Annotated in this window: 48 protein-coding genes and 4 pseudogenes (1 of these 52 running past the window's edge); 41 read left to right on the plus strand and 11 right to left on the minus strand. The window is 37.9% G+C overall.

The features are described from left to right. Positions 1–530: 530 nt before the first annotated feature. Together ASU00_RS20100 and ASU00_RS20105 are read right to left on the minus strand one after the other, a co-directional pair. Positions 531–818 (minus strand): AGE family epimerase/isomerase, encoded by a 288-nt coding sequence (locus ASU00_RS20100; RefSeq protein ID WP_082630515.1) that lies wholly within the window; start codon positions 816–818, stop codon positions 531–533. 557 nt (positions 819–1,375) lie between these two features. After that, on the minus strand, positions 1,376–1,621 hold the full coding sequence (locus ASU00_RS20105; RefSeq protein WP_057915245.1) for a hypothetical protein: 246 nt from the start codon (positions 1,619–1,621) through the stop codon (positions 1,376–1,378). Positions 1,622–1,817: 196 nt separating this feature from the next. On the opposite strand from ASU00_RS20105, the gene ASU00_RS20110 reads away from it, so the two are divergent. Beyond that, complete coding sequence (locus ASU00_RS20110) at positions 1,818–2,012, plus strand: hypothetical protein (protein WP_057915246.1); 195 nt, start codon at positions 1,818–1,820, stop codon at positions 2,010–2,012. A 357-nt stretch (positions 2,013–2,369) separates the two neighbouring features. On the opposite strand, the gene ASU00_RS20115 is transcribed toward ASU00_RS20110, so the two are convergent. Next, positions 2,370–3,617, minus strand: coding sequence for a helix-turn-helix domain-containing protein (locus ASU00_RS20115; protein ID WP_057915247.1), 1,248 nt, complete (start codon positions 3,615–3,617; stop codon positions 2,370–2,372). Between the two features lie 468 nt (positions 3,618–4,085). On the opposite strand from ASU00_RS20115, the gene ASU00_RS20120 reads away from it, so the two are divergent. The 3 genes from ASU00_RS20120 (at position 4,086) to ASU00_RS20130 (ending at position 10,682) form a co-directional block, all read left to right on the plus strand. Next, positions 4,086–8,249, plus strand: a complete 4,164-nt coding sequence (locus ASU00_RS20120) for a S8 family serine peptidase (RefSeq protein WP_057915248.1) — start codon at positions 4,086–4,088, stop codon at positions 8,247–8,249. Between the two features lie 317 nt (positions 8,250–8,566). Beyond that, on the plus strand, positions 8,567–8,791 hold the full coding sequence (locus ASU00_RS20125) for a hypothetical protein (RefSeq protein ID WP_057915290.1): 225 nt from the start codon (positions 8,567–8,569) through the stop codon (positions 8,789–8,791). Between the two features lie 568 nt (positions 8,792–9,359). After that, positions 9,360–10,682: a hypothetical protein gene (locus ASU00_RS20130; RefSeq protein WP_057915249.1), complete on the plus strand. Its 1,323-nt coding sequence runs from the start codon at positions 9,360–9,362 to the stop codon at positions 10,680–10,682. Between the two features lie 487 nt (positions 10,683–11,169). On the opposite strand, the gene ASU00_RS20135 is transcribed toward ASU00_RS20130, so the two are convergent. Beyond that, positions 11,170–11,610, minus strand: coding sequence for a cell wall hydrolase (locus ASU00_RS20135; RefSeq protein ID WP_057915250.1), 441 nt, complete (start codon positions 11,608–11,610; stop codon positions 11,170–11,172). A gap of 748 nt (positions 11,611–12,358) precedes the next feature. Then, complete coding sequence (locus tag ASU00_RS20140) at positions 12,359–13,123, minus strand: IclR family transcriptional regulator (protein ID WP_057915251.1); 765 nt, start codon at positions 13,121–13,123, stop codon at positions 12,359–12,361. 765 nt (positions 13,124–13,888) lie between these two features. Between ASU00_RS20140 and ASU00_RS20145 the strand changes: the two genes are divergently transcribed. The 21 genes and pseudogenes from ASU00_RS20145 (at position 13,889) to ASU00_RS20225 (ending at position 33,351) form a co-directional block, all read left to right on the plus strand. Then, positions 13,889–15,460 (plus strand): OPT/YSL family transporter, encoded by a 1,572-nt coding sequence (locus tag ASU00_RS20145; protein ID WP_057915291.1) that lies wholly within the window; start codon positions 13,889–13,891, stop codon positions 15,458–15,460. Between the two features lie 67 nt (positions 15,461–15,527). Further along, a complete protein-coding gene (locus tag ASU00_RS20150) occupies positions 15,528–15,716 on the plus strand; it encodes a hypothetical protein (RefSeq protein WP_057915252.1) in 189 nt (62 codons plus the stop codon). 8 nt (positions 15,717–15,724) lie between these two features. Beyond that, a complete protein-coding gene (locus tag ASU00_RS25115; protein WP_236712786.1) occupies positions 15,725–15,853 on the plus strand; it encodes a hypothetical protein in 129 nt (42 codons plus the stop codon). Between the two features lie 13 nt (positions 15,854–15,866). Continuing rightward, positions 15,867–16,916 (plus strand): DUF917 domain-containing protein, encoded by a 1,050-nt coding sequence (locus tag ASU00_RS20155; protein WP_057915253.1) that lies wholly within the window; start codon positions 15,867–15,869, stop codon positions 16,914–16,916. Positions 16,917–16,930: 14 nt separating this feature from the next. After that, complete coding sequence (locus ASU00_RS20160; protein ID WP_057915254.1) at positions 16,931–17,872, plus strand: DUF1177 domain-containing protein; 942 nt, start codon at positions 16,931–16,933, stop codon at positions 17,870–17,872. Next, positions 17,869–18,534, plus strand: a complete 666-nt coding sequence (locus ASU00_RS20165) for an AroM family protein (protein WP_057915255.1) — start codon at positions 17,869–17,871, stop codon at positions 18,532–18,534. Before ASU00_RS20160 ends, ASU00_RS20165 begins: the two co-directional genes overlap by 4 nt. A 183-nt stretch (positions 18,535–18,717) precedes the next feature. Then, complete coding sequence (locus tag ASU00_RS20170; RefSeq protein WP_057915256.1) at positions 18,718–19,638, plus strand: aminopeptidase; 921 nt, start codon at positions 18,718–18,720, stop codon at positions 19,636–19,638. A gap of 685 nt (positions 19,639–20,323) precedes the next feature. Beyond that, positions 20,324–21,130 carry a YitT family protein gene (locus ASU00_RS20175; RefSeq protein WP_057915257.1) on the plus strand — a complete coding sequence of 269 codons (807 nt, stop codon included), beginning with the start codon at positions 20,324–20,326 and terminating at the stop codon, positions 21,128–21,130. 52 nt (positions 21,131–21,182) lie between these two features. Next, positions 21,183–21,329 (plus strand): annotated as a pseudogene (locus ASU00_RS25120) (hypothetical protein); the annotation flags it as partial. Between the two features lie 535 nt (positions 21,330–21,864). Continuing rightward, positions 21,865–21,981, plus strand: a pseudogene (locus ASU00_RS26405) (DDE-type integrase/transposase/recombinase); the annotation flags it as partial. Between the two features lie 720 nt (positions 21,982–22,701). Then, a complete protein-coding gene (locus ASU00_RS20185) occupies positions 22,702–24,633 on the plus strand; it encodes a BglG family transcription antiterminator (RefSeq protein ID WP_057915259.1) in 1,932 nt (643 codons plus the stop codon). Between the two features lie 17 nt (positions 24,634–24,650). Continuing rightward, positions 24,651–24,968, plus strand: coding sequence for a PTS sugar transporter subunit IIB (locus tag ASU00_RS20190; protein WP_057915260.1), 318 nt, complete (start codon positions 24,651–24,653; stop codon positions 24,966–24,968). Between the two features lie 244 nt (positions 24,969–25,212). After that, positions 25,213–25,518, plus strand: coding sequence for a PTS sugar transporter subunit IIB (locus ASU00_RS20195; protein ID WP_057915261.1), 306 nt, complete (start codon positions 25,213–25,215; stop codon positions 25,516–25,518). A gap of 28 nt (positions 25,519–25,546) precedes the next feature. Then, on the plus strand, positions 25,547–26,914 hold the full coding sequence (gene celB, locus ASU00_RS20200) for a PTS cellobiose transporter subunit IIC (RefSeq protein WP_057915262.1): 1,368 nt from the start codon (positions 25,547–25,549) through the stop codon (positions 26,912–26,914). 55 nt (positions 26,915–26,969) lie between these two features. Further along, positions 26,970–27,287: a PTS lactose/cellobiose transporter subunit IIA gene (locus tag ASU00_RS20205; protein ID WP_057915263.1), complete on the plus strand. Its 318-nt coding sequence runs from the start codon at positions 26,970–26,972 to the stop codon at positions 27,285–27,287. Positions 27,288–27,306: 19 nt separating this feature from the next. Further along, entirely contained in the window at positions 27,307–28,644 is a 1,338-nt protein-coding gene (locus ASU00_RS20210; RefSeq protein ID WP_057915264.1) for a 6-phospho-beta-glucosidase, read from the plus strand. A gap of 31 nt (positions 28,645–28,675) precedes the next feature. Then, a complete protein-coding gene (gene chbG / locus ASU00_RS20215; RefSeq protein ID WP_057915265.1) occupies positions 28,676–29,383 on the plus strand; it encodes a chitin disaccharide deacetylase in 708 nt (235 codons plus the stop codon). Between the two features lie 97 nt (positions 29,384–29,480). Continuing rightward, positions 29,481–29,657, plus strand: a pseudogene (locus tag ASU00_RS26985) (HPr family phosphocarrier protein); the annotation flags it as partial. 81 nt (positions 29,658–29,738) lie between these two features. After that, on the plus strand, positions 29,739–31,793 hold the full coding sequence (locus ASU00_RS20220) for a molybdopterin oxidoreductase family protein (protein WP_057915266.1): 2,055 nt from the start codon (positions 29,739–29,741) through the stop codon (positions 31,791–31,793). A 294-nt stretch (positions 31,794–32,087) separates the two neighbouring features. Further along, positions 32,088–32,264, plus strand: coding sequence for a hypothetical protein (locus ASU00_RS25825; RefSeq protein ID WP_169792921.1), 177 nt, complete (start codon positions 32,088–32,090; stop codon positions 32,262–32,264). Between the two features lie 214 nt (positions 32,265–32,478). Continuing rightward, a complete protein-coding gene (locus ASU00_RS20225) occupies positions 32,479–33,351 on the plus strand; it encodes an AraC family transcriptional regulator (RefSeq protein ID WP_057915267.1) in 873 nt (290 codons plus the stop codon). A gap of 138 nt (positions 33,352–33,489) precedes the next feature. Here the strand turns inward: ASU00_RS20225 and ASU00_RS20230 are convergent, their stop codons facing one another. From ASU00_RS20230 to ASU00_RS20240, 4 genes are all read right to left on the minus strand, one after another. Then, entirely contained in the window at positions 33,490–34,203 is a 714-nt protein-coding gene (locus ASU00_RS20230; protein WP_236712787.1) for a substrate-binding domain-containing protein, read from the minus strand. Beyond that, a complete protein-coding gene (locus ASU00_RS26410) occupies positions 34,187–34,369 on the minus strand; it encodes a helix-turn-helix domain-containing protein (RefSeq protein ID WP_330219556.1) in 183 nt (60 codons plus the stop codon). The genes ASU00_RS20230 and ASU00_RS26410 overlap by 17 nt, the downstream gene beginning before the upstream one ends. Before the next feature lie 363 nt (positions 34,370–34,732). Then, positions 34,733–35,020 (minus strand): putative quinol monooxygenase, encoded by a 288-nt coding sequence (locus ASU00_RS20235; RefSeq protein WP_057915268.1) that lies wholly within the window; start codon positions 35,018–35,020, stop codon positions 34,733–34,735. 259 nt (positions 35,021–35,279) lie between these two features. Then, positions 35,280–35,936 (minus strand): type 1 glutamine amidotransferase domain-containing protein, encoded by a 657-nt coding sequence (locus tag ASU00_RS20240; RefSeq protein WP_057915269.1) that lies wholly within the window; start codon positions 35,934–35,936, stop codon positions 35,280–35,282. Between the two features lie 686 nt (positions 35,937–36,622). Here ASU00_RS20240 and ASU00_RS20250 point away from each other — a divergent pair. From ASU00_RS20250 to ASU00_RS20290, 9 genes are all read left to right on the plus strand, one after another. Next, entirely contained in the window at positions 36,623–37,585 is a 963-nt protein-coding gene (locus tag ASU00_RS20250) for a peptidoglycan-binding protein (RefSeq protein WP_057915271.1), read from the plus strand. A 798-nt stretch (positions 37,586–38,383) separates the two neighbouring features. Further along, positions 38,384–38,803, plus strand: a complete 420-nt coding sequence (locus ASU00_RS20255; protein WP_057915272.1) for a hypothetical protein — start codon at positions 38,384–38,386, stop codon at positions 38,801–38,803. A gap of 864 nt (positions 38,804–39,667) precedes the next feature. Further along, entirely contained in the window at positions 39,668–40,687 is a 1,020-nt protein-coding gene (locus ASU00_RS20260; RefSeq protein WP_057915273.1) for a LacI family DNA-binding transcriptional regulator, read from the plus strand. A gap of 178 nt (positions 40,688–40,865) precedes the next feature. After that, positions 40,866–41,891 (plus strand): inositol 2-dehydrogenase, encoded by a 1,026-nt coding sequence (gene iolG, locus ASU00_RS20265; protein ID WP_057915274.1) that lies wholly within the window; start codon positions 40,866–40,868, stop codon positions 41,889–41,891. A gap of 34 nt (positions 41,892–41,925) precedes the next feature. After that, positions 41,926–42,927: a 5-dehydro-2-deoxygluconokinase gene (gene iolC / locus ASU00_RS20270; protein WP_057915275.1), complete on the plus strand. Its 1,002-nt coding sequence runs from the start codon at positions 41,926–41,928 to the stop codon at positions 42,925–42,927. A 43-nt stretch (positions 42,928–42,970) separates the two neighbouring features. After that, on the plus strand, positions 42,971–44,431 hold the full coding sequence (locus ASU00_RS20275; RefSeq protein ID WP_057915276.1) for a CoA-acylating methylmalonate-semialdehyde dehydrogenase: 1,461 nt from the start codon (positions 42,971–42,973) through the stop codon (positions 44,429–44,431). Positions 44,432–44,533: 102 nt separating this feature from the next. After that, positions 44,534–46,453, plus strand: a complete 1,920-nt coding sequence (gene iolD, locus ASU00_RS20280; protein ID WP_057915277.1) for a 3D-(3,5/4)-trihydroxycyclohexane-1,2-dione acylhydrolase (decyclizing) — start codon at positions 44,534–44,536, stop codon at positions 46,451–46,453. Between the two features lie 15 nt (positions 46,454–46,468). Continuing rightward, complete coding sequence (gene iolE / locus ASU00_RS20285) at positions 46,469–47,365, plus strand: myo-inosose-2 dehydratase (protein WP_057915278.1); 897 nt, start codon at positions 46,469–46,471, stop codon at positions 47,363–47,365. Positions 47,366–47,589: 224 nt separating this feature from the next. Next, on the plus strand, positions 47,590–48,378 hold the full coding sequence (locus ASU00_RS20290) for a 5-deoxy-glucuronate isomerase (RefSeq protein ID WP_057915279.1): 789 nt from the start codon (positions 47,590–47,592) through the stop codon (positions 48,376–48,378). A 181-nt stretch (positions 48,379–48,559) separates the two neighbouring features. On the opposite strand, the gene ASU00_RS20295 is transcribed toward ASU00_RS20290, so the two are convergent. Continuing rightward, the gene (locus ASU00_RS20295) at positions 48,560–49,960 is read right to left on the minus strand and encodes a glycoside-pentoside-hexuronide (GPH):cation symporter (protein ID WP_057915280.1); all 1,401 of its coding nucleotides are present in this window, start codon (positions 49,958–49,960) and stop codon (positions 48,560–48,562) included. 304 nt (positions 49,961–50,264) lie between these two features. Here ASU00_RS20295 and ssuD point away from each other — a divergent pair, with 304 nt between their 5' ends. The 7 genes and pseudogenes from ssuD to ASU00_RS20325 all read left to right on the plus strand — a co-directional run bounded on the left by ssuD (position 50,265) and on the right by ASU00_RS20325 (position 56,589). Further along, on the plus strand, positions 50,265–51,395 hold the full coding sequence (ssuD, locus tag ASU00_RS20300) for an FMNH2-dependent alkanesulfonate monooxygenase (RefSeq protein ID WP_057915281.1): 1,131 nt from the start codon (positions 50,265–50,267) through the stop codon (positions 51,393–51,395). A 201-nt stretch (positions 51,396–51,596) separates the two neighbouring features. Beyond that, positions 51,597–52,052, plus strand: coding sequence for a GNAT family N-acetyltransferase (locus ASU00_RS20305; RefSeq protein WP_057915282.1), 456 nt, complete (start codon positions 51,597–51,599; stop codon positions 52,050–52,052). 313 nt (positions 52,053–52,365) lie between these two features. Next, positions 52,366–53,223: an Ig-like domain-containing protein gene (locus tag ASU00_RS20310; protein WP_057915283.1), complete on the plus strand. Its 858-nt coding sequence runs from the start codon at positions 52,366–52,368 to the stop codon at positions 53,221–53,223. A gap of 48 nt (positions 53,224–53,271) precedes the next feature. Further along, positions 53,272–53,508 (plus strand): annotated as a pseudogene (locus ASU00_RS26415) (Ig-like domain-containing protein); the annotation flags it as partial. Positions 53,509–54,063: 555 nt separating this feature from the next. Further along, the gene (locus ASU00_RS20315) at positions 54,064–54,450 is read left to right on the plus strand and encodes a DUF192 domain-containing protein (RefSeq protein WP_057915284.1); all 387 of its coding nucleotides are present in this window, start codon (positions 54,064–54,066) and stop codon (positions 54,448–54,450) included. A 274-nt stretch (positions 54,451–54,724) separates the two neighbouring features. After that, the gene (locus ASU00_RS20320) at positions 54,725–55,366 is read left to right on the plus strand and encodes a DUF4272 domain-containing protein (protein ID WP_057915285.1); all 642 of its coding nucleotides are present in this window, start codon (positions 54,725–54,727) and stop codon (positions 55,364–55,366) included. 674 nt (positions 55,367–56,040) lie between these two features. Further along, complete coding sequence (locus ASU00_RS20325; protein WP_057915286.1) at positions 56,041–56,589, plus strand: DinB family protein; 549 nt, start codon at positions 56,041–56,043, stop codon at positions 56,587–56,589. Positions 56,590–57,010: 421 nt separating this feature from the next. Here the strand turns inward: ASU00_RS20325 and ASU00_RS20330 are convergent, their stop codons facing one another. After that, positions 57,011–57,671, minus strand: partial view of a macrolide family glycosyltransferase gene (locus ASU00_RS20330; protein ID WP_236712790.1) — the 3' portion only. The gene runs 539 nt beyond the window's last position; 661 of the gene's 1,200 nt are visible here — the last part of the coding sequence; its start codon lies beyond the right edge, outside the window; the stop codon is at positions 57,011–57,013.

The raw sequence follows: 57,671 nt of genomic DNA on the forward strand, positions 1-57,671 counted from the left end.
TTGATAGATAAATCTCAAATATCGTAGAAAAAAGAACCGTTTTGATAGATAAATCTCAAATATCGTAGAAAAAAGATCCGTTTTGATAGATAAATCTTGAATATCGTAGAAAAAAAAGCAGTTTTGATAGAATAAATAAATTAGGTCGATAAGAATCATTTTACTTAAATATAATAGTACAAACTCGACGTAAAAGAAGTATTTGCTATCATTTTAGCAAATGCTTCATGCTTGTAGACTACCAATATAAAGTGAGTGGATACCTTCAGTAAAAAGCTTTAATGCAGTAAATCTACCATAAGAAATAAATTACGGGTAATGTGATAAGGATCTTTAACTGGCAGTGCGACCAAACGGTTAACTGGCTCGCCGCATCTGCTTCTTATTCGAATCCATTCACCAATCGATGTATCGTCATTACGAAAAGTCGTAAACGTATATTCCTTTATGGTTTCAAACCAATTCATAAGTTGTGGCCGATTAGTCAGTTTATAACCAAGCAATGTACAATATAGAGCCTCGCTGTGGGGTCACCACAGTTTTGTGTCCCACGTTTCCTCAATTAAGTTTTCAAATGACCCCCAATTTCCTTTAGGTTTTCCTCCTTCAAAATCAACAAATCTATATAATCCTTGATAACGTTTATCCCATCCCATTTCTAATGAATAAAGTATAGTGTCCACCGCTTTTTCAATAAGGTGGTAGTCTTTAATTTTATTCGCAGTATTCATGACAAACCACATACATTCAATAGCATGGCCAGGATTCAAGTGACGGTGCAAAAGGGTGTTCTTTAACTCTTCAATTTCGGTGTTCATTTCAATGTTTGTACGTCGACTGAGGGTGGAATCGAGGTAAAGGAAACGTATAAAACCGGAAAATCTTTGTATAAGAAAAATTGATATACATTAGAAGTTATGTGGTCATTTTCATAAATAAACGTTCATAATACATGAACGTAATCGGAAAAGTACCTGAAAAGACTACAAAGGAGTCAATAAATACGTAATTACTGCAAACGATGATAAAATTTTTCAACTTGTCCACACCTTCCATCAGTCCAAGCATATACAATAGTAAGGAGGGTGTTAGGATGTATAAAAATTGTTGTTATGTAGAAAAATGTTATGAGAAAAATGACCCTTGTACTGTATGGGTACCGAAAAAACGTTGCAAATGTAATAAATGCAAAAGCAAGCACCGGTATTAACAATAGAAGGGAAGCAACTGCAAGGCAGTTGCTTACAGGGACGGTCCTAGCGACGGTCCTTTTTTATGGGCTAATCATTTCATTTTGAATGCTGTGAGTCAGTTAAATGGATAAAATCATGGAAAGAAGAAAAAACACCCAACTGTGATTCTTGAGTGTTCTTCACTAATCTTTTTTTAGGATTTCCCTGCTTTGTTGGATGATTTCTTTATTTCGATTGATGGCTTCCACATTGTTCAGTTTGACATGATCATTGATCAATTCATTATCTTCCATATATTCAAGTAACAATTCAACTGATTTATCCAATAATCTTTCCAGTTTGATATCCCTTTCTTCTGCCAAACGAGTAAGCCGGCTATGTAAATGAGTTGCGAGTGACGAATCGAGAGGATCTCTACCTTGGTTCATTTGCATTCCCCCTTTTCCTTAGCTCCATTATATGATGGCAAGGGCTTGGAAGGCAACGTAAAGTGATTGTGAAATGTGAATTTACCGTTCATGTTAATAATGCTGCATAAATCGAATATAATAATGTAAGTTGAATTGTAATGAACTCATTATTAATCTGTATAGGCTGTGATTCTACATATAGGAGGAAATCTGTGTGGACCATGTTAGTAGTTTATTTGGGCTTTTTGCAATCATACCGATATTGTTTTATATAGGACTTCTTGTTTTAAGTGTTTATGTTGTGATCAAAATGATAAAATTCATCCATGCTAAAACTAGGTTAGATCAGCAAAGAAACGAAAAGCTGGAAGAACTGATAAGGGTTATTGGTAACGGTAAGGAAGAATAACGCATTTTGCCGTACGGAAGTACAATCCGATTAAGGATTGTACTTTATTATTTTTGGTTTTGTTAAATGATACTGTACGTTCGGTCGCACACCTGTTCGTCGCAGTAAGCCTAACGGGGCTGGTTGGTTGATAGAGCAATAGTAACTTCAGCCTAATTTCGGTAATAACTAGGTGTTTGGAATGGGCGAAGAAACTTGTGTGATCAGCCAGCCAAGGTTAGAAGGATGAGAAAGCGGCCGAATAGTCTTGCAAATTCCCCTGATCCTAACTTTACATGAGCAGAAAAGAAGATAATCAGGCTTTTTAATACTGAATTTCTTTACCACTGTAATCCTGCATTTTCCCAATGGTACTCCTTATCTTTGAACTCTTAATATCCGCAAGTATTTTTCTTCAAGTTCCATATCTGCCTCTTTTCTGAATTCCCAAAACAAAAGTAAACATTTCTTGAATCTTTCATTGTTCCCTATGTTATCCGCAATATATGCAACATCTAGAATTTCATCAAGCCCTTCTAAAAAATTGCCGATTGTACATTCATACATGGCATATGTATAGCGAAAATACAGGTAAATATGCTGTTTAAAAGGATCCTTACTGGTAGCCATTTCATCAATAATGTGCCGATATTCTTTAATAAATGCTTTTGCTTCTGCAATTCTTCCCGATTTTACATATGCTTCAAGCACTCTTGGCATACCAACATAAAAATCATCTCTTCCTTTCAACCAATCGAGATATGAATCCACATAACTTGTATAGCCTAAATCGAGATGTATTACAAACCTGTTCCCGATTGCTATATTTGCATAGTAACCATTCAACTGGGCGTAGCGGGTCGTCATTTCCAATATATCATTCAATGGTGCACCCAGACGGGCCAATGATAAGCTTTGGTAGATTAGTGCCCTTCCGTAAAGATCTTTTTCTTTACAAACTGACTCCAGCTTTTTAGCGTACTTCAACACCTCTGTCCATTGTTGATGCACATAATAGGTTGCTGTAATCCATAAATAAGACAAAATCTGAAATTCTTCGGGCATATAAGCTATATGTTCCAAAACGTTACTTAAAGCATGGCGCCCCTTTTTGGTTAACCGAACCATATAGAATATTCTGAAATAGCAAATGGCAACTTGTTCAGAAAAACGATTGGGTGTATTGTCTGTGAAAAATTCATATAAAGGCAACGCTTGATATTTTTTTCCATCCTGAAATATCTTCTCTGCGACATTAAAAACGCAAAGTAAACTCTTATCTCGAATAGCTTTAACCTTTTCTTCCAGTATCGCGTTTAAAATGGTATCGAGCTCATGTGTGTAACCTTCAGTAGCACATCTATATAGAAATTGTTCACTTCTTCGTTTATCAAGATGAAAGTTTTTGTTAAAACATTCTTCTATATAATGCTTATATAATGTTCCTCTCGCTAATCCAAAAGACTCTGTAATCGCATCCAAGTTTTTTAGAGAAAGAGGTAATTTATGATTAAAGATACGGCTGATATCACTGATGTGAATCTCTGTATGTTTAGCTAAATCTGTCTGATTCCATTTTTTTTCATCCATTTTTTTATAGATGATATAAAGCAAGGTTGAATTCATTCTGTTCACCTACCAATTGTTTGATTCTTTGATTCTTTGATTCATGCGTAATCAATTTGTATCTTAACCGATAACCTTCCTTAACTTAGGACCATTCTATTATATATTAATAGAATGGCAGTTTAAATAAAGGAAATAATATCAAACAATATTCGGAAATCCGACATAATGACATTATCTTCATAATAATTAGAAGGCGTTTTAAACTAAAATGGACACCTAAAGTTAGATTTTCATGATGTTCATGGGGGGTGTTGAATTGTGTAACTAAAAAATTTAATGGATGGTTAAATGAACCTTAAGCGTAAGTAAGATGCTGAGATTCTTGAAAGAACAATGTGATTTTGTCGAAATTTGTCAAAAAAAATTCTAATTTGATAGAATTTTTCAAAATTAAAATTCTATCAAATTCCCCTATAATCAAATTTAGAAAAGCAACACTATGTATGAAGGGGAGCGAATAGCAGAATGAATCGTTTTATCAAGGGTACAGCAATTTTGACATTAACTACAAGTGTTTTACTCAGTCCAGTAAAACATCATCAGCCGACCGTAAAGGCTGAGACGAAATCATCAATAGTAAACGTACTTTCAAAGCTTACGCCTGAGCAACGACAAGCTTTACAAAAACTAGAGGTTACGAGTCAGGAAGGGGTACAGTTACCTTCTTCAACCGATTTAGATTCTTCTGAAAATCTATCAGTCATCGTAGAATTTAAAGATAAGCCAGCAAAAATTGCTGCAATCGAAGAAGCTGCAAAAGGAAATAGTTTATCAGTATCTAAAGCTAAACAAAAAGCAGATGCAGCGCACGATACATTTAAAAGTGATTTACAATCCATTTATAAAGAAGATTTAAAGAAAAATAAGAGTCTTTATAAAATCAAACGAACATACAAAAATACCATGAATGGTGTAGCGATTAATTTACCAGCAAATAAAGTTAAGTCTTTATTACAATCTAAAGCTGTTAAAGCGGTTTGGCCTAATAATGTGATAAAAGTTGAGCCACCAAAAGCTACTGAAGGTGCGCAGAATTCGACTAAGAAAATTGCAACTGAGGTGTTTCCAGGAGTCAATAAATTACATGACGAAGGTTTTACTGGGAAAGGAATTAAAGTAGGGGTCATCGACACAGGAATTGATTATAATCATCCCGACTTGAGAGATGCCTATAAAGGGTACCGAGCAAAAGCGGGTGTCGATCCAAAATCAGTTAGTCCTAGTTCAGTTAAAGGTTGGGATTTTGTCAACAATGATGCAGATCCAATGGAAACAACATATGATGATTGGAAAAAATCGGGATATGCAGAGAAAAACCCAATGACAGGTTCAACTTACTACACGGAGCATGGAACCCATGTATCAGGGATTATCGCAGGTCGTGGCAAAAATGATACGGACTATGCTGTAACGGGTGTCGCACCTGATGCTGATTTATACGTCTATCGTGTATTAGGAAATTATGGTTCTGGTTATACAGAAGATATATTAGGCGGCATTGATAAGGCTGTCGCTGACGGAATGGATGTGATTAATTTATCCCTGGGTGCCAGTACGAATGATCCAGAAAACATTGAAAGCCTTGTTTTAAATAATGCAGTCCTTTCTGGTGTAACTGCCGTTGTATCAGCTGGTAATTCCGGGAATGGAATGTATACCTTAGGTGCACCTGGCGCGGGAGCATTAGGCATTACAGTTGGTGCAAACGATACAAAAACTTTGATTGCCACATCGAGAGGGACATTACATGGAACGTCTGGTGCAGTTGCTGACTTAAAACTATTAGGAAAAGGCTTTACTGATAATATAGAGAGTTTAAAAGGTAAAAATCTGCCAATCGTTTCAGTGCCGAATGCAGGTGCGGATTCTGATTATAAAAATATCGATGTGAATGGAAAAATTGCAATGGTGAATCGAGGTATGACTGCGCTTGCAGATAAAATTACAATTGCGAAAAAGCATGGTGCAGTGGCAGTAATAATGATGAACAATGTACCTGATGAAGGATTTATACCGTCATACTTAGGTGCAAGCTATGGGCTCATCCCAACGTTCTCGATGTCCTATGAACAAGGAGCTGAACTTGTATCAAAACTCGGTACTGGTACGCCAACCTTCTCTTTTGATGAAATCGGACAAGTAACGGATGAAGGAAGTAAACTGGCGTCATTCAGTTCACGTGGACCGGCGCGTATCACATATGATATTAAGCCTGAAGTTACTGCACCTGGTGTGGCTGTATTCTCTACTGTACCATCTTACATGCATGGGGCAGATCAAATTGGTAAATATGAGTACGCTTATGATAATCTTTCAGGAACATCAATGGCTTCACCGAACGTAGCGGGTGTTGCTGCCTTATTATTACAAGCAAATCCAAACTTATCACCGTCTCAAATTAAAGAAACGTTAATGAACACAGCCGATCCATTAAATGGTGACTATAGTGTGTTTGAAACAGGGGCAGGACAAGTAGATCCTTATGAAGCCATTCATGCAAAAACGAGAATCGAAGTATTGGATGAAACAAAAGGAATATTAGATAGAAAAGGAAATCTTAAAACTGTTAAAGAATTAACAGGTGCACTTGCTTTCGGTAAAGTTGCACCAACAGGGAAAAATTTTAGCAATCAACGCTCATTGAATATCTATAACAATAGTAAACAAGCAAAAACATTTGACGTAAATGTAACTTTTCAAAAAGACCGTCGCGGCTCACTAGATGCTGATGAAAATGGTGTAATGATTGTAACGGATAAATTGATTAAGGTTGCTGCTAACGGTAAAAAGAAATCAACAGTCACCATTACCGTACCAAAATCAGCAAAGTTAGGCATTTACGAAGGATATGTAACGTATACGAATCATGCCAATCCAGAGGAAACGTTTCAAGTTCCATTTGCGATAAAAACAGTGGAAGAAGGAATAAATCCAGTTACGATGACCCCGCAAGCATTTACGCAGGTATTTGATTATGCTTATCCTGGTCAATTAGTCTATACGAACGCAAATATTAGTCTTAAATCACATATGCGTACATTTGATGTAATTCTTGAAGATGGCAATACAGGGAACGAGTTAGGCTATGTAGGTTCATTTGACGGGCTACGCATGGATGAAAACATTCCCTATCAAGTTAGTAAAGTATTTAATGGACAATATTACAAAGCGACAGGTGATGAAGATCAGCCATTTGCTTATAATTCTGATTTAGCCAAACCAGGACACTATAAACTGAAATTTATTGGCACGAATGACGCAGGTCAAACATTTTCACAAGAAGCACCGATTTATTTCGATAATACGGCTCCTGAATTAACTGTGGACAGTCAAGATATTGTTAAATATAAGAATGGTCAAGCTAGCGTAAACATAACCGGTTCCGTTTATGATAAAGAAACGGAAGACATGCAAAAGCTTGGCATGGAATTTAATCAAGGAAGCACAAAAGTGTATTATCAAGATTATTTGGGAGGAAGAGCAGTATCGGTACCTGTAAATCCTGATGGTACATTTACAGCGACAATTCCAACAAATCCAACGCGACCGATGGAACTTGTATTCTACGCAATCGATGCGGCATCCAACAAAACATTTAAAGAAGGCAGAGATATATTTGTCACTCGTAATGACGTCACGTATGGATATATGCAGCCTAAAGACCATACAGCAAAGATGGGCGAAACAACTCATGCAACATTACTGCTGAATAAAGCAAACGGCGTAAAACAAGTTGCTTATAAGTTCAGTCATTATACAAATGTTGCATCAATGAATGTTAACGTACATCCAAGTGTGGCAGATAAAGTGGATATTAATGTCACAGATAAACCGGTCAATGCAGGATCGAATGCATCGGAAGCGACAGTAACGATCACGACAAAAGATGGAGTTACGCCGCTATCAGGCAATTTAAAACTTGCAGATATAGAATTTAAAATGGGTAATGAATATACGGCGCTTCCTGTCATGTTCCCGGCGAGTTTGGGTAGTGTTACAGTAACAGATAGTACTAACACGACAAAAACAGTTCCGGGCGGTAATCCAGCAATCGCATATATAGAACCGACGTACTCTCTCCTTCGTGGTACTAAAGATGCAGAGGCATTTTTAGACCCAGCAGGATCACCGAAAGGATCGATTGATTATGCAAAAATGGGAGTCAAAGTAAAAGCAACAAGTTCAAACGGTACCGTGTACGAAGGATTAAACAATTCCAGTGTTGTGTATCAAATTCCTCATTTACCTTTAACGGATGATACGTATGAGTTTGAATTAAATGTCCCTGGACATTTTACAGTTCACAAAAACTTTACAATCGGATTCCATCATGATGGAAAAGTGACGAATCAAAACCTTTACTTAAACTTAAAGACAGCTAACGCCGGGGATATAAATAAAGATGATGTCATCGACGTAATGGATGCTCTTTACTTACAAACTTATTGGGGAACAAATAAACGTGATGCAGATATTAACTTTGATGGTGTAGTTGATGAGAAAGATATGGCATTTGTAGAAAGAAACTACTTAATGCAAAATCCTACAATTAACTATGCACCAACACCTAAAAAGAAATATAAAGCTCAAAATTTAGAAAGCATTAAGAAAGCTTTAGGAATTAAATAATAGCAATGAGAAAAAAATATAACTATCTTTAAGCATGAATTGGCTCCGGTATAAAACCGGAGCCTTTTTATTTGAGGTACAAGAAAAAAGGGAATGGTGTCCAACAAAGAAAAAAATGTTAACGGCTTCTAGTGCCAAAATATTTGAATTACCGGATCGCCGTTTAAATAACTTATTGTCTTTTTTTTAGAAAAGTGGCAGGGTGGTTCCACATGCCAAGTTTACTCAAAGACCGAAAATTTTTCGTTCACCAATTTAAGCTGTACAGGTACTCATTTTTTCAAATGCAATATGATGTATTTGAAGGAGTGATGATTATGCCATGGCAACAAAAAATTAGGTTTCTAATTGGTCAGCCTGTTGGAATTTCATTAGCAAACGGACAAGGGACATCAGGTGTATTGTGCGGAACATCTGACAATAAGCTTCTTGTAATTGAATATATGTATCAAGCTCAATTTGCTTTAAAACAATATGATTTTCATATGATTCAGGATATAAATGGATTTCCACCTTGTCAGAACCCACAACCATTATATTAATGAAACGTCCCACCAAAGAGGGTTTTTTTCTTCTTAATATGTTCAACTCGATAATAAGTCTAAATTGACTAATGGTGTTTCGATGAGGAAGCCTACCAACAAAACGTAAAAGGCGTAGGCTAAGAGAATTTCTGAATAAAAAGCCGTTTTCCTACGCTACGCTAAGTGATAATATCAGGTAAACACGAATTTACAATCGTACGGAAGTTCAATTATATTAAAGCCTAATTTCTCGTTTTTAATACCGGGAAATCAGGCTTTTTTTTACATGATTATACATGATTAAAGAGCCCTTTAGTTGAGTTACATACGGGAGTCTTAAGTATTGTGTATGACTATACGTCACAAAATCCCTAATGTTTTTTTTATAAACCTATATGTTGCTTAATTATCATGCGTATTTTTAGTGTTGCGATAGCAGACTAAAGAGCATATACAACTCTTTCCTTCTTAGCTTAATGGCGATGTGGTGGTTCCTCATCTGAATTTGATGAACATTGGTACATTCCCTTGCAAACGCTCATAAACCAATAGTAGGAAATTAATATGTAAGGGGATGAACCAATTCATGTTCAATAATCGTAATTGCCCAAATCGGTCATGTGACCATCCTGAAAGGTGTGAAATTTGTAATCGTTGCAGTCAGTGTAATCCAAATGAAGTATGCAATAGAAAAAAGAGGCCACATAATTCCAGTTGCAGCTGTAATGGGGTTTTATTACCAACATGTAATTCGGCCTGTCAAAATACAATTAGAAAATCATTAAAACAAAATGGCGGCGAGCAGGAACAAATCCTTTGCCAATCGCACGGAGATCAAGGAGGTCAAACCCAAGGTGATCAGGAACAAAACCAAACCATAGGAGATCAAGAACAAAACTTAACCATTGGTGATTCAGAGCAATCTCAAACGATTGGAGACCAGGAACAAGATCAAAATCAAATGCAAACGCATGGGGATCAAGAACAAACTCAAACGTTAGGCGATCAAGATCAAAACCAAACCCAAACACATGGTGATCAAGAACAAACCCAAACGTTAGGCGATCAAGATCAAAATCAAACCCAAACACATGGGAGTCAGGAACAAACCTTGGGTGACCAAACTCAAGAACAGTCACATGGAGATCAAACGCTAGGTGACCAAAATATACAGGGACATAGAAATTTCTCCCCATTGAACAATAATCAAACGATTGAAACTACCGTAAGCGGAGTAACTGTAAATCTGACCACAACTTGTAAAAGTGATTATGAATGCAATTCTTGCAAGGGAAAGTGTGAAGGGGATTGTAAAGAGTGTTGCAAAGATTCTGATTGTAATGATTGCTGTAAGTGCTCATTATGTTCCTTATTGAGTCAAATCAAGCCGCTTCAGACACCCGGTTCGAATAATGGCATAGCCATTCACTTAACATTTCCGACTTCCGCTAACCCAGTTGAAGATCAAGTCATCACCAATATTGATAATTGTAAAACGGTAACTTACAAGGACTCAAATCAGGTAGGAAATAATCCAAGTACAACCGTTCCGTTAAAAAATATATCTGGAATTAGTGCAGGGGCTTCGTCGGAAAATATTTTTGAGTTTTTGTTACAGTTTGCAAATAATTGCGGAAATGCTGCGATAGAACAGTGTGACTGTAATAAAAGTTTGAAAAAATGCGGTTGTAAAAATGGGATTGCCGAAGATTTAGCAAGTGCGGCAAAATTTGGGTTGGCTGTTAACCTCTTCATAGAGGGTCAAACGGTAACGACTGAGGATTTATTCGTTTTGAATGTTTGTGACTGCTTAGTTTTTTTAGTGGATGATTTAACTGATCCTTCAGAAATTTTTGTATTTACAATTTGTTCAATTAATGGATATGTAATACCGCAACAGTCCGTTTGAGAAGAGTCCTTGTAATTATATTATGCAACAATTTCTCTCGTAGTTAATTATTAAATTGCTACGGAGTACATAAGGGAAAAAATGATTTAAACAAATGTTTTTATATTGAAAGAACCTAGTGGATTTAAGACATGAATTTCGTGTGGAAGTATTGGTTAAGCTCGCTAAGCTTCCAAGCAGCACGTACAATCATTGATAAGACAAGTGAATCTTTCGGATCCAGATGCCGATTTAAAAGCGGAGATCCCAGCGATTTACGACGAGTAAGAAGGTCGTTGCGGCTTATGTCGTATTCGAGATTATTAGCGTCGTGACCAAAAAGTAAAGCACAAAAGGTACAACGAACTATGAAAGTATTAGACTTGAAAATCCTCGTACATTTAGTAGAGGAAGAAACTCTTTATGCCTGACTCCTTTAGCACTATATCGCGCTCCAATTATTATGTCGCCCTACAAAAAAAGGACCATGTTAACGGTCCTACTTTCATTAACCGATATAAACACTCGCACATGTTCCAGGCCTTGGTTCATAAAAACAATGTTGTTTAAATTGACCAGTAAATGGTTGGTCGTACCAGGTTGGAGGACATGGACCAGATGGATTAAAGTACCAAAGAGCAAATTTCGCAGGGTGCTCTCTCCAGGAATCCAAATTCCTCCTTGCTAATCTTCTTTCAGATTCTCTTGGTCTTTGATAAAAAACATTACCTTTTTGAACCGCTTCAAAAGAGTAATTACCTCCTTGTACGTGGAAAATGACATCTCTAACTGTTCTTAATTCATTAAAGTCAGTACATGCTGCTACAACACGATTAACAATTACATTTCCAACATACAGCATTCCTTGATCGCCTTCGCCTTCAGCTTCTGCCCTCATCATCCTTGCCATTAGATCAACGTCTGCACTTCGGTAAGCTACTCTTGCCATTTTTTCACCTCCAAAATACAATATGACAAAAAACATACATTCATGTCTTGTTTATAAAATAAGGATGCTTCTCTCAGAAATTCCTTCCTTCCATATCATCCTCATGCCCATTATGACGAAAATCATCAATTGAAGAAAGAAACTAACAATTAAAGAAGCCACCTAAAACAAATGATTCCTTATCGTATAATGTTTTCGAAATGTTTTTGGTACATAGTAAGGTAACAACGAGTGTATCTCCTGTAACCAAGCGATCCAGTAATTGTTGTCATTCTTTCATGAACAATTCGATCTACATTTGGATTTCGCAATTACTCAATCTGATGATCCAAATTTTGATCCAAAGAAGAGACACGTGCATAACCAAAAATCATAAAATCTCTTTGGAAACAGAAAATCAAAAGACAAGTGTATATGATAGTTTAATTGTAATCAATATATATCCTTACACTCACTTATGAAGTTAATTAGGTAGAAAAATGCGCAAAATAAAATTCAAAATTACACAAAAAAAGGCCTAGTCAGTATAATACGGATCCTAGCCATAATTATTTGGAGTATCCTCATCATTCATAGATGAAAAGGATATTGAGATTCTATGTTTCTAACAAGTCATATTTGCACCAGAACCAGTGAAATACCCGTCACTTGAAGAAAATATTCTTGGGTGAATAGAGTTAACCTGACCACTCCCATGGCTTTAGCCAAGGGAGTGGTCAGGTATAAGGATGTTATGAATAATCTAGGTTTAATTAATTGAAAAACCTAATTCTTTTGATAAGTCTAATGAATATTTTTTTAAAGTATGCTCAATTTGTTCAACTTTACCCTCTGAAAAATGATCAATAATTCCACCTACGCTTAATGCACCTACTACTGTATTAGACACATCATATATAGGTACACCTAGAGCACCAGTTCCTAATGAAAATTCCTCCAAACTAATGGCATAACCTTTTGTTTTAAATGCATTAATTTTTTGACGTAATAAAGATTCTTCGTCATGAGATAAATTCAAATTTTCTATAATGGTATTTTGTGTTTGTAAATCATAATGTGAAAGCATAGCTAAAGGTCCCCCACCTTTATTAAAAGGTAGTAAATCCCCTACGTTAGTTGAGTTGGTTTGAATATATTGGATTCCTTTTACAGTATCTAAGCATAATGCCTTATCATTCCGCTCTATGAATAAATATGAAATGCCACCCAGCTCTTTTGAAATCCAATTTAGATATTTTTTTGCACAAGACTGTATATCTAATGATTCTATTGCATGTTTCCCTAGTCGATAAAGCTCAATTCCCAATCTATAGTAGGGTGTTTGACCAATATAAATTTTTTCTAAATATCCTATATTAACTAAAGAATTACACATCCTAGATGCCGATGTTTTAGTAAAACCGGAATATAGATGGATATCATGTAAGGTTAGGGAAGTGTGTTGTATAAATAAATCGAGTATTTGAGGAATTTTTTCAATAGATTGTATAATGCTTTTGTCTTGAGTAGACATAGGATATCTCTCCTTAATATTAACTTCTATATGCACACGGTTCTCAGTCTTTTACTTATTAATAGACATTTTCGAGGGTTATGATAGGGCCACCCATTTTTAAAATAGGGGAAGATTGTACTTACTTTTAATAAAAATATTATAAAAATACTATTAAATAGTGTCTAAAGGAAAACTCATAACAGCCACTACTACATGATTCCTTCTCCCATGCATGTTGCATTCACTAAAAATGAGTGCAAAATCATCATCCGCATAGTGTTTATGTGATAGACAATCTTTTTTTAATATCTTTTACTGAGTTATCATTCTTACATATTTCAATTGAAAGCGAAGCTAATATCTCTCGATTCATCAGTAATTAAACTGTTTTCATAAATTACCATTGAATTAATTCCACTATGCGTTATTGGATACCGTATAATAATAATATATTTATTTAATAAATTCAATGTTTTAAGGATATTGACAAAATTCAGAAATCATTTTATGATTCTTGTACCGTATTACGTAACACCATTCCGTAAATGTTAAATCATATTCAAACACTATGTGCTTAAGCAACAAGCTAACACCCCAGCAAATACAATTGTCATAGCGAACGAATGGTAGAAAAGGAAATGAGTTAACTAATTTGGGATTTTTGTATTGCCGCTATAAAGTACTGTTTAAAATCTTCTTAGTAGCAACATCAATGTCCTTATAGGGGGGATTTCTGTGAATCAAGAACAAAAAGAAAAAAAACATCCACGTATTTTGGAGCCAATGACTCTTATTTTGACGATTGTTACAGCAGTATTCGGAGCGATTATCGGGATGCAGATTATTACAAGTCTCGGAGTAACACCGAGTACTTCCATCATTGGTGCCCTTTTAGCTATGGTGATTGCTAGAATTCCGGTCACACTTTTTAGAAAATTCAAATCACTGCATCGCCAAAACATAGTTCAAACATCTATCTCATCAGCTACGTTCGGTGCAGCCAATAGTTTATTAATACCAATTGGGATTCCCTTTCTCATGGGAGCCCAAGATTTAATCATTCCGATGTTAATTGGGGCTGCTTTAGCTATGTTTGTTGATGCAGCCATCCTTTATAAATTATTTGATTCAAGGCTATTCCCTGCTACCGGAACATGGGCACCTGGGGTTGCTACAGCAGAAGCAATAATAGCTGGAGATAAAGGTGGTAAGCGTGCAGGTCTCCTTGGACTTGGTACAGGAATAGGTATCTTAGGGGCTTTATTTCATATTCCGATGTCCGCTTTTGGGGTAGCTTTTATCGGTAATATATGGGCACTTTCAATGTTCGGAATTGGACTTTTGATACGTCAGTTCTCCATACCATTATTTGGAGTCGATGTAAACTCTCATTATATTCCTCATGGAATCATGGTCGGTGCGGGTATTGTAGCGTTAGTGCAGGTTTCCATGCTGATTTTTGCAAAACAAAAAACAACAAAAAAACCTAATACGGAAGTGGCCGCTACAGTAGAGGCGGTGGATGAATCTAGTTTTACCCGTTCCATTAAAGAGGCAAGAAGAACGTTAGGATTAGGATTCGTGGCTTATCTTGTCATTGCTCTTGTGATTGCTCTTACAGGAGGAATTATGACCGACATGTCTCCAGGCATGTTGATCGGATTCTTACTTTTTGCTGCTTTTGCTGCCTTCGTTCATGAATTGATCGTCGGGATTGCCGCCATGCATTCAGGCTGGTTTCCAGCTTTTGCGGTAGCCTTTATTACCCTCCTAATAGGAATGATGGTTGGCTTTCCACCACTAGCTCTTGCCTTACTTGCAGGTTTTAGTGCAGCAACTGGACCAGCATTTGCAGATATGGGTTATGACTTTAAAACAGGACATATTTTACGTGGAAATGGTCAAGACAGAGACTACGAAATATATGGTAGAAAGCAACAATATATTACAGCTATGATTGCATTTGGAGTGGCCCTTTTAACAGTGGTTGTTACGTACAAAGGTTTCTTTGCACAAAATCTAGTACCACCAGTTGATGCTGTATATGTTTCTACAATCGAAGCAGGTGCATCTAGTGGTGTAGCGACACAGCTATTACTTTGGGCTATACCAGGTGCCATTATTCAAATGATTGGTGGGTCAAGCCGTCAATTAGGGATAATGTTGGCTACAGGTTTATTGATTTTGACGCCATATGCAGGATTTGCGGTGTTATCAGGTATTCTCATTCGCATTATCTGGAGAAAAGTTAAAGGTAAAGAGGCAGATACTCCGATGAGTATTTTAGCAGCAGGCTTTATTGCTGGTGATGCATTGTTTAGTTTCTTCAGTTCAGTATTTAAAATAAGTAAGTGAGGAGATTAAGTTGACAAAAAAGTGATGGAATTTGCAGGATACGGCGGTGCAGTACTAGGTGGCGGCGGTGGGAATTGGTGTAGGGGTTGCATTATTTATTGATGGTTTCATTCTTTATAAAGTATTTGACTCGAATTTCTTTGGTTCGAATAAGGCTTGGCCTCAAGGTATTGCTACAGCTGAAGCTCTTAAAGCTGGTGATGAAGGTGGACAAAAAGGGAAATTACCAATCCGATTGCTGGTTGGGCAGTTATAATTGGGATTTTGATTCGGGTTATTATCTTAAAAGTTCGTGGTCCAGAAGCTGCAAGTGCGATGTTTACCACAGCGGCAGGGTTTATTGCGGGAGATGCTTTGTATAGTTTATTTACATCTATTTGGAAAATTCGATGATGAGGTGAAAGTAATGACAAGAAGATTATTAACAAAAGATGATGCAATTAAAGCAGTTTATGGTGGTTGTATTTTAGGAGGCGGAGGTGGAGGCTGGATTCAAGACGGACTTCAAAAAACAGAATCTGCTTTTGAAGTTGGTTCTCCTTCACTTATAACGATTGAAGAATTGCAAGATGATGATTATGTTGTGTGCGTAGCTTTAGTAGGTGCACCTTCAGCGAAAGAACAATTTGTTGATTCACAACAACTTGTGGAGACAGTCCTACGAATGCAAAAAGAATTTCCACATCCGATTAAAGCAATTATGACGAATGAAAATGGAGCATCTACGACAATAAATGGTTGGTTACAAGCTGCTGGTGCAGATTTACCGGTTCTTGATGCTCCTTGTAATGGAAGAGCACATCCGACGGGTTCAATGGGTTCATTAAATTTATCAGAAGTGGATGGATATCAATCACTGCAGTCCTATTCAGGAGGAAAAGCAGTTAAGAAAGTGGAGGGATTTGTTTCGGCGACCCTAGACAAATCGTCCAATGCCGTTCGTTTTATGTCTGTTGAGGCTGGGGGAATGGTTGCAGTTTGTAGAAATCCAGTAACAGTGGGTTATGTAAAAAAACATGCTGCGGTCGGTGGTATTACACAAGCGATAGAACTTGGTGAAGCATTTCTCTCAGTACCTGAAGGGCCAGGGAGAATTGAAGCAGTTGCATCGTTTTTAAAAGGCCGCGTCATCCATTCTGGGAAAGTTAGTACATTTAACATGAATCAAACAGGAGGATTTGATGTAGGGGTCGTGAGGATTGATGAACTGGAGCTGACTTTTTGGAATGAATATATGACAGCTGAAATGAATGGGGTACGTAAAGGAACCTTCCCTGATTTGATCATGACATTTGATGCAGAAACCGGACTTCCTCTAGTAAGCGCCGAAATTCAAGAGGGGCAGAGCATTACCGTTCTTTCCGTACCGAAAGAAAACTTGAAATTAAGTTCGACGATGTTCAATGAAAAGCTATTAAAAACGGTCGAACCTATTATTCAAAAAAATATCATGTAAAGGAGAGATTACTAATGTCTTTGAAATATACGATGGAAGTCATGGAACTGTTGGATGATCCTAATGCAAGCGGTAAGATGGTAACTGAACTTTTTACGGAGTTTTCACATGTTGAAGCATCTTATCAAACAGTAGTAGGTGATAGTGGATCAACGGATTTCATTAAAATCCTGGTTAAAGGTGCTGATGGAAAATCAGCTGGAGGAAGTTCCCCTTCTCTGGGGATTGTTGGAAGATTAGGAGGACTGGGGGCCAGGCCTTCTCGTATCGGATTCGTATCCGATGGGGACGGAGCAGCCGCAGCCATTACAGCTGCTTTAAAGCTTAGCTTAATGGCTGAGAAAGGGGATCGACTGCCTGGGGATGTCTATATCACGACCCATATTTGTCCTGATGCTCCAACCATACCGCACGAACCAGTGGTTTTCATGGGCTCGCCTGTTGATATATTCACGATGAACCAGTATGAAGTTCTGCCGGAGATGGAAGCTTTGTTATCAATTGATACAACAAAAGGAAACAAAGTATTCAATCATCGGGGCATTGCCCTTTCACCAACAGTAAAAGAAGGATATATATTGAAGTTCAGTGATGATCTAATCCGGATTATGGAAATGACAACAGGCGATTTACCGGTTACATTTGCCGTAACAACTCAAGATATTACTCCCTATGGAAACGATGTCTATCATATCAATAGCATTTTACAGCCAGCAGTCACAACGGATGCTCCAGTTGTAGGACTTGCGATAACAGCAAAAACGGCGGTCCCTGGGTGCGGAACAGGTGCAAGTCATGAGGTAGATGTGGCGCAAGCCGTTCGTTTTAGTATTGAGGTTGCTAAAGAATTTACAAAGGGAGAAATTCAATTTTATGATCAAGCAGAATTTCATCACCTTGTGAATTTATACGGCTCAATGAAGAAGCTACAAACATTGGGAAGTGCGACAAAATGAAAAAAAAATCTATTGGTTTATTGACAATTGGCCAATCACCAAGGGTGGATTTTACACCTTCTATTCAACATATTTTAGGGGATACGGTTGATATTGTAGAAGCTGGAGGACTCGACCGAATCGGAAATGATGATCTTCATTCCATTACACCTGATAAAGACGAAATTACGTATATTTCGAAGTTAATAAACGGGCAATCAATTAAAATAGGAAAATCAAAATTATTACCGTTATTGCAAGAGGAATTAAACAAATTGGAAGAACAAGTTTCTGCCGTTATTATGCTCTGTACAGGAGATTTCCCATCAATTATAAGTAAGAAACCATTAATTTATCCTGATAAAATACTAAGCCATACCGTACAAGCTATTTTACCGAAAGGGAAGCTTGGATTAGTAGTTCCTTTAGAAGAACAAAGAAATACGTTAACTCAAAAGTGGAAAAGCATGGGAGTAGAGTTTTGCGTAGAAGTTGCATCACCTTATGAAGACAGTGATATAAAAGGGGCTGCTCAAAAGTTAAAAAATCAAGGAGTGGAACTCATTGTCCTTGATTGTATGGGATATAACGAAACACATAAAAGAGATGCCATGGATGGAAGCGGCTTACCTGTTCTGCTTCCTCTGACCTTATCTGCTCGTATTGTTGCAGAATATGTATAGTAGAAGTGATCCGGTTTTCCGGATCTCTTTTTCTTAAGTGTAAGGAGAAGAAGAACAAATGCCTATCTATTATGGGTTCTGTTTCTTGAAAAAAAGGTGTATGCTCTTTGGATTGTTATTTGTGTTTACAAGAGTTTATATAATGAATAAAAAAATGCCCAAAAAAAGAAGGAGCGAAAAAGCATGCGCGAGTTACATAAGATTGTTGCAAATATCATGTCTAATAATGTAAATGTTTCTAAATCCAATACCATTTTAGTATTAACAGATCATAGTACCTCTTTATTAGCAAATAAATTTAGAGATGCATTAATAACAAACGAGTGGAGTGTTTCTTTTTATGAAATGGAGGATCGTATGAAATCGGGCGAAGAGCCACCGAAGGAAGCTTCTGATGAGATGTTAAAACATGATATTGTATTTTGTTTAACAAAGCATTCATTAACACATACAGTAGCACGAAAAAATGCAAACCTTCACGGAATAAGTGTGATAACAATGCCGGGAATTACGGAAGATATGTTTTTACATGGTGCAATAAATGCAGATTATCAACGAGTAGAAAAAGAAACATTGGAAATGACTGAAAAGTTATCCCAAGCTGAAAAACTAATGATTAAAACTGGAAAAAACCTGTTAGAAATACCCCTCCTTGGTAGAAAGGGTGTTCCAAGTACTGGCGTTTTCAAAGAAAAAGCTGCTTCGGGTAACTTACCCTCAGGTGAAGCTTATATTGCCCCTGTTGAAGGTGAAGCAGAAGGGAAAATTGAAATTAATGGTTCAATTGCAGGCATTGGGCTTCTGGAAAAGCCAATCGTTTTAACGATTCAAGAAGGTAGATTAGTCGAGGCAACAGGTGAAGTAGGTAGGGAATTACTTACCTTGCTTGGCGATGGAGATGGAAGGTTGCTATGTGAGCTAGGGATTGGAACAAACCATGCTGCAAGAGTAACCGGTAATATTTTAGAAGATGAAAAAGCCTACAATACGATTCATGTGGCCTTCGGTTCAAACCATACGTTTGGAGGCACGATCAAATCAAACGTACATATAGACTGTGTAACTGTAAGGCCTGAACTAGAATGGGTATCTTCTGAAGTTTAAATACGACCCAAACACTTCCGAAGGTGGTCGGAAGTGTTTGGTCCTATATTAACTATCGAGACTTTTCCACCTTAGTTTTCTTATGTTCTTATGTGAAGCATATTACGCTTTTCATTCGACTGATGGTTAGATTTTCTCCTATAGCATTAGCTCTTCTAGCGGGATTTAATGCTGCGACTGGTCCAACCTTCCCTGATATGGGGTTTATTAGTTCTACAGTATTTCTAAGATTATTTAATAAGTGTTTGTTAAACTATTGGGCGCTTTGTTGAATAACGAAATTCTTTTTTATCGCAAAACTAAAGAACTAAAAAACTATTATGAAAAATTCTATAACTTAGATAAAAAGACAATACTAGTATAGACGCAATAAGTTGCTCAAACAGCAGGATTATCAGACATAACCGTAAACAAAGTGGATTATCGACCGTCACCTTTTACAACCCGGTATGGAGTTGATGATATGTGTACAGCCCGGTATCGTACTCCAAAACTGCTTATTCTGAAATCGCTGTTAAATGAATCATTCTTCCGTATCCAAAGGAATGTGTTTGAAAAGGGTAAGACCATTTTAGGACATATCTCTAACCGCCTATTATCATATCGTAAATTATCTTGGTACCCCGATATTAGTTTGTCCCTTTTTTTGTTGATTTTTATAGATTTTTTAAGGAGTTACATATTTATGGAAAAATTAATTGTCATCGCTGGTTCGCTGATCGTTGCATTTGCTTTTAATTTCTTTCTGGTACCCTATGCAATTTTAAGTAGTGGAATTAGTGGTATTGCTATTTTGCTTGGATTAATCACCCCACTTAATACTGGCTTATTGAATCTAGTGCTTAACTTACCGTTAGTCATTTTAGGCTACTATAAACTTGGAAAAACCATTACAATCAGCACTCTGATTTGCGTCGTTTCACTTTCGGTATTCTTATACTTGTTGCCAGTTGTTGAAGTGACCGAAAATATATTGCTATCGACAGTTTTTGGTGGGGTCATTGCCGGTATCGGAGCAGGTCTTATCTTAAAGTATTCTGGAACATCTGGCGGATTGGATATTATTGCTATTATGATTTCCAAAACCAGTAATGTCAGTATTGGCCTTCTTCTCACTTGTATGAATGGTATAATTGTTTTTGTTTCAGGAGCTGTCTTCAACTGGGATATCGCATTATACACCCTATTATCAATCTATTTGACTGGTAAAATGATTGATACCATCTTTACTAATCACGTCAAATTGACGATGCAGATTGTCACTTCAAAGGGAGATTTAATACGAGAGGATTTACTGAATTCAATTTATCGTGGAATTACAATCTCAGAAGGGTATGGGGGCTACACACAAGAGAAGAAACAAATTTTAATGATGGTCGTTACACGCTACGAAACGATGCAAATTAAAAAAATTGTACGTAACCATGATGAAAAAGCATTTATTAATATATTTGAAACTGTTGAAGTCGATGGTGAATTCGCTAAAAATTAGGAGAATTTAATATTGTAAAAATGTTTATTTCGAGGTTTATGATTTTTCTCTATTTTTTGGTGCTGGAAACTTAATCTGTCGGCCATATCTTCGTATAGAATCCGGCAATTACTTTGTTGCTGCGATTGCTAGATTTATATTAATCGTAGTATATGCCATTTTGGCAATAAAATTCAATAATGGACTTTTATCTATTTAGGCAGTATCGACACATAAAAAACACCAGCATTATTATGATATTACAAAAATAATAGCGTTTTTTTCGTTTTAGGGGTAATGTTTTGTATGCGGCAGGGCCCCTATTATAGGTAGTCATTCTAGTTACATCTTTTTTTTACTTATATTATCACAGAGTAAACGGATTAATTCATTATATATATAAGACACCTATTTTTTACCTTTTCCCATAATTATCTCTGTCTTTTAATCTACGTATATTTTTAATTGTCTACTATGAGGGTACTCAAAATTTAAATTTTAAACTTGTGTAATTGTGTTATGCAATCATTAAATGACTCTAGGGTGGATTTTTACTTGTTCAACTCCATTGAAAAATAAAAATGCTCAAAATCCAGAAAAAACCACAATAAAATAGACCCAGTAGAAGCTCTTTTTTTAAACTGAGCCTTATAAGTGATGTGAATGTGTTTGATACAATCTTTTAAAAACCTTCAATCATTGCAAATTAAGTAGATGCTAGCTCGACGACCAAAAAAAGATTAATCAACCACACTGAGGGCTGGTTGTATTTGGCGACTGTCATGGATATTAGTTCACGAAAAATCTTAGGATGGGCCATGGATAAGACCATGACGAAGGAATTGGTAACAGCTTCCTTAAAGATGGCTATTCTGCCCTTAATAATGGGCCTTATATAAATTAGATGGTCTATGTAGGGGTGTCTTTGGTCGAACTGTGACCGAAGCATTCTATAGTTTTTCGGGACCCGAAGGAAGAAGTATTTCCAATATTAACAAGAATTTTTAGATTTGAATATGGTTTATCTGTTCAGGTTCACCCGGGTGACTCTTATGCGAGAGAGCATGAAAGGGAGGACTTAAGAAAGACGGAATACTTGTATATCATCAATAGTAAAGAAAATACTGATATGTTATCGGCCACAATGCTACTAAGACAAAGGAAGCGTATATAACGGGTTCGTCTTCCTCACTAATAGCTAATGAATCGAATAATCCAATTAAACTCTTACGTTATTTACAGTTTATAAAATCTACCAACACCTGTATTTAGTTTCTTTGGTATGAATGATACCTTACCTAATGCTGATAAAGATTCATCCACTTGAATTATATACTGGTATATGCATTAATTTCTGTTTTTTGGAACCTATTGGCACTATGGAGAAAGAGGATTTTCAAGTTATTACGTATATCAAAAAAGGCAGTCAATTTATAATAAATCGGGCTGCTTTTTTATTTGGTCTGGCTTCTTCATTGAAGCTGGTGAATAAACTCCAACAGTGGATTTCCGGCTGAATTCACTTTACGAAAGTTGTTTAATAATATATATATATATATATATCCATAGTTTGTCAGGAAGCAGGGATTGGGATGTTAAATGCTCGAATGATTGTAATTATCCAAGAATTAATGAAAGCGGAAACATCCGTAACAAGTGAGTATTTGGCTAAATTTCTCGATGTAACTTCGCGAACGATCCGAAATGATATTAAGGAGCTAGAAACGATTGTTTTAGACTTTGGTGGTTCCATTAAATCAACTAGAGGGATAGGCTACGAGCTTATAATCGATGATGACCAATTATTTCGTCAGCTGCTTCAAAATATTACTGAAAAAGGTAATGAGAATGAAGGGGTAATTCCAACATTACCGGAAGATCGTGTCCAATATATTTTAAAACGCCTTCTGCTTGCAGGTGAATATTTAAAATTGGATGACATTGCTGATGAATTATATATCAGTAAATCAACCTTACAAAATGACTTAAAGGAAATAAAAGAAATCTTTCATCAATATGGAATTACGTTTAATAAGCGGCCAAATTTTGGCTTTAAGTTAGTGGGTGATGAATTCAAACTGCGGATGTGTATGGCTGATCACCTATTTAATTCTCTAGAACCGAAAGGTGATTTTGACCCCTCAAATATCCCAATATTCATGGAGAAAGACTTAAATAAGATCAGCAGAATTATCTTAAATGAAATTAATAAACACCAAATGGCTCTTTCTGATATTGGTTTAAACAATTTAATTATCCATCTTGCGATTGCCTATAATCGAATAAAGGAAAAAAAATATATTACTTTTTATCCAATGGAATTAGCCGATTTGAAAAAACAAAAAAAGTACAAGGTTGCCGATGAGATTGTAAAGGCTCTTGAAACAGAACTAGTGATAAGCTTTCCGGAAACGGAAGTTGCCTATATCACCATTCATTTATTGGGTACCAAGATGCTTACCGAATTTCATATGAATGATAATAATATTCATGGTATTGATCATCAAATTTATCAGACTGTAAAAAAAATGTTAGAAACCATTGATAATGAACTCCATTTAAAGATAGAAAATGATCAAGAACTATTTAGGGCGCTTTGCCTTCATTTAAAACCAGCCCTGCACCGCTTGCAGTATGGGATTAATTTGACTAATCCATTACTGCAAGATATAAAATCCAAATATCCGCATGCCTTCCAGGCAGCGGTTATTGCAGGAATAGTTCTAAAGCAGGAACTAGAAATGGAAATTAATGAAAATGAAATTGGCTATTTAGCGCTTCATTTAGGTGCTGCTATGGAGAATAATAAAATTGGGCATCAATCAAAAAAATGCATAATTGTATGTGCATCTGGAGTAGGTAGTGCCCGGCTCTTGGCAAACAAAATTAAGGCAAGGTTCGGAGCGTCGGTTGATATTGTTGGAACAACTGAATATTATAAATTAAATCAAATTTCAATGCATTCTTTAGATTTTATTATTAGCACGATTCCAATTTCTAAGGAGTTTCCGCTACCTGTTATTCAAGTGAACTCCATCCTAGGCGGAAATGATTTGGGTAAAATCGAAAAGTTATTTTCGAAAGAGGTAAATCAAAAACTAAAGTATATCAGGGAAGAATTAGTTTTTTTGCAAAAAAATTTGGTATCAAGAGAAGGGGTACTTCACTTTTTAGGAGGGGAATTGGCGGATAGGGGACTCGTGGATGAACAATTTTTAGAAAGTGTTTTTGCAAGAGAGGCTATTTCACCAACCAGCTATGGCAAATTTGTTGCGATTCCTCACCCGATTACACCAATAACAGATTCCACATTTTGGGCGATATGTACTTTGCAAAAGCCGATTAAATGGGGCGATAAAAGAGTACAATTCGTTTGTCTGCTGAATGTTGAAAAAAATAGTACAGATGAACTTCAGCACATGTATGATCATTTAGTGGACCTGATTGATAATAGCCAAATTGTCCAACAGTTAATCAAATGTAAAACCTACAAAGAATTTGCAACTGTATTTCTAAAAGGATAAATTGAATGGAGTAAAAAATGAATATCTTATTGTGTTGTTCTGTTGGAATGTCATCAAGTTTATTAGTATCTAAAATGAAAAAAAGTGCGTTTAATCAGGGGATTGAGTGCAAAATTTGGGCGGTCTCGGTTGACATAGCATTAAAACAAATGGATAAAGCGGATATCCTTTTATTAGGTCCTCAGGTGCGATATATGCTGCCACAATTTAAACAGGCTGGAAAGGAAAGGGGAATTCCTGTTGAGGTAATTAATATGCTTCATTACGGGACAGTTAACGGCAATGCTGTACTGAGTTTCGCAAAACAATTATATAGTTCTAAAGAGGAAGGATGAGCTGTTAGCTCCTCCTTTTTTTTGTAGTATACTACCATTTTGTATTATTTAAAAATTCAGACTAATCATTTCCGTTGAGTAACGGAAAAAGGGTGTGTGTAAATGAAAGCGCTTTTATAATATATTAAAGCTAGTAAAAAGGAAATAACAATTGAGTTTTGAGAGTAAGAGAGCCAGTAATTATGTATAACACTGAATCTCACTCTTGAAAGTATTTCAAAACACAAATAGGGGGAATTACAAAATGAATATCTTATTATGTTGTGCAGCTGGGATGAGTACAAGCCTTTTAGTGACGAAAATGGAAGCGTATGCAAAAGCAACAGGTATGAAAGCGAAAATTTGGGCGGTTGGAGCTAGTGATGTGAATAATCATATCGATAACGCTGATGTTCTTTTATTAGGTCCACAAGTCCGCTACATGCTGCCTAATATGAAAAAAGTCGGAGCGGAAAAAGGGATTCCAGTGGATTCAATTAATCCAGTTCATTATGGAATGTGTAACGGCCAGGAAGTTGTGAAATTTGCCCAAAATTTAATAGGCTCATAATCTAGTTTTTTAACATGGAGGAATATATATGAGTAAATATAATAGTTTCTTAGAAAACAAGGTTATGCCAATAGCAAGTAAAATGGCAGGACAGAGGCACTTATTAGCTCTTCGAGACGGTATCATTCTCACAATGCCGTTGATTATTATCGGTTCTCTTTTCTTGATTTTAGGCTTTATTCCGATTCCTGGTTACAACGAATTCATGGCAAGCATCTTTGGCGATGCATGGATGACAAAATTATTGTATCCAGTTGGAGCTACTTACGATATCATGGCGCTCATTGCGACATTCGGCATTGCCTATCGACTCGCTGAACAATATAAAGTTGACCCGCTAAGTGCTGGTGCGGTGGCTGTATCTGCGTTTCTGATTGCAACACCTTATTTCACAATGTTTACACCAGAAGGTACTGAAATTGCTGTTCAAGTTGGTGGCGTAATACCAGTTACCTTAATGGGAAGTAAAGGTTTATTCGTTGGTATTTTAATCGCTTTATTCTCAACTGAAATCTATCGAAAGATTATTCAAAAAAATATCGTTATTAAAATGCCTGAGGGAGTACCGCCGAGTGTAAGTAAATCTTTCGTTGCATTGATTCCTGCGGTTATTGTTATTAGTAGTGTTTGGTTAATTCGTATCGGAATTGAAAATTTATATCACTTAAATTTCTTAGGGAAATTAGGTTTCACAAACACAACAAGTTTACACGATATTATCACATTGTTATTATCAGAGCCACTTGGAATATTAAGCGGAAGTTTAATCGGAGCAATTATTTACACATTACTCGTTCACTTATTATGGGTTTGCGGTCTTCATGGGTCAAGTATCCTTGGAGGTGTCATGACCCCCATTCTCTTAACAGCTACTGACCAAAACCGTTTGGCACTTCAAGCTGGAGAAGAATTGCCGAATATTGTCACTTCTCCATTCTTTGAATTGGTTTTCATGGGTGGTTCAGGTGTGTCAATAGTTTTTGTTGTTATGATGGTTTTATTTGCAAAATCTGAACAATCAAAGCAGTTAGGAAAAATTGCAATAGCACCTTCAATTTTTAACATTAACGAACCAGTTGTTTTTGGTGCTCCAGTTGTAATGAACCCATTGCTAATGATTCCGTTCATTCTAACTCCAGTAGTGTTGACTGTTACAACTTATATAATGATGAAATCAGGATTTATTCCATTGACAAATGGTACACTCCCACCTTGGACAACCCCTCCAATTATTAGTGGTTTTTTAGCTACTGGTAGTTGGAAAGGTTCGTTAATGCAAATCATTAACCTAGTAATTGCATTTGCTATCTACTTACCGTTCTTCAAGATGTGGGATAAGCAAAATACTGCAATGGAAAAAGGTACTGAAAATATAAATGTAACCAAAGCAATATGAGTTTGCTAAAATATCAGACTCATATTGCTTGGATTATAGTTAGAGGTGTTAAAATATGGTAAAAAAAGAACTGTATAATCTTAGTTTCCAATTAATTTTGCATGGCGGTAACGCAAGAAGTTTTGCGATGGAAGCCTTATATGCGGCAAAGGAAAAAAAATTTGACAAGGCAAATGAAAAACTAAACGAGTCTGAAAAGGAATTGAACGAAGCTCATCATTTTCAAACACAGTTAATTCATGCAGAAGCCGGCGGGGAAAGCTTCGACATTCCCATCATTCTGGTTCATGCCCAAGATCATTTAATGAATGCGATGACTATAAAAGATTTAGCAAGGGAATTGGTTGAAATTCGTCAAGAAATGATTAACTAAAAACTTGGAGGTAGTATAAATGACTAATAAAACAATTAAAATTGCAACAATCGGTGGAGGTTCCAGCTATACTCCAGAACTAGTTGAAGGGTTTATTAAACGTTACGATGAACTTCCATTACGTGAGTTATGGCTTGTTGATGTCGAAGAAGGTCGTGAAAAGCTTGAAATCGTTGGAAATCTTGCTAAGCGTATGTTTGAAAAAGCTGGTCTTCCAGTAGAAGTGCATTTATCAATAGATCGCAGCACAGCCTTAAAAGACGCAGATTTTGTAACTACTCAATTCCGCGTCGGACTTTTAGACGCTCGAGCAAAAGATGAGCGAATTCCACTTAAGTATGGTGTATTAGGTCAGGAAACAAACGGTCCAGGTGGATTATTTAAGGGTCTTCGTACCATTCCTGTTATCCTTGACATTGTAAAAGACATGGAAGAACTATGTCCAAATGCTTGGCTTATTAACTTTACAAATCCAGCTGGAATGGTTACAGAAGCAGTCCTTCGTCACAGTAACTTCCGTAAAGTTGTAGGTCTTTGTAATGTTCCAATTGGCATGGAGATGGGTATTGCCAAGCTTTTATGTGTTGAACATTCTAGAGTCCGTATTGATTTTTGTGGTCTTAACCATATGGTTTACGGTCTTGATGTGTTTGTTGACGGTGTCAGTGTGAAGGATCAAGTGATTGAGAAATTAACTGACCCTGAAAACACTAGCTTCGTTAAAAATGTACAGGGTCAAGGCTGGGAGCCTGAATTTATTAAATCATTAAATGCTTTAACTTGCCCTTATCACAACTATTATTACAAAATGCCTGAAATGTTAAAGAAAACAATGGAAGCGGCTGAAAAGGAAGGAACTCGTGCTGAGGTTGTAAAACGTTTAGAAGGTGATTTGTTTGAATTATACAAAGATCCAAATCTAAAAATTAAGCCTCCTCAATTGGAGAAACGCGGTGGTGCTTATTACTCTGATGCCGCTGTTCGTTTAATCTCTTCGATGTATAACGACAAACGTGACATTCAGCCAGTTAACACGATGAACAATGGAGCAATTGCAAGCATCCCAAATGATTCAGCCGTTGAAGTTAGCTGTATCATTACTAAAGATGGTCCTAAGCCGATTGCTATGGGCGATATTCCTGTTGCAGCCCGAGGACTTGTTCAACAAATTAAATCATTTGAACGCATTGCTGCCGAAGCTGCAGTTGAAGGGAATTATGATAAAGCGGTACTTGCTCTCACAATTAACCCACTTGTTGCATCCGATTCACTTGCGAAAAAGATTGTTGATGAAATGTTAGAAGCTCATAAAGAATATTTACCTCAATTTTTCAATAACGAATTAATAAAAATGTAAGGGAAACTTTTAAAGAAGAAGGGGGATATTTATGATTAAATTAATTATTAATTCTGATGACTTTGGATATTCAAGAGGTATTAACTTCGGTATTATCGATTCACATAAGTACGGTATTTTAAATTCGGCAACCCTTATGACCAATATGCCAGGAGCTGAACATGCATTTGAACTTGCAAAAGAAAACCCAAAGCTCCAAGTCGGGATTCACCTTGTACTGACTTGCGGTCACCCGCTTTTGGATAATGTTTCAAGCCTCGTGGATAATAATGGTTACTTTAGAAAGTTAAATGATGTTTATAAACATAAAGGCTTTTTTTTAGAGGATGTCGAAAGAGAATGGACAGCGCAAATCGAAAAATTTTTAGTGAGCGGTATTACACCTACCCATTTTGACAGCCACCACCATGTGCATACGCTCCCTGAACTCCTTCCGGTTGTCCAGCAATTATCAAAAAAATACAACCTACCTGTCAGACGTGAAAAAGAACAAGCTGTTGAAGGTGTTCCAGCATTTTCTGATGTCTTTTTAAATGATTTTTACGGCGAAACAGCAACGTTTGATTACTTTGAAAAATTGCAAAACCGTTTTCCCGATGATTCTGTTGTTGAAGTAATGACCCACCCGGGATATTTAGATAACTCAATTCTAGACGGTTCTTCTTATAACACAGACCGATTAAAAGAAACAGAAATATTGACAACTGTTAAACTTCCGGAAAATATTGTCTTAATTTAAACTATTACGAGGGAGTGGCATACTCTTACATTGTTGGCGCTTCCAGTCTGATGGTTTTTCTAGTAGAGGTAAAAAATTGGATTAAAAATCGTTTACTGTATTCGATCAAACCGGAATCCACGCCCGACCGGCAACGGTTTCAGTGAATGCCTCACAATTTAATTCTGAAATTAATTTATCCAACCAGGGAAAGATTGGCACACTAAATTTAATTAAACATTTAAACACATACAGAACAATAAAAGTACTGTTAATATTTCTTGAATTTGCTTAACTCTCTTCTCGAGTTAATGATATAAAAATATACATTGATGTATAAATGGTGCATGTCACCCAGAAAGGAGATCTATCCTCAATGGAACAAAATGGAGTTTTTAAGTCGGTTTGCTCACTTGATTGTCCGGATCAGTGTGGATTGCTGCTGCATAAAAAAGACGGTAAGATTGTAAAAGTTGAGGGTGATTCTGAGCATCCGGTGACAAAGGGGAATATCTGTAACAAGGTTCGAAATATGACAGAACGGATATATGATGTGAAGCGATTGGAATATCCACTAAAGCGTTCTGGAGCTAAGGGAGAAGGAAGATTCGAACGAATCAGTTGGGATGACGCCATTGAAACGATTACTACCCGGTGGAAGGCACTTATTCAAGCAGAGGGGCCGGAAAGCATTCTTCCTTATAGTTTTTATGGAAACATGGGACTGCTGAATGCAGAGGGAATGGATCGTCGATTCTTTCACCGATTAGGAGCGTCTCAACTCGAACGAAGTATTTGTTCCTCTGCTGGCTCTGCTGGCTATAAATATACTATGGGTGGCAGCTTCGGAATTAATCCAGAAGATACGGTTTATTCTAAGCTAATCATTTTTTGGGGCATTAACGCGGCAAGCACCAACATGCACCAAGTGGTACTAGCCCAGCAGGCGCGTAAACAAAACGGTGCAAAAATTGTCGTCATTGACGTTCATAAAAATCAAACTGGGAGATTAGCAGATTGGTTTATTCCAATTCTACCAGGGACTGATAGTGCACTCGCTCTTGGAATCATGCATATTTTATTTGCTGAAAACATGATTGACTCCTCCTTCTTACACCAATTTACAGTTGGATATGAAGAGCTGCGAGGTCATGTTAATCAATACGATCCCCTTACCGTTTCAGGCATAACAGGTGTTCCCGTTGAAGATATTTATAAGCTTGCTAGAATGTATGGAAAAACCTCGCCTGCCTTTATTCGAATCGGAAATGGACCGCAGCACCATGACAATGGCGGCATGTTCGTCCGTACGGTTTCCTGTCTTCCTGCCTTGACAGGTCAATGGCTCATCAGAGGCGGCGGTGCCATTAAAGGCAACTCGGGATATCTTACTATTAACACCGAAAATCTGCAGCGACCGGAATTTTTGAAGAACAAACAGACGCGGATCATTAACATGAACCAGCTAGGCGATGCTCTGCTGAAAGAAGAACACCCTGTTAAATCCCTATATGTTTACGGAACGAACCCTGCCATTGTGGCTCCCGAAGGAAATAAGGTTAGGAAAGGGCTAGTTCGTCAGGATTTATTCATTGTCGTCCACGATTTGTTTTTAACAGAAACAGCTAAATACGCTGATCTCGTATTGCCTGCAACATCGTCCTTTGAAAATACTGATATGTACTCATCCTCTTGGCACCATTACCTTCAAATTCAACTGCCAGTGGCTGAACCATATGGTGAGTCAAAATCTAATGTCGACGTCTTCCGTCTGTTGGCAAAAGGAATGGGATTTGAGGATGATTCCTTTGAGGACACAGAAGCGGAAATGATTGCTCAAGCACTTAATCATCCTCGCAATCCCTATTTGGAAGGGATTGAATATGAAACATTACTAGAGAAACAGTATGTAAAAGCAAAAGTAAAAACATTATTCCCTGGCAAACTGCCAACACCTAGTGGGAAAATTGAGTTGTATTCTGAGCGGATGGAACAAGATGGATATCCTCCACTTCCAACCTACATTCCTATTGTGAATGATGGGGACCATCCCTACCAATTTATTGCAGCACCAAATCATAATTTCTTAAACTCTACTTTTTCAAATAATCAAAAGCACATCAGCCTTGAAAAAGAACCTCGTTTGCATATGAACAGGAAGGATGCCTTAGATGCTGGAATTGAGGATGGGGAGCAGGTCCGTGTTTGGAACCATCGTGGGGAATGTGTATTAAAAGTGACCTTGGGTGAAAACGTCCTCCAAGGAGTAGTCGTCACCCAAGGTCTATGGGCAGATACAGAAGGTACAAAACAACTCGTCAACACACTAACACCCGACCGAATAGCCGACATGGGCGGCGGCGCCACCTTCTTCTCAGGTCGAGTCAGCATTGGGGTAGCGTCACATGCCCCTGAAGCTAAGTTAAAATAATACCCTCAAAAACAAAAAAACGCTATGTTTTTTGTAAGAAACTTTACGAGAAGGATGGTGTTTTTTGTGAATCCTTTCTACTCCAGTGAACTGACACTTTTCGTACAAGAATAATAACGCTTTCTATTTCCATTAGCGTTACAATAAATCTCCAAACAAGATGGTTTTGTGAAACGATCTAGTAAGTATAAAAGCAGATGAACGCATTGGACTCAATCGATCTTCGTCCTTTAATTGTATTATTTATAATGAATTAGGAAAAAATACAAATATAACAAGAAGGAGGGAACAGAGATGGAAGTAAATATGAGTGTTGAAGAAGTCGTGAATCAAATTTCTGAATTAGTACAAAAGGAAGGGCAACCACTTAGGAAGAAACAGGTAAAGAAGTCAGATCCAGAGTTGATGAAAAATGCATTGTATTACTTTCCAAGTTGGGAGAATGCAGTAGAACATAGCATGGGATCTTAATCATAGCCGATACATAAACATTTATTAAGAAGGTCGCCCATTGGCGGCCTTCTTAATGTGCAATTTTATATATTATCATACATTTAAATACAATCTTAACTAACTAACCGGGTAGGGTATTAGAAGAAGGAAGATACCCTACATAATCGTGCACAGAATATCGGATGATTATTTTCAACACATGCTATTGTATTGATATAAGGGAGGTCATTGAATGGATTTACTCAAAAATATGAATGGTGCCATTAAATTTATTGAAGAAAATCTTACGAACGAAATTGACTTTAAAGAAGTTGCAAGGTTTGCTTATTGCTCGGAATATCATTTTAAAAGGATGTTTTCGTTCCTGGCAGGCATTTCACTATCCGAGTATATCCGCCGAAGACGACTTACGCTTGCAGCTTTTGAGCTTAAAGATAACAGCATTAAGGTCATTGATATAGCAATCAAGTATGGCTACAGCTCACCAGACTCTTTTGCAAGAGCGTTTCAACAGTTGCATGGTATCACACCAACAGAAGCGAGAAGTAATGGCCATTCACTTAAGGCCTATCCACCGATGTCCTTCCAATTATCTATTAAAGGAGGCAGTGAAATGAACTATCGAATCGAAGAAAAAGAGGCATTCCACATTATTGGAATCAAAAAAAGAGTTCCGATCATTTTTAACGGTGTTAATCCAGAGATTGCATCCATGTGGGAAAGTTTAGACGAGAAAACAATAAATGAACTTAAAAAACTATCGAATGTCGAGCCAGTAGGACTGCTTAGTGCATCCGCGAACTTTTCCGAAGGCAGGTTAGAGGAGAAAGGGGAACTTGATCATTATATAGGTGTAGCAACAACGAGAAAGTGTCCTGATACCTTTACACTGCTTGAAGTTGTTGCATCTACATGGGCGGTATTCGAAGCAGTAGGACCTTTTCCTGAAACACTGCAAAATGTATGGGGACGTATTTATTCCGAATGGTTTCCATCCTCAAACTATGAACAAAGAGAAGGGCCAGAAATCCTTTGGAACGAAAAAAAAGATGTAACCTCACCAACATTTAGAAGTGAAATATGGATTCCCGTTTTGAAAAAGTAAGTAAACGCTTTAGAAATCTCTGAAGAGCTGTTGAAACAGCTCTTATTTGTTTTTTTCTCACCTTAAACTGGAATTACTGGAGAGACAAAGGTGAGCTAGATGTAGAGTAAGATATCAGTTTCTTGCTACTTATAGACACTAAACACGTCTGTTCCTGAGTTCTTTAATGAACTTTTGAAAAATTGGATTGCCTACATTATCAACTTTGCGTGCAATATATATAGTATTTTTTACAGATAGATGCGAAAACAACACTTTTGTTTTTTGGGCTTGCAATGACTCTTCAATTAAATAGGTGGGTAAAATGCTGATACCCATATCATTTTCAATGGCTTCTAAAATAGCCAACAAATTAGGAATGATATGATTGAGTTTGATTTCCGGTCGTTTTCCAAAATGCTCTCGCCAAAATCTTCTTATGATAGGGAGCTCCAGTCCGTAACTCAACCACTTTTGTAGCTTCAACCACGCTTCTATATCTACTTGTTCTTCTGTATGTAAAGAAGAATGAAAAGGAGCGACTAACACAAATTCCTCATCTTCTATTTTTGTATATTCAATACCTGTTATGGGTATTTTATTGGTTGTGATAACGAGATCTACCTCATCTTTTTGGAGCTTGTCCACAAGAACATCAGGGGTACCGAAGTGAACGACGAGTTGAACATCTGATAGAGATATCTTATGTAGAATACCTTTTGTGAAAAATTCAGCAGGGGAAGCCAAACGAATAATAGGAGCCAGCGTTTCTGAAGAAGATGAATGGCTCATTTCCAATGTTATGCTCTCTAAATTTTCAATGAGCGGGACAACCTTTGTGTATAGTTCAATACCTTTATCCGTTGGAATCATTTTTGCGGGGCGCACGTATAAATAAGGGAGTCCCGACTTTTGCTTCTAATGCGGCCAGATGTTGACTCATAGCGGGTTGTGTTAAAATGCGTGCTTTCGCAGCCGCAGACACGGAACGATGTTTATATATACTAATGAAACTGCGATACCATTCAAAATCAATCACTTGCTGTTATTCATTCCTTCCTATTTGTATTCATTCATAGAAACTTCTTCCCAACGATTTTCTGGATGGAATCTCTATTTTTTTCCGCGTCTTATATACGATATATAATTGGTTACTAACTGATAGTTCGGGATTCAAATTGAATTCTATATTGCCATTCCAGATCGCGAAGCATACTAAGGCCTTGATATATATATGATTCAGTGGGAGTGCCAATACGTATTTGGAATGGTTTTATTCTGTTGCTCTTATAGTATGGTCTTTTTTTGCCATCATTTTAACCAACGTTTTCTATAATAACAGATATTCTTCTTTGTACTATAAAGGAGCACTACTCATTTAAGATGAAGTGCTCTCTTCTTGTTAGGGCAAAACTTCTTCTAAACGATACACTTCCCTAACGTCAAGAAGGTTTGCTATGTTTTTTCTGTACGATTTATAATGGTCTGTTTCCACATGCAAGCGAAGTGCTTCTTCATTTTCCCATGTTTCATATAATACAAATGTACCGCTGTCCTGTAACGATTTATGCAACCTATATTCTATACATCCTTCTTCGTTACAGGAAGGGTGTACCATCTTTTTTAATTCCTCTAGAAGGAGGGATTCCTTATCTGGCTTTGCTTTTAATATTGCATTGATTGTGATCATAGACTACAATGCCTCCTATCTCATATAGACATGTAAGATCGTTTTTATAGTACGTTTCTTAAAATTTCTTTTGCATTTTCTTTTCGTAAAGAGATGTAGCTGCCGATTATTTAGGCAACCATTTCCCAATTGGCCATCAAATCAATTTTCATATCATCTATGTTAACGTCTGAGAGCGATGTCGGAGCACCTATGGAAACCTATAAACCGTAACTTTTCAGACGTGTTTATAGGTTTTCTAGTATGCTTTCTACCGATATTAGCTTAATTGTTTAATTACTTCTTGTGCAACGCTAATTGTAGATTGTGGATTTTGACCAGTAATTAAATTTCCATCTACTTGAAGGTGATTACTCCAATTTACTTCTGCGATGAAATTTGCACCTAGTTCACGTAAACGTGTTTCTAATAAGAATGGCATGAACCGATCTAAGGTTGTTTCTTTTTCTTCTTCATCAGTAAAGGAGGTTACCATTTTACCGGCTACTAATGGTGTACCATTGGATAAAGTCACACCAACTAAACCTGCAGGACCATGACACACAGCTGCTACAACTTTATTTGTTTCATACAATTGACGAATTAAATTTTGAAGCTTCTCATTGTCTGGTAAATCAAACATTGTTCCATGTCCGCCTGCCAAGAAAATTGCATCAAATTGTGAAGCGTCTATCTCATCAAGCTTCACAGTATTTACTAAATGTTTTTCTGTATCTAGAACCTCTTGTGGTACATCTTGTAAACTTCTCTCATCAATTGGTGCTTGCCCACCAAGTGGGCTGGCGACTGTGATTTCGAATCCCAACTTATCAAATTCAACATATGCTTCACCAAATTCAGAAAGCCAAAGACCTGTTTCATGCCCCTCGTTCATTTTATCAGCCGTAGTTACAACCATTAAAATATGTTTTTTCATTATTTTCTCCTCCTAGCGTGTTAGTAGTAATATTGCTTACGAATAGTATTGTAGTCCTGAATTATGTATAAAACAAATTAGAAAATAGAGCTATTGCTATAAAAATATTTATGGGACTGGTAATAGCTGCTTTCATTCCGTATTTTACTTCTGTAAGGATAAACCTTCTCGAATGTTTGTAAAGCAGGCAGAAATCAATCAAAGTTTATTTATTTATACGAGGAAAGTGGATGAGAGCGACCGTCTTTTCACTTACCATTTTATTGATAGAAGAAAAGGTAAACAGCAAAGTGTACACTTTCTCTGGTGGGGACAGCTACATTTATTGGTTAGGGATAACCAACTTATTGTTGATATTCTCCTTAGGACTATGCTTTAGCAATTGTTTATTAATTCGTCCGAACTGGAGATAATTCGACCGAAACAAGGAATAATTCGTCCGAACTGAAGATAATTCAACCTAAACAAGAATAATCCCCCTGAATTTTATAGGATGCACTAAAGAAGATCACTTATTAGGTGGTCTTTTTTATTTGTTCAAAAATCAACATTAGCGTTTAACAAATCGTTTTTTTAAAGTCTGATTTGGGGCTAAAGGACAATATTACGATTGAAAAATTCTGGTCTTTCAATAAATGTACAAGCATTTCCTAATAAGCACCATAAAATATTAGGAGGTGATAAAATTGACAGTTAAAGTAGAAACATTATTGGATCGATCCGAAAAAAATATGGGCAGCGGAATCCATCCAATCGTTAAGGAATCAGCATTGGAACTCGTTAAACGGGCATACAAAGAAGGTATTTTTGTGCAAATCAGTGCCGGTTATCGATCTATGGAAGAACAAGCGAAGTTATATGGTCAAGGTCGCTTAGGTTATAGCTATGGTGGATTGAATTATAGTGATTTATCAAAACCCATCGTGACATTTGCGATGCCAGGTCAATCTTATCATAACTATGGACTAGCTATTGATTATTTCATAGTCAGTGATGATGGAAAGAATGCCTTATGGACAGTTGAAGCCAAATGGAGACGTGCAGCGGCTATAGGTAAATCCTTGGGCTTTACTTGGGGCGGGGAATGGTCAATTTTTAAAGATTATCCACATTTGGAAATGACGGGTGGATTATCTTATTCTCAGTTAATATCAGGAATGAAGCCTATTTTGATATCAAAAGTGAACGTAACCCCTCCACCTAAAACAGAAGTGGAATCGCCAGACATTGAAGAAGAGACGCCGCCTAAGGACAGTGGCAATCAGACTATTAAGACCATCCAGTCCACTTTGAATAGGCGGTATCAAGCGAAAATTGATGTGGATGGTTTTTATGGACCGAATACGAAGAAGGCGCTGATCAAGGGGTATCAAACGGAATTGAATAAACAATATGGTGCAAAGCTTAATATAGATGGGGAATGGGGACCACGAACAAGGGATGCATCACCTAATGTCAGGGAAGGGGCAGAAGGTAATATCACCTATATCCTACAAGCAGCACTTTATATGGAAGGGTTTAACCCACGGGGCATCGACGGTATTTTTGGAAGCGGAACGGAATTAGCGGTGAAGGCATATCAAAGATCTGCAGGAATATCCGCAGACGGCATCGTTGGCGAAAATACATTTTCTAAGCTATTTGGATGATAAGAGCTAAAAATGGTACCAATCATGCATACAACCTTATAGCAAATCAAAAAAGTCCATGATTTAAGAGGACTTTTTTTGAGTGATAATCGATGATGAAAGAAAAAAGGATGAGGTTGAAATCGAAACTTCTCAAGCTAAAATCGACACAAACGGTACGTATAATGCTGGGAAAATAGATGGAGAAGTTTAAATATTTCTCGAAAAGGAAAATACATATCTATAGAGCTACTTTACGATAATAAAATGATTGCAAATGTATAACGATAATTCCAATAAATGTTAATTGTTGAATGGATGGTCGACCGTTGACAAAGTAGTTGTAACAAATGAACTATATACAAAGAAAGCGCTTTCATTTAAAATGGATTTTAAGAAAAGCGAAGCCGAGAGGTGTGTGCAATATGGTGAATAAAGACGAAGGGAATTTCTTAAAAGGTCTTTTGTTTGGTACATCTTTAAGCATACCGTTATGGGTCTCTTTTTTTGGATGGGTAAAAATATTATTTAATATATTATTTTAGAGCTTAATAGGATTTTCTTGGCCGGACAAAAGAGGAATCTGATTAAGTGGGTTCGATTAATGATCTAGGTTCAAACCTGGGTCTTTAATGGCTCTAACAGGGGACTGCTGATCATTTTGTCAGCGGCCTTATTTGTGTTATTTGTTGGTCAATTTCGCAATTATATTTTTTAGACTAAACAGAGGATGAGCTAAACGTGACACTTAACAACAAGTGGGAACCTATAGTGGGCGGTTGCGTATAATAACATAATAGGAAAAGGAGCGATGCTTTTATGGGATTTTGGAATCAGGTTTTTAGACCTCAGATTTCAGTCGGTGTATTGGCAGGCGGTCACGTATTAACTGATCATGTAGAAGGCAAAAAACATATTAATAAAATGACGATAATCAAAGAAATAGAGCCAGGCCGAGTTAAGGTCATAACGGCGTTTGGACAGAAGCACTTCACTTTTTCACGGATTGAATGGGAACAGTTCGAAAGTCGAAATGGCAGTAAACCTAAAAACAGTTCGATTTTAAGTACAGCGCTTGTCGGTTCAGTAGGTACAATCGCAGATGTTGCTGTCCGAGCAATGAAAAAAGACACTTGGAAAGCATTTATTTATTTAATTGACGAAGAAGGCAAGGAGCACAAAACACTCATTCAGTGTACGAAGGAACAATTCAATCAAGTATCACATATAGCGAACTAAGCTGCTTTATCATAAGTCGGAAGGGAAAAGCCTGTATTAAAACCTATCATAAAAAATGATTCTACCTAAGTGCAATCTAGCACCTTTCCGATTTATGAGTACCTGAAACAATGAGGACAACTGCCGTACACAAATAATTTTAAGCGTCCCTAACGCTATTAAGTAGCCAAGATTTAAAGACTTACTTGTTTTATCGTGAGCTTGAAGAATCATGATAGCTGCACAACATAATAATAAGACTGTTCGTGCTGAACACAAGCTGTATCAATATTTATAAGGAAACCGTTTTGGTTCTTTAAAATCTCCAAACTTCCGACTAATCCTCTACAACCTCCATAAAATCATACCGTGCAACAAATCTTTATTAAATTCCCATAAAGCATAATTAGACAAGGCAACAGTTATTGAAGTCCCGTAAAGTTTTTCCATTTAAGGGGTTGAATTACTAATGTTCAATGACTATAATGGATTCATATATTTCTGAATATTAAATTAGTTTTTCGAATAGTATTTTTATCTCTCTTTTAAGCAAGGAATAGTTGCAATGTGAAGTAGCTGAAGTGTTAGGGGGAAAACAAGAAGCTTGTATAAAGGATGGGTTCACTACTTTTACTCTTAATGCTGTCGATAGCACACGACTGCATCTCAACTCAAGCAAACAATACATAGGGATTTTAATCTATTTCCAGCGGGTACAGCAATCGGTAAAGAAAAAGAGGATTACAAGCGCATCATCATCGCTCCTACTGCGTATGGTCAGGCATTGGCAATTGTATTGCTGTCAGAGGTTCTCGAGCATGAAAATTTGTCGGTGAAATGAGAAAATTACTTCATGGTAAATGAAAAACAGGAAGAGGTGTAGCCATGAAACCAACCATTTATGATGTAGCAAAGGAAGCGAATGTGTCTATTGCTACAGTTTCAAAAGTAATCAATAATACGGGACGAATAGGTGAGAAGACGAAAAACAGGGTCCTTGATATCATGAAAGAACTAGAATATCAGCCGAGCAGTTTAGCGGTAGCTTTAACTGGAAAGAAAACTTTTACCATTGGCGTACTCGTTCCGGATATCGCTAATCCTTTCTTTGCTGAAGTAGCCCGGGCGCTAGAAAACAATGCTAGAAAGTCTGGCTATGCACTCATCTTATGTAGCACAGATTATCAGCTAGAGCGCGAGAATGATTATTTGGAGCTTCTTATAAAAAAACAAGTTGACGGCTTGATCATCGCAACAGAACCTAAAGACCTAAAACAATTCAAAAACCTTAACAATCGTAAAATACCGTTCGTCATGTTTTCTTTTGACCATTTGGCATTAGAATCGAACGTCGTTACGACCGATGACATAAGAGGAGGATATCTTGCAGGCCGGTACTTGTGGGAAAAAGGGCATCGGAATATAGCCGTCATTACAGAAACACAACGTGCAAGTGGTCATTTGCGTTTAGAGGGATTTAAGCAGTCGTTCGTTGATGAAGGAATGGACTTTAGTAACACCTTGGTCATCCAGGCGAAATCTAAAATCGAAGAGGCGAAAGAAGCCGCACACCAAATATTGAAGATGGAAAAGTTGCCAACAGCTGTTTTTGCTACAACCGATTTAATTGCTGCTGTCTTTATTAATGAAGCTCGTAAGGCGAAAGTATCTGTCCCGCATGATCTATCGGTTATTGGCTTTGATAACACGATTCATGCAGAAATGGTCGAGCCTGGCTTAACGACGATCGCACAGCCTATAACTGATTTGGCACGTTATGCAATTCATCAGCTGATGGAGTCAATTGAAAAGCCGGATATGCCTGCGCATCGGATGATGCTTGCCCCAACACTTATTGAACGCGAGTCAGTAAGAGATTTAAATAAAAAGAACTCCTTAACTTAAAGCTGACCGAACTGAAATCGGCAGCTTTCCATTACAAGTTTTGGTTAAGCGCTTAACTATTAATTGACTATAAAAAATCATTATACACGTAAGGTTGAGAATAAAAGGGGTATCAATATGTTTGAGAAAGCGCTTAACCCACTTGATGCTCAATCTTATAAAAGGGAGGGTTCAGTAAATGACATTGACTGTAGGAATAATTGGTGCTGGACGTATTGGAAAAATACATGTAGATAATTTGAGGGGAAATTCCCAGATCCGGGTAAAAAGTGTATCAGATATTGCAACTGGGCACCTTGAAGGATGGGCAAAAGAGAAACAAATTGAAGTATTGACAATAAATTACGATGACATCCTGAATGATCCGGAAATTAACGCTGTATTTATTTGTTCTCCTACCAATACACATGCAACCATTATTAAAAAAGCTGCTGCAGCCGGAAAACACATTTTTTGCGAAAAACCTGTAAGTTTTTCTGTCGAAGAAACGGAAGAGGCGCTCGAGGTCGTTGAAAAGGCTGGTGTAAAGCTTCAAGTTGGTTTTAATCGTCGCTTTGACCCCAACTTCCGTAAAATTCGCGAGATTGTACAAGCAGGACAGATTGGTCACCCGCATATTTTACGGATTACATCACGTGATCCTGAGCCGCCAAATGCTGAATACATAAAATCGTCAGGCGGGCTATTCATGGACATGACGATTCATGATTTTGATATGGCACGCTACATCATGGGCAGTGAGGTTATCGAGGTACATGCATATGGAGCTGTGTTAGTGGACCCGACCATTGGTGAAGCAGGCGATATTGATACCGCTATCATTTCCTTGAAGTTTGCCAATGGCGCTCTTGGAGTAATCGAGAATAGCCGCCGTGCCGCTTACGGATACGATCAGCGATTGGAGATTTTCGGTGATAAAGGAGCGGCACAGGCGGATAACAACCGAGCAAATACGGTTGAGGTGTCGACAGCGGAACATGTTTCTAAGGAGAAGCCATTGTACTTTTTCCTAGAAAGATACACACAAGCTTATATAGATGAGGTTACAGGGTTTGCCACTGCCGTCCTTGAGAATCACCAAGTTATCTGCAGCGGTTTTGATGGCCTTCAGGCAGAACGGATCGCGAATGCGGCAAGAAAATCACTTGAAACTGGGGCACCGGTTCAGTTGAATCAGCTTGGACAATCCGCAACTATTCACTGATTTTTAGTGAAAATATACGAAAGGAGTGATTGATATGAACCCGCTTAAATTTAAACAAGACCGGCCGCTTGATGTTATTGCGCTAGGTCGCCTATGTGTTGACTTGAATGCCAATGAAACGAATCGTCCGATGGAGGAGACGCGAACGTTCACGAAATATGTTGGCGGATCTCCTGCAAACATCGCGATTGGTTCAGCAAGGCTTGGCCAAAAGTCTGGTTTTATCGGAAAAGTATCGGACGACCAAATGGGCCGTTTCATTACGGATTACTTAAAAAAGAATGACATTGATACGACTGGAGTGAAGATTGACAGAACTGGAGCGGTGACAGGTCTCGCTTTTACAGAAATCAAAAGCCCGGAAGATTGCAGCATTTTAATGTACCGCGACAATGTAGCGGATTTGAAACTACACCCATCAGAAGTGGATGAAGCGTATATTAAACAGTCAAAAGCACTGATAATCTCTGGAACCGCGCTTGCAAAAAGTCCTTCTCGTGAGGCTGTATTCGTTGCACTGGAATATGCAGTGGAACACGAGGTAACCGTATTCTTTGATCTTGACTATCGTCCATACACATGGACGGATGAAGCAGAAACAGCTGTTTATTACAACTTGGCTGCCCAAAAGTGCGATGTGATTATCGGAACACGCGAAGAGTTCGACATGATGGAAAAGATGTTGAATATTGAAGAATCAGATGACTATTTAACAGCATCCCGCTGGTTTTCTTATCGAGCCGAACTAGTTGTCATCAAACACGGAGGGTCCGGGTCGATTTCCTACACGAAAGACGGAGGAACACACCGAAGCGGTATTTTTCAGACTAATGTTTTGAAAACTTTTGGTGCAGGGGATTCTTATGCATCGGCATTCATTTACGGGCTCATGAATGGGCAGGACGTATCAGAGGCGATGAAAATGGGAAGCGCTTCCGCATCGATTGTCATTTCCCGTCATAGCTGCTCAGATGCAATGCCAACAAAGCAAGAACTTCAAAATCATATGGAAACAGCAGTTTATGAACGTGCTTAAATGTGAGAATAGTAGATTTGTAAAATAGAAAGGATGATTTCAGATGACAGTTACTACAAAAACCTTGAAAAACTATATTGGCGGCGAATGGGTAGAGTCAAAATCAGAAAAAACAGAAGTAGTATATAATCCGGCAACTGGAGAAGAGCTTACTAGCGTACCGCTTTCCACAAAAGAAGAAGTTGATCATGCAGTACACGTAGCAAATGAAGCATTTAAAACATGGTCTAAAGTTCCTGTTCCAAAACGTGCACGTATTCTTTTCAAATACCAGCAACTTCTCGTGGAAAACTGGGTAGAGCTTGCAAAACTTGTAACAAAAGAAAACGGTAAAAGCTATTCAGAAGCGTACGGTGAAGTCCTTCGTGGTATCGAATGTGTGGAATTTGCGGCAGGTGCACCGACCTTAATGATGGGAAAACAGCTGCCTGATATTGCAACGGATCTCGAATCCGGCATGTATCGTTATCCGATTGGTGTTGTTGGTGGTATTACGCCGTTCAACTTTCCAATGATGGTTCCTTGCTGGATGTTCCCACTTGCTATTGCTTGTGGAAATACATTCGTGTTAAAGCCATCAGAGAAGACACCGATTCTTGCAGGCCGTCTTGCTGAATTATTTGAAGAAGCAGGGCTTCCAAAAGGTGTATTGAATATCATTCATGGTGCACATGATGTGGTAAATGGCCTTCTTGAACATAAGCTTGTTAAAGCGATTTCGTTTGTCGGTTCACAGCCAGTTGCAGAATATGTATACAAGACAGGCACAGCTAACCTTAAGCGTGTTCAGGCACTTGCTGGTGCAAAAAATCACTCGATCGTATTAAAGGATGCCAATCTTGATTTTGCAACAAAGGAAATCATTAGTGCTGCTTTCGGTTCAGCAGGTGAGCGCTGTATGGCTACCGCTGTAGTGACAGTAGAGGAGTCTGTAGCGGATGAGTTGATTGCGAAGCTAAAGAAGACCGCTGATGAAATTGTAATCGGAAATGGACTTGATGAAGGTATCTTCCTTGGACCAGTTATTCGTGAATCTCACAAAGAACAGACCCTTGGTTATATTGCATCAGGCGTTGAGCAAGGCGCAAGGCTTGTCCGTGATGGCCGTACCGACGATGCAGTAAAAGGCGAGGGCTACTTTGTTGGACCAACGATCTTCGATCACGTGACCCAAGAAATGAAAATCTGGCAGAATGAAGTTTTTGCTCCGGTACTTTCAATCGTCCGTGTCCAAGACCTGACGGAGGCAGTAGAATTTGCAAATGCGTCACCATTCGCAAATGGCGCATGCATCTATACAGACAGTGCATCAGCTGTTCGCCAATTCCGGGAAACAATAGATGCAGGGATGCTTGGTGTTAATGTCGGTGTTCCAGCGCCAATGGCGTTCTTCCCGTTCTCAGGCTATAAAGATTCCTTCTACGGTGATCTGCATGCGAATGGAACAGATGGGGTGGAATTCTACACAAGGAAGAAAATGCTGACAGCTCGTTATGTAAAGTAATTCGAGAAATAAACAGGGGAGTGGTGGAATGGAGACAATCCGTTCCGCAACCCTTTTTCTTTTTTTAAGACCATATCGTTCTGTATGAGAGGAGATTAAATAATGGAAACGATTCGTTTAACAACAGCACAGGCGCTTGTGAAATTTTTAAACGCGCAGTATGTGGAATGCGATGGTAAAAAAGAACGGTTTATTAAAGGGATTTTTACGATTTTTGGTCATGGGAATGTATTGGGGCTTGGTCAGGCACTGGAAGAAAATCCAGGTGAGTTGGAAGTTTATCAAGGACGGAATGAACAAGGAATGGCGCATGCAGCGATGGCGTTTGCCAAGCAGAAACACCGTAAACAAATTATGGCCTGTACCGCTTCGATCGGACCGGGATCAGCCAATATGGTGACTTCTGCAGCCACGGCAACAGCAAACAATATTCCTGTGCTTTTACTTCCGGGCGATGTGTTTGCCTCGCGCCAACCTGATCCCGTATTGCAGCAAATTGAACAAACGCATAATTTATCGATTTCCACCAATGATGCCTTCCGTGCTGTAAGTAAGTATTGGGACCGGATCAGTCGTCCAGAGCAGCTTATGTCCGCTTTACTGAATGCAATGCGTGTTTTGACTAATCCAGCAGATACTGGTGCGGTAACGATTGCGCTGCCACAGGATGTACAAGGAGAAGCATGGGACTATCCAGAAAAATTCTTTGATGATCGAGTTCATCGTATTGAGCGCCGGCAGCCATCTACGGAAAGTGTACGCGAAGCTGTGAACCTCATTCAAACAAAGAAGAAACCGCTACTGATTTTGGGCGGAGGAGTACGCTATTCGGAAGCGGCTGACTGTTTCTTGAATTTTGCTGAAAAGTACCATATCCCATTTGGCGAAACACAGGCAGGCAAAAGCGGTGTCGAAAGTACCCATCCACTAAACTTAGGCGGACTTGGCGTTACAGGTAACTCAGCGGCCAATTCGATTGCAAAGGAAGCGGATTTAATCATTGCGGTCGGAACTAGGTTTACTGATTTTACAACGGGCTCTAAGCAGTTGTTTGGCAGTACTGACATTTTAACGATCAATATTTCAGAATTCCATGCAGCGAAATTGGATGCCACGAGTTTGGTCGCAGATGCGTTGGCTGGACTTGAAGCGATAGCCGACCAACTAGGAGACTACGTTTCCGGATATCAAAACGAAATTGTTGAAGCGAAACAGTGCTGGGAGAATGAGCTGAATCGTCTTTATGAAGTTACATTTGGAGAAAACTTCACACCAGAAATCGAAGGGCATTTGGATGAAAAGCTATCTGAATATAAGGAAGTTCTTCATTCAGAACTGACCCAGACGAGTGTGATTGGCAAGGTGAATGAGCTACTTGATGAAGATGCCGTGATCGTTGGTGCAGCTGGAAGTTTGCCGGGCGACTTGCAGCGGATGTGGGTATCGAAGACTCGTAACTCTTATCATATGGAATATGGCTATTCTTGCATGGGGTATGAAATTGCTGGCGCATTTGGTGCGAAGCTGGCAGAGCCTGAAAAGGAAGTGTACGCGATGACAGGGGATGGGAGCTTTTTAATGCTTCATACTGAACTTGTTACAAGCCTTCAGGAAGGTAAAAAAATCAATGTCATCCTTTTTGATAACTCTGGATTCGGTTGTATTAACAATTTGCAAATGGAAAATGGCATGGGCAGCTTTAACACAGAGTTCCGCAAAAGAAATCAAGTAACAGGAAAATTGGACGGCCAGGTCATGGCCATTGATTTTGCCAAGGTAGCAGAAGGCTACGGGGTAAAAACGTATTCTGTTCGAACAATGGAAGAACTTGAAGCAGCCGTTATTGATTCAAAAAAGCAAAAAGTCAGTACGTTGATTGACATTAAAGTCCTACCCAAAACAATGACACATGGATATGACGCCTGGTGGAATGTAGGGGTAGCGGAAATCTCTGAAAAAGAAAGTATCAAGGTCGCCTATGAAAGAAACCTAACAAATCTAGAAAAAGCACGTGCTTACTAAGAGGAGGATTTGAGGATGTTTGAGGGAAATCAGGTAAAGTTGGCGATTGCGCCGATTGGCTGGACAAACGATGATATGCCAGAGCTTGGTGGCGAAGTGACATTCGAGCAGTGCATCAGTGAAATGGCACTGGCTGGATTTTCCGGCAGCGAGGTCGGCAATAAATACCCTCGTGATATAGAGGTTTTACAAAAAACATTGTCATTACGGGGCTTGGAAATCGCAAGTGCATGGTTTAGTGCCTTTTTAACCTCTATACCATTTGAAGAAACAACAAGGGCATTTATTGAACACCGAGATTTTTTACATGCTATGGGTGCAAAGGTCATTGTCGTATCGGAACAGGGTAATAGTATTCAAGGGCAGATGGAGACAGCGCTGTTTGACCAAAAGCCCTTCTTTACAGAAGCTGAGTGGAAGCTGTTAATAGAAGGTTTGCATTTACTTGGCGACTTGGCAGCTGAAAAAAACATGAAAATTGTCTATCACCACCATATGGGTACAGGTGTCCAAACGTCTGAAGAAATTGACCGCCTTATGGCAGAAACCGATCCTGAAAAAGTATCGCTTCTGTACGACACAGGTCATCTCGTTTTTTCTGGTGAAAATCCTTTACATGTACTAAATAAACATATGAGCCGTATTCATCATGTCCATTTAAAGGACGTCAGAATCGATGTAGCCAATAAGGTCCGTGAAAGGAAATGGAGTTTTCTGCAAGCGGTTAAACAAGGCGTATTTACCGTACCTGGAGACGGAGTCATTGACTTTATCCCGGTTTTCGAAGCATTGGATACTGCCGGGTACAAAGGTTGGTTCGTCGTGGAGGCGGAACAGGACCCTGCAGTGGCGAACCCATTTGAGTTTGCACTGAAAGCACGCAAGTATATCCGTGAAACTAGCGGACTATAAACGAGAATGGTTACGGTGTTGGTAGATTTAGCGTCGCTAACATGGAGAGGGTAATGGGGGAAATGATTTCTTTCGTGTATCCATCATGGAATTCGAAAAATTAACGTGGCTACCGCAAACAAGCTCAATGATCATGGAGCTGTGATAGATGCGACTTTTAGAAAACGTGAAACGCCATGAGCAAATGCTCCAAAGCGGAGGGCGTGTGAAGGGAGATAAAGTGTATGTATGAAAAAATTGGAGAATTAAAGCAAGGTTATACCAAAATGACGGATATGGACAGTAAGCATCCTGATATGCTTCAGGATATTGGTATTTATACATTAGGTAAGGGAAACGTCGAGGTGCTTTTTGACGGCAGCAAAGAGGCAGCCATCCTTCTGCTTGAAGGATCTGTCCGTTTGGAATGGGACGGGAATTCACAGGAAGTTAAGCGTAATAATGTTTTTGAAGAAGATCCATGGTGTCTGCATGTTCCAAAAGAGGTAGAAGTGACGGTTCATGCACTAGAGAACAGTGAAGTGCTTGTTCAAAAAACGGATAATGAGAAGGTGTTCGAAGCAAAATTGTATTCGCCGGAGGAATGTGAAACCACGAATGCTGGTGAAGGAGTTTGGGGCGGAACTGCTGAGCGTGTGATTCGTACTATTTTTGATTATAACAATGCTCCTTATTCGAATCTTGTAATTGGAGAGGTCATATCCTATCCGGGTCGCTGGTCAAGTTATCCACCTCATCATCATGACCAGCCTGAGGTTTATTATTATCGATTCGATAAGCCGCAGGGTTTTGGCTGTGCAATGGTTGGGCCTGAAGCCTATCGTGTTGAACATAATAGCTATATTACGATTCCCGGTGTGCTCGACCATCCTCAAGCAACTGCACCCGGATATGCGATGTACTTCTGCTGGATGATTCGCCATCTCAAAAACAATCCATGGACAGATCGTATCATGGAGGAAGAGCATAAATGGCTTCTCGAGCCTGATGCAAAAATCTGGCCAGAAAAATAGATATGGTTGGTTGCCCTGTCCAATTAGAAGGTTAAATTGAAAGAAGCGTAAACGGACTAAGACCTTTACGCTTCTTTTTGAAGTATATTTTTTACTACTCCGAATTGCCTCGGATAGTGTAGCACCGTGAAGACAGAACTTAATAGAAGAAGATTTTGCATCGAAACCGATCTTGGAATCATCACATTGAAACGTTACCTTTACGTTCACTAAGATCTTTTATAATTGTATTGTATTTATCGTCAGAGAGTTTGTAGAATATTGCGATTACTACAATGGTAGCCAATGCCAGGGTGCTTGGATAGATAAACATCAATCCTCTAATACTTTGAAGGACATCTGCACTTTGTACTGCATTCGGCACATAACCAACTAACCCTAATACAAGCCCTGGAACAAATCCTGCAATTGCTTGAGAAAGCTTACGGCAGAAGGTAAAGAACGAATAAACAACGCCCTCGGACCTGTTACCGGTTTTCCATTCCCCATATTCGACAGCATCGGAAACTAAGGCCCAGTTGAGACTGTTAACAAATGAACTTCCGAAGAAGGCAAAGCAGGCTAGGGTAATGAAAATCACTGCGTTATCTGCAAAAATATAAGCTGAAATGTCTCCTACAGCCCAAATGGCGCAACCTAATATATATGTAAACTTCTTACCGATTTTTTTGACCATGAAAGGAACGAGAGCAACGCCAATAAATACGCATCCAATACTAAAAAAGCCCATATATGGAACAATGGAGACGTTCTTTAATACATACTGACAAAAATATACTTGAACAGCAAGCTTGACGTTAAAAGCTGAAAAAGTAAATAAATTCACCAAGCAAAGAACAAGTAAAGGAGTATTTTTTAATAACCCTTTATAACTGTCAATCAATCTCACTTTTGTTTCCTTTGGTTTTTCGTACACATATCTTTCTTTTACATTGGCATACCCGTAGATTTGTAATAAAACACCTAAGCAGGCAAAAACAGATACAGCCACAACATAACCAGTAGATTCACTATTGAACATGAAGACAACAGGCATGAATCCTACAGTCGTAATAAGAAGCCCTAAGTTTGAACCCGCTTGCCTAAATGATGCCAATTCCGCCCTTTCCACGGGATCTTTCGTCATAGCAGGCACCATTGATCCATAAGGAATATTTGAAATGCTGTAAATGGTTCCAAACGCCATGTACGTTACAAATGCCCAGACAGTTTTTCCTGTTAGCGAAAAATCGGGATTAGTAAAACTGACGATCGTAATTAAAGCAAGTGGAATCGCCGCATACAAAATGAATGGACGAAATTTACCTCTAGGACCAATGTTTTTACGATTATCAATCCAAGTACCTACCGAGATATCCGCGAATGCATCCCAAATTTTTGTAATTAGAAAGACTAAACCGGCTGTTGCAGAAGACAAACCTAATGAATCCGTATAAAAATTAAGCAAGTAAATTTGACCAAGATCAAACATGAAGTTATTTCCTACATCACCTAATCCGTAAGCAATTTTCTCTTTAAGTTTTAGTTTTTTAGAAGTATCGACCGATTGTATCTCCGTCTTATCAACTACTGGTTGTTCCATAACTTCTCTCCTCAGACTGTTTGGATTTGCTTTTTCAAGCTACTGGTTTTGCAACAGAATAAAGAACCCTTTGGTTGACCAATCGGATGTTCATTTTAATATAATTACATTATTCCGATTGAAATGCAAGGAATAATTTTATTGTTGATTCGGAAAAATTAGATAATTTACTATATTCATACTCTTTATTCCTTGAATACCAATCAGATTAGTGTATAATTTGATTGAATTATATAATTTACATTCTAGCATCTCAAAACGAACGTAATCCGTTCGGTTATTTTAGTGTAGGAGGAAGATAAATATGAATGTGTTTTGGTTTATTCCGACAGGCGGGGACAGCCGTTATTTAGGAACATCAAAGGGCGGGCGTGATGTGGATTTCGATTACATGAAACAGCTTGCACAAGCCATTGACTCTTTAGGATATCAGGGAGCCTTACTGCCAACGGGACGATCTTGTGAAGATGCGTGGGTAACGGCATCTTCGTTATTATCCGTCACTTCACGCTTGAAATTTCTCGTAGCGCTCCGTCCTGGATTAATGCTTCCATCCGTCGCAGCCCGAATGACGTCAACATTCGATAGATTATCAGGCGGACGTCTCTTAATCAATGTCGTTTCAGGAAGTAATCCCGCAGAGCAAGTTGGCGATGGTGTTACGGTTGACCATGACGAACGTTATGAACTGACAAATGAATTTTTAGACGTATGGCGTTCCCTGTTGGCAGGAGAAGAAGTTGAACATGATGGAAAACACTTACATATTGACGGGGGGCGTCTTATTTTTCCACCGGTTCAAACACCTCACCCTCCTATCTATTTTGGTGGTTCGTCAGAGAAAGCACTTTCTGTAGCTGCTAAACATTGTGATGTGTATTTAACATGGGGCGAACCCGTTGAGGCAGTAAAAGAAAAAATCAATTCAGTAAAAGCCTTAGCTGAAAAGGAAGGACGTACACTGACCTTCGGCATTCGCTTACATGTCATTGTTCGTGAAACGGAAGAAGAAGCTTGGCAAGCAGCCAATGACTTAATTAAATATGTGGATGACGAGACAATTGAAGCTGCCCAAAAGGAATTGAGTAAACATGTTTCAGAGGGGCAACGTCGCATGCTAGCACTTTCTAGTGGGAGCAAAGACAATCTGGAAATCAGCCCTAACTTGTGGGCAGGTGTTGGTCTAGTACGTGCTGGTGCCGGAACGGCGTTAGTCGGTGATCCAGAAACGGTAGCCGAACGCCTAAAAGAATACCAAGCCATTGGCATCGATACCTTTATTTTATCTGGGTATCCACATTTAGAAGAAGCCTATCGAGTAGCCGAACTTCTATTCCCTCATTTTCCTTTACACTCGAATCAGGAGAAGGAGCAAAAGGCAGCCAAAACAAATCAAGGAGTTGTCATTGCGGATAGCATTCATCCAACTAGATAGCCTTTCAAAAACACTAATGGAATTAGGGTCTCAACGATACTGTTGAGGTCTTTTTTCTAAGGGTATTAATAATAGGTCCAAATTCCATATCGGTTTGTTCTTTCATGATTAATAAGAAATGGAAAGGTTAGAAGTGTTCATTTCCTTCTCATCAATAGCAACCGATAGTATTTCATTATAAAGAATATGGAGGAGATTTTTATGAATATTAAAATAGATGATTTAACTGGATCTGAAGTGATCGAATTGGTGAACGAGCACCTTCACAGTATGACCCTGCATTCACCCCCAGAAAGTATACATGCACTAAATCTTGAGGCATTGCGAAAACCAGAAATTACATTCTGGAGTGTATGGGAAAAAGATGAATTAGTTGGATGCGGGGCACTTAAAGAACTTGATGGGCAACATGGAGAGATAAAATCAATGAGAACATCTTCATCACATCTAAGAAAGGGCGTTGCAAATGAACTAATTCAATTCCTACTAGAAGAAGCCAAGCGACGTGGCTATCGGCGGTTAAGTTTGGAAACAGGATCAATGGATGCTTTCGAACCAGCAAAAAGACTTTATGCAAGCGTGGGTTTCCAATATTGTAAGCCGTTTGCAGATTACACTGAGGACCCAAATAGCGTATTTATGACAAAGGAATTATGAGTTTACTAGTCAGTTCCTAATCGTTCTATAAATATTTGAATGTAAATAATGAAGAAACCCAGCTAATCAATTTCATGTGATAGCTGGGTTTTAAGCTTGAACTGGAAAAATAGCATTTAAAATGTAAAATAAATACTAAAATTTTATTAATAGAATGTGTTAGGGCTTAATAGTTGGACAAGTATATGGATGTATTAAAGTATTCGAGGAAAATGTCTAAATATGAATAAAGAAATTTATGGAAATCAAGGTACTTATGTATGAGTATAAGTAAAGTGAGTAGTTCGTTATAACGAATTGAGGAGGAAATTTCGTGCGTAATAAAGGTATTTTGTCATTGGTTGCTGTAGGTCTATTTGCTTCATCGTTGTCGATAGGTGCTGTTAAGGCAGAAGGAAACGGGAACGGGTTGGCAAGAAAAGCTATTGAACATCAGGTGGAAAAACCACTTGAAAAAGGTGTTATTGATTCTAAAACGTTTAATCTACTTGAAAAAGAATTAAATGGTTCTAATCCACACTCAGTTAAAGATTTTAATAAAATTGGTAGAAAAAGTAGTTCTTCCAGTAGCGAATATATTTTTGAAACTGAATACAATGACGACTTTGATTCAGCAGATAATGCATCATACGAATTAGGAACAATCGGTCAATTGCTTCCTTTGTATGATGTGGATTTTCATAAAGTAGTTGTTCCAACTAGTGGAGTGTTATTAGTGGCAGGATTCACTGACTCATATGCTATTGATCTAGTATTTGCTGCTATGCAAAAGGGTTTCGTTACAAATAGTAACTTGGAATATCTAGGCAGTGAATATGAAGAGGGTGTTGAAGTACAAGCGTATCAAGCTAAAAAAGGCACATACTATGTGGGTGTAATAGACCAAGATAACGAATACATTGACGATAATACAGAATATGACATGTATGCAACCGCAACAGCATTTGTAGACAATGTTGAGCCAGCTAAGCCTACTGTCTATAGAGTTGATAACAATGACAAAGTAGTGACTGGGAAGGCAGAAGCTAATTCTACGGTTACTGTTAAAAGCGGAAGCAAAGTGCTAGGTACTGCAAAAGCAACATCTAAAGGAACATTCTCTGTAAAAATCGCAGTTCAAAAAGAAGGTACAAAATTGACCATTACAGCTAAGGATAGTGCAGGGAATTAGAGTTCAAGTGCATCGGTAACTGTTGTAGATGTTGTCGCACCGAGCAAACCAACAGTAAAGAAAGTAGATGACAATGATAAAGTTGTTACCGGGAAAGCAGAAGCAAATTCAACCGTAACTGTAAAGGCAGGAAGTACAACCCTTGGTTCAGCGAAAGCTAGTTCTAATGGTAACTACTCAGCCAAGATCAAAGCACAGAAAAAAGGAACGACACTTTCTATAAGTGCAAAGGATAAGGCAGGCAATACTAGCTCCAAGGCAACTACTAAAGTCGTAAAACATTAAGTTCTACAAAGTCGAGGTTTTGTTCCTCGGCTTTTTAATTATCTTTTTAGATTGGATTCTATTACGGTTTGTAATAAAAAATGGTGAACATAAAATGAATATTACATAGTGAACCTCGTTAGAATATATACCAAAGAGTCAGCTCATTATTATTAAATAAATAATGGAGAATAAATGTTAAAAAAACAATTAAATAAAATGTTTACCGTAGCTATAACGCCATCGCTATTATAGGGACAATACTTCTTCAACCATCGGGCGCTTTATTGGTCAAACGAATTAGTATTCTAGATGACGAGAGGAAAATGGTTTTAGTCTGCTATACAATTGCACCAAACGGAAGTTTTATGCAACTAGCGAGGCAGTTGAATTCATTTATATCGTTACTGTGGTTAATGAAAACGAAGAATTAAATCTAAAATCATAGAATAAGTATTAGATGTAAAAGGGATTTCCTTAGTTGTTTTTGCTTTATCTTCAATTTATCTTAATTATTAAGGGAAAAGACGTTTGAATTTCATTCCTGCTTACAATAATACCCTAAGGTGAGTGAACATGAAAAATAGACTGGAAACAAAAATGATAAAAATACTCAGCGGAAACAGGGAAACTAGATTGACCGTGCAAGTTGCAGATACTCAAAGAAAAAGAGATAAAGGCTTAATGTTTGTTGGGAATTTACCCGAAAATGAGGGGATGTTATTTGTGTTTCCAGTAAAAATCCATGGTGGCTTCTGGATGAAAAACACATTAATTCCTTTATCTATTGCTTTTCTTGATTGGGATGGGAAAATTAAAAAAATACTTCATATGGAGCCTTGTAAAGGAGAAATATGTCCTACCTATGATCCGGAAATTCCTTATTACTATGCAATCGAAGTGAACCTTGGCTGGTTTGAAAAGAATCAAATTAAAGATGGGGATTACGTAAGATTTTATTGAAGTATGTGCAACCGCCTTAAGCGGCACGATAGCATATAGTGAATATACCGAAGTGCTAATTTCGATTTAAGAGAAGTTGGCACTAATTTTTTAGGAAATAAAAGTGGATTCCATTAAAGGGGAATATTCCTTTTGCTTTAATTGAAGATCGGAGCAAAAGCTTTTTAATGCAACTAAATGCCCAGAAAAGTTAAGAAACATGTTACAATAAAAGACGCCCTGTGGAAAGTTTTTCTAATAATAGTTTTAAGATCAGATATTAGTGAGGTGCGGAGTGAAAAGTCCGAAAAAGAGAAAAAAAGAATCCGAAAAAATATTAAAGACCCTAAAGGTACCCATAAATAAACATTTGCCTCTAACGGAAAATGAAGAAGAAGTTTCACTTAGATCAAAGGAAGAAATTATTAACAGAATTATTTCATTAGCTATAGTCTCAGCAAAAGCCATGGAGGCACCACCAGAAAAAATTGAGGAATTTATTGAAAGGTATGATGCTAATGAATTATTCACAGAAGAAGAACAAAGATTTTTAAAGAAAAAACATCATAATAATGAGCTGATCCAATACTCGTGGAAGTTAGAATGTATTTGGGTTCTGCTTTGGTCTGTAAATCTAATATCCGATATAGATGTTCCAGCCGATACGTGCAATGCTGAATTTGTTTTTGAGACGGTTTTTTCTTTTCATTCTAAACAAGAGTTACTTGATGAAGCCACTTTAAAACCGACCAGTGATATATTAGATAGTCTTGATTTTATTTATAGGGCACACTGGGCGGTGCGAGAAGCCCAAATAAATCAATTGGAAGTTCCAGCATCTCTAAATGAAGGCGTTGTATATGAAAGGCACTACACCCTTAATTGGCTAGTGAATTATTTGGATCAAGAATGGGAGGGAATAAGTACAGATACATAAAAGCTGCAATACATCCTTTTATGCTCCGATATCAGGGTTAAATATGATGTTATCTACATAATGTTACGGGTAGGGAGGTTGCTGAGGCAGCCTTTTTCTCGTGTCACTATTTAACAATTGATGAGAAAGTGACTGAAGATTGTTTAAGGATGATAAATAGTTTTTTAACATAGTTTGCAGTGTCAATTTGAAAGAGTTGTGTCTTAGACTCAAGAATATTAGCATTAATAAAAGAAGTTCCATAATTTGAACTATAATCCGGATAACGGACACACATAAAAAAGTGTCCCGTATCCGGGTTCCTTTATTTTCAAATAGATGTATAAGTATGGACGGAGGGTTTCTTTGAGTAAGAATCTAGATTCTGAATTTCAGATTAAAGAACTTGAAAAGAATTCAAAAATCAGGTACTTCCTTCACCACTGCTTTATAAGGCAATCCGTTTTCATAATATCATTCTAGCAATCTTGATCATCTCATTGAACAACAAGACTCCATAAGTTTGTCACTTTTAAACGGACAAATGTTATATAATGACAAATGTTATATAATGCAGTACAAATGAGTCGAAAAAATCATAGAGCTGCTTCATGAAACATACATTGAAAATGGATAATTGTGTTAATCTTAAATGGAACATTAGCAGTAAATTGTAGGTGAAAGGAGAGGTTAATTTGGGAGAATTGAAGTTGATAGAAGCTTACAAAAGTGATCTGCAAAACTATTCCATGGAGCAACTGCAATATATAATTGACGAGGGAATCTGGTCCATCTGTCAGATGTATGACCATTTAATAGTCGTCGCCCATGAGTACCTTGATAATGTTGAACTTTGTGCGAAAGCAGAAGTAGAGCAAGCGCTCGGGAAAACGGAATTTGGAGAGCGATTATATCAAAATGGCGACTTTCCACCGATTAAGATCAAGTTACCGGATGAAATGAATGCCCCGCCAAATAATCAAGAAAATATAGAAAACCTAACAACCAGGCTGGATCATGTAAAGCACAGATTGCAGGAATGGAAATGGAGGGTGGGCGAGATCAACGCAAATTTCAAAGTGAAGCATGGAGGCTTCGGCTGGCTGAATGCGCAGGAATGGTACGATTTGGTCGGCATGCATTTCCGTCATCATTTGAACCAGAAAGCCGAACTGGAACTAAACATTGGAATTGGAAAGAGGGGATATATACAAGGAACGCATCTAGAGGATGAGCGGCAATGAATATACTTTAACCATAAGTCCACAATGGGGGAATTTTGCGATTACAGCAAGGAATATGATGGAGGTCACTTTACAATCATTTGCATTTCGGAGTAATGTTTTCGGTAATACTTAAACAAGTATTACTGCTCGGAATTTTTTGTAAAAAGATATTAACTTACTCATTTAAAGCGCCTGATTATTGAAGACACTAGGTCTCGTGTGATGTACTAATTAGCCTGCAACTAAGTAAGCCTCCTGTTCATTTGCGACAGGAGGCTTACTTACTGGACAACCCACTTGATGAATAACTGTTCGAGTTCTAAATAATTCTTATACGAAGATCCTTTTTGAGGATTGGAAAGACCTGTTACCTCGATAAATGTCTTTTAGAGTAATCAGATGTCAATCGACCATTTTTCTCATTGAACCGCTTTATATCTTAAAGGCTACCCGAACTTACCTTTTTCAAGTACTCATCTATAGCCGTTAGAGCTTCTTTTGCTCCACCTGCGTTTTTAAAGCTTTTGCTCAACTTCTTAACATTTTCCCGATAAGCAAGATTGGACAATACTTGTTGAACGGCTTCTTGTAGCTTTTCTATGCTTATTTCATGTGGATCAATTCTAAACCCTGCTTGTAGTTCCTCTAATTGATTAGCAATCATAGGCTGATCTGAGGTCTGAGGGATGACGACAAGGGGCACTTCATAATAGAGAGCCTCGCTCGTACTATTCATCCCTCCATGAGTAATGAAGACGTCCGTATGCTTTAAAACTTCAAGCTGTGGTAAATATCTACGTACAATGAAGTTTTCCGGCAAATTCTGCAGCATGGCTAAATCCGTAGTCATACCCACAGAAAAAATGACTTTTCCCTCAAAGTCTCTAAAAGCCTCTACACAGGTTTGAAAGAAAGATTCAAACCCTTGCAAGATAGTACCCATTGAAATATACAATACTTTGTGGTCTTTCAGTTCATCTAAAGGAAAATCATATGTTTGCACCCGTTTCGTGATGGAAGGACCGATAAAAACATATGAATCATCCATATATTCTCCACCTGGTTGAAATTCTCTGCTTGTATAGACAATATTCAAATCA

Origin of the sequence: Peribacillus muralis (assembly GCF_001439925.1) — a bacterium.
Taxonomy (GTDB): Bacteria; Bacillota; Bacilli; order Bacillales; family DSM-1321; genus Peribacillus; species Peribacillus muralis.

Coding starts and splice junctions, on each gene's coding strand:
- chbG (WP_057915265.1), top strand. CDS start 28,676: ATGATTAAATTAATTATTAATTCTGATGACTTTGGATATTCAAGAGGT.
- ASU00_RS20315 (WP_057915284.1), top strand. CDS start 54,064: ATGAAAAATAGACTGGAAACAAAAATGATAAAAATACTCAGCGGAAAC.
- ASU00_RS20100 (WP_082630515.1), bottom strand. CDS start 818: ATGAACACCGAAATTGAAGAGTTAAAGAACACCCTTTTGCACCGTCAC.
- ASU00_RS20290 (WP_057915279.1), top strand. CDS start 47,590: ATGTATGAAAAAATTGGAGAATTAAAGCAAGGTTATACCAAAATGACG.
- iolG (WP_057915274.1), top strand. CDS start 40,866: ATGACATTGACTGTAGGAATAATTGGTGCTGGACGTATTGGAAAAATA.
- ASU00_RS20115 (WP_057915247.1), bottom strand. CDS start 3,617: ATGAATTCAACCTTGCTTTATATCATCTATAAAAAAATGGATGAAAAA.
- ASU00_RS20185 (WP_057915259.1), top strand. CDS start 22,702: ATGTTAAATGCTCGAATGATTGTAATTATCCAAGAATTAATGAAAGCG.
- ASU00_RS20210 (WP_057915264.1), top strand. CDS start 27,307: ATGACTAATAAAACAATTAAAATTGCAACAATCGGTGGAGGTTCCAGC.
- ASU00_RS20295 (WP_057915280.1), bottom strand. CDS start 49,960: ATGGAACAACCAGTAGTTGATAAGACGGAGATACAATCGGTCGATACT.
- ASU00_RS20175 (WP_057915257.1), top strand. CDS start 20,324: ATGGAAAAATTAATTGTCATCGCTGGTTCGCTGATCGTTGCATTTGCT.
- ASU00_RS20220 (WP_057915266.1), top strand. CDS start 29,739: ATGGAACAAAATGGAGTTTTTAAGTCGGTTTGCTCACTTGATTGTCCG.
- ASU00_RS20230 (WP_236712787.1), bottom strand. CDS start 34,203: ATGATTCCAACGGATAAAGGTATTGAACTATACACAAAGGTTGTCCCG.
- ASU00_RS20240 (WP_057915269.1), bottom strand. CDS start 35,936: ATGAAAAAACATATTTTAATGGTTGTAACTACGGCTGATAAAATGAAC.
- ASU00_RS20235 (WP_057915268.1), bottom strand. CDS start 35,020: ATGATCACAATCAATGCAATATTAAAAGCAAAGCCAGATAAGGAATCC.
- ASU00_RS20155 (WP_057915253.1), top strand. CDS start 15,867: ATGACAAGAAGATTATTAACAAAAGATGATGCAATTAAAGCAGTTTAT.
- ASU00_RS20190 (WP_057915260.1), top strand. CDS start 24,651: ATGAATATCTTATTGTGTTGTTCTGTTGGAATGTCATCAAGTTTATTA.
- ASU00_RS20130 (WP_057915249.1), top strand. CDS start 9,360: ATGTTCAATAATCGTAATTGCCCAAATCGGTCATGTGACCATCCTGAA.
- ASU00_RS20135 (WP_057915250.1), bottom strand. CDS start 11,610: ATGGCAAGAGTAGCTTACCGAAGTGCAGACGTTGATCTAATGGCAAGG.
- ASU00_RS20165 (WP_057915255.1), top strand. CDS start 17,869: ATGAAAAAAAAATCTATTGGTTTATTGACAATTGGCCAATCACCAAGG.
- ASU00_RS20145 (WP_057915291.1), top strand. CDS start 13,889: ATGACTCTTATTTTGACGATTGTTACAGCAGTATTCGGAGCGATTATC.
- iolD (WP_057915277.1), top strand. CDS start 44,534: ATGGAAACGATTCGTTTAACAACAGCACAGGCGCTTGTGAAATTTTTA.
- ASU00_RS20255 (WP_057915272.1), top strand. CDS start 38,384: ATGGGATTTTGGAATCAGGTTTTTAGACCTCAGATTTCAGTCGGTGTA.
- ASU00_RS20170 (WP_057915256.1), top strand. CDS start 18,718: ATGCGCGAGTTACATAAGATTGTTGCAAATATCATGTCTAATAATGTA.
- iolC (WP_057915275.1), top strand. CDS start 41,926: ATGAACCCGCTTAAATTTAAACAAGACCGGCCGCTTGATGTTATTGCG.
- iolE (WP_057915278.1), top strand. CDS start 46,469: ATGTTTGAGGGAAATCAGGTAAAGTTGGCGATTGCGCCGATTGGCTGG.
- ssuD (WP_057915281.1), top strand. CDS start 50,265: ATGAATGTGTTTTGGTTTATTCCGACAGGCGGGGACAGCCGTTATTTA.
- celB (WP_057915262.1), top strand. CDS start 25,547: ATGAGTAAATATAATAGTTTCTTAGAAAACAAGGTTATGCCAATAGCA.
- ASU00_RS20195 (WP_057915261.1), top strand. CDS start 25,213: ATGAATATCTTATTATGTTGTGCAGCTGGGATGAGTACAAGCCTTTTA.
- ASU00_RS20140 (WP_057915251.1), bottom strand. CDS start 13,123: ATGTCTACTCAAGACAAAAGCATTATACAATCTATTGAAAAAATTCCT.
- ASU00_RS20125 (WP_057915290.1), top strand. CDS start 8,567: ATGCCATGGCAACAAAAAATTAGGTTTCTAATTGGTCAGCCTGTTGGA.
- ASU00_RS20305 (WP_057915282.1), top strand. CDS start 51,597: ATGAATATTAAAATAGATGATTTAACTGGATCTGAAGTGATCGAATTG.
- ASU00_RS20120 (WP_057915248.1), top strand. CDS start 4,086: ATGAATCGTTTTATCAAGGGTACAGCAATTTTGACATTAACTACAAGT.
- ASU00_RS20105 (WP_057915245.1), bottom strand. CDS start 1,621: ATGAACCAAGGTAGAGATCCTCTCGATTCGTCACTCGCAACTCATTTA.
- ASU00_RS20260 (WP_057915273.1), top strand. CDS start 39,668: ATGAAACCAACCATTTATGATGTAGCAAAGGAAGCGAATGTGTCTATT.
- ASU00_RS25825 (WP_169792921.1), top strand. CDS start 32,088: ATGGAAGTAAATATGAGTGTTGAAGAAGTCGTGAATCAAATTTCTGAA.
- ASU00_RS20225 (WP_057915267.1), top strand. CDS start 32,479: ATGGATTTACTCAAAAATATGAATGGTGCCATTAAATTTATTGAAGAA.
- ASU00_RS20275 (WP_057915276.1), top strand. CDS start 42,971: ATGACAGTTACTACAAAAACCTTGAAAAACTATATTGGCGGCGAATGG.
- ASU00_RS20205 (WP_057915263.1), top strand. CDS start 26,970: ATGGTAAAAAAAGAACTGTATAATCTTAGTTTCCAATTAATTTTGCAT.
- ASU00_RS20160 (WP_057915254.1), top strand. CDS start 16,931: ATGTCTTTGAAATATACGATGGAAGTCATGGAACTGTTGGATGATCCT.